Genomic DNA, 42989 nt, shown 5'->3' with positions numbered 1-42989 from the left:
CTCCCGATACAAACGCACCGCACGTTCACGCAGCTCATCGGGGTACTTCTTCGGTGCTGCCACGGATGACTCCCTTCAGCTCCATCAGAGCATGATCGAAAGCCTCCGAGCTACCGGGGGAACCTCAGTACCAGGTGCGCGGCAGCTCTCGGGAGCATCGGTTTGGCAAGGCATGCCCAGGATCGCGTACGTCAACGGCCCAGCACCGGCAGCAGCATCGACCAACTCTCCGGAGTGGAGTGCACCGCCTGCGAGGATCGGCTTGGCTACGCCTACACCGCGAGCCCGAGCACTCGACACGACACGCACAGTACCGTCACCTGTCCCCATGCCCGGTCGCGGCCGGACCGCTCCACCGCACTGCCGTTGCTCCCCGAGATCGTGCGGCGGTTGAGCCTCGACATCGACTTGCCTGGACCCGTGGCCGGCCTGAGGTGGCGGTCGCCGCCCGGCCCTATACTGCCGGAGCCGCTGAGCTGCAGTAGGAAGGGATCGTCGTGTGGTGATCGGTGCTCGAAAGACCGCCAGGTCCGGTCATCCGCGCTGGCTGCTGCCTTCCGTCGCTCTTGTCGGGGTGCTGGTTGCGGCCAGCCTTGCCGCCTTGCTTGTGGGCGCCGGTCTGGACGGTGCCGACAGGATCAGCAGCGTCATTGCGATGCTGATGGCTGTGGTGGGGGGCGCCGTCTCGCTGGTGCTCTGGCTCGGCCGGGGCCGCCAACCTGATGCCGATGTTCGGTGGGGGGACGCCGACCTGGTCGCCCGGTCTGGTCCCGACCGCCCGGACTGGCCATCGACGTGGCCCGGGTATCGCTTCGACCGCAGCGGCGACGGCATCATCCGGGTGTTCGGCGGCCCGGACTCGGCCTTGATCGATGGCTTTCCGGCGACGATGAATGGGTGCGCGCACCAGCGGTTCTTCATCCGGTGGCGGGCCCTCGGCGGGCACCAGGTGACAGCCATGCTGGTGTCGATGCCGGATCTGATCCCCATGGCAGATCCGGTTTCCGGGACGTCCGGCTGGTTCGCCTCGCATGGATGCGCCCAACCGTCCTGGTCCTGGCCAGACAGCGAGATACTCGTCGACGTTCAGGTCTCCTGGCAGGTGTGGGTTCCCGTCGCGTGACCGGCGGCGGACTAAGAGCCGCATGTCATCGGCACAGGCTGATCCGCCGCCTGGCCCGCCGTGCCGGGCAGACCGCGGCGAGCGTGTTAAGCCCACACTCCCTGCGGCATACCGCCATCACCGAGATCCTCGACGTCACCGGTGGGCACCTGCGCCGGACCCCAGGGCTGCGCCGGTCACGCCGATCCACGCGCCATCCGCCGCTACCAACGGCGCCGCGACCAGCTCGATAACCACGGTGCTTACCTACTCGCAGGTTGCTTCGGCGACACCGAGGTCGATCTCGCGCATCTTGGTTGGCCCGGCACCGATATCAGCCGATGGACGACAACGAAATAACGGATGGCCTCACCGGATACTCGTCGGGTAGCTGCGGTTGTCGCGGCTAGATGAGGATATCTGATCTTGCGGTGCCAACACGACCGAGCGAACGACGCTGCCTCACCGTGATTCCGTGCGATCCGACTTGCTTCCGAATGAATCCATTGGTCCGCGGCAGCTGGGCGGCTCCAGCCGCTGAGGCATGCGGAAATGTCGTACTTGCCTGGGACGATGCGGGCATGGCTGCCAAGATCAGGGAGACGGTGGCGAGTGCGCATCCGGATCTCCTGCCGGAACTGCTTGAGATCGAGAACTGGGTCGGGGATCTGGGCGACCTTCCCCGGGGCTCGAATCGCAAGGCCCGGTGGAGGTGCGCGACCTGTGGGCTGGAGTGGTGGCAGGCCGTCGCGGTGCGGGTGCGCGCAGCGTCCGGCTGCAAGGATTGCCGGAGGTGGCTGCGGCGCAAGGCCAATACGCCGGAGCCGGGCCGCAGCCTGGCCGAAGTCATGCCGGAACTGGCCGCGGAGTGGCTGGAGTGTGTCACCTACCCCACCGCCACACCCGAGACGATCAGCGCCCAGTCCACGGCCCAGATGCGGTGGCGCTGCTCGGCCTGCGGCTACTCCTGGGTGGGACCGACCGTCCGGCGAACCTTGTCGGGGGGCGGCGGCTGCAAGCCGTGCGCGGGCAAGCGCCGGTCCGACGCCAACTCCCGGCGAGTGGCCAACCGGGTCGGCGACGCGTGCCCGGAAATCGTCGAGTTTTTCCTGCGCTGGGAAGATCCAGCCGAGCAGACGCCGGTGGCCGACGTGAGCGTCCGTTCCGACAAGGTCGCCTGGTGGCGCTGTGCTTGCGGCAACACCTGGCACACGAGAGTCCGGCTCCGGGTGGCCGGAAGCGTCTGTCCACGATGCCGGGCCGCGAACCGTCGGCCGCCGACCACCGCACCACTGCGCACTACCCACCCCACTGTCGCCGACATGTTCGTCCGCAACTTCACCCATCCGCATCGCACCCCCGACTTCCTGCCGAAATCCGCGACCGACCGGTGCCGATGGCGGTGCGGCGCATGCGATCACGAGTGGGACCAGACCGTGTTGAACGTCGTTGGCGCCGGCCGGCCCTGCCCTCGATGCGCGGAGTTGATGGGCGGCGCACCGCAGCCAGGCCGATCGCTCGCTGACCTGTACCCAGAGATCGCCGCGCAGTTCCTCGCCAACCAGCGGCGTCCCGAGCGCGGCCCCGCCCTCCTTCGGCCGAACTCGGTCGACCGGTGCTCATGGCGCTGCGGCGACTGCGCGCACGAGTGGGTGTCCACCGTAACGAACCGAACCGCTGGCCGCGGCTGCCCGCCCTGCGGGCGTCGACGGGCGGGCGAACTGCTGCGGGATCTTGGCGCAGCCGCGCCGTTCATCGGCACGCATCCGGAGCTGGCGGCGATGTTTGTCGCCAATGAGTCCCATCCCGGGCGTGGCCCGGAGAGCTTCACCGCGGGGACCAACGACATCTGCGTCTGGCGCTGCCCGGAGTGTTCACGGCACTTCGAACGCTCCGTCGCCACCCAGGCGACCCGGCTGCTATGCGCCGCCTGCGCGTACCTGGCTCGGGGCGCTGCCAGCCGAGTCGCCCCGAGGGAGAAGTCGCTTGCCACGCTCATGCCGGAGGTCGCGGCGTCCTTCGTGACGAACCTTTCCTGGCCCGGGCACGGCCCGGCGACGCTGTATCCGCGCGCTGGTGCTCTCTGCTCTTGGCGCTGCCGGTGCGGTGCGCTCTTCGAGGCGCATGTGCGCGACCGCGCAAAATCACCGGACTACGGCTGCGGACGGTGCCGCCGTCGCGGCCGAAGCCTCCTCGAAATTGAGCTTGCGCACCTGCTGGCGGCCGCGACCGGCGAGGAGGTAGAAGTCGACGCTCGCCTCGACGGCGGCCGGCGCTCGGCGGAGCGGCTGGACCTTTTCCTGCCCTCGGCTGGCCTCTACATCGACCTGGACCCGGCCCAGTGGCACTCCGACGCCACTGCCCACGCCCGAGACCTACGCAAATCAGCGGTCATGGCCAACCTGGGCGTGCGCTATGTGCGGGTTCGGCAGCCCGGCACGCCGCCGGTTCCGGGGGAGACCGTGGTCGCGGGCACTAAGGACGCGACGGAATGGTTTCTGGTCCTCGCGGAGTGGCTGCGGTCGCAGTCCGTGCCGTGCCCGCCCCTGTCCGGCGATCGGATCGCCGCATGCCTCGGCGCCGCTCGCGAGGAGTGGAAGGCGTTCCAGACCACACCACCCGGCGAGAGCCTGGCCATCTTGTTCCCGGAGCTGGCGAGCGAACTGATCGAGAACCTGACGCGCCCGGAGATGGGCGCGCAGTGGCTGCTTCCCGGATCGGCCGACCGGTGCGTTTGGCAGTGCGGCATCTGCCAGCACCTCTGGCGCACCCGCGTGGTCAGCCGCGCCCAGCGCAATACCGGCTGCCCGGTGTGCTCCCGGCGGGAACACGCCTACCAGGCTCGTCTGAGCCGGGCCGAACTCCGCGTCCGTGACGTCGCTCCCGAACTACTCACCCAGGCCGTGCGCATCCTCGACGTCGACAAGACCCGCGACATCGAGCTGCTTGATCTGGCTCGGGGGTCGAACGTCCGGGTGCTCTGGCGATGCCCGGACTGTGCACACGAGTGGGTGGCGCCGGTCGTCACCCGTACCTCCGGGCGCGGCTGCCAACCGTGCGGCATCCGCCGGCGCACCGCGTCCCGCCGGCAGCCTTCGCCCGGTAGATCTCTGGCCGACCTGCATCCCGAGATCGCGGGCACCTTTCTGAAGAACCTGGACCAACCTGATCGGGGACCTGATCGGCTCCGCCCAGGATCCCACGACCGCTGCCGGTGGCACTGCCCCTGCTGCGGGTCAAAGGAGTGGGAGACGACGGTCTCAGCCCGAATCCAGCGACAGGGCTGCGGAGCGTGCCGTCATCCAAGGATTGGCAGGCGGGGCGGCATCGCCCGCAAGGGTGAAGGGCCGAAGTTCGACGCGCCTCCACTGTTCTAAGGACGGCCAGTCGCGCAGTATCGCCACACCCAGGCGGTAGAACGCGATGACCAACGACCGGATTGGACCGCCGGCCGTAGCTCATGTGTCTCATTTCCACCTGCATTCGGAGGCCGTTCCTGCGTACTCTCATCGGCCAGAAGCGGGGTCTGCTGGCGTCGGTTGATCAACCTGAACGAGACACGTCACCCCGCCGAGCTGGGGTGAACCCGCCGGTTCGGGGGGCTTCCGGGGGACCGAGGGGAGACCAAACGTCCCGGAACGGTGCCGGAGCCGACGACACGACGCAGCATGTCATCGGCCCCTTCACCTGCTCAAACGGCAGCTCTCAACATCAGGCGACAGAGCCCGACATCGAAGAACGTGGACTCTTAATCCGCGGGTTCGGGGTTCGAGTCCCTGGCGGCGCACCACCAAGCAAGGCCCTGACTGGCAGAACCCTGCCGGTCAGGGCCTTCTTCGCGTACGCCGTCTGGGACGCGCTGCCACACCCCGTTGGCGACGCAGGGCGGGGAAGTGTTGAGCATTGGTGCTGGCATCCGGGGGGCTGGTGGCCCGCCGGTGGGCGGGGCACCGATGAGTAGGGGAACTATCGTGGCCCGGTCTACCTGGCGTCCGCCAACTCGTCCACGCCGATGCCGGCGGGCGGCCCGTCGTCGGCCATGGCGCGGTAATGCTGCCAGAGTTCGTGGTACGGGAGCTGTCCGCCCTGGGCGCGTACTCGCTCCCACTCCCCGGCCCAGTGCACCAGCAGCACCCGGCTGACCCGCGAGGGCACCAGCCGGCCCGCCTCCACTCGGCCGATGTCGAGACCGGCCCACTGTTCTTGCGGGATGTCCGGGTCGTTCGTCTCTTCGGCGATGCGCGACAGGCTCGAGTACGGCTGCCCGGAGGTCACGATGAGGTAGTTCAGCAACGGCTGCTCGCGGCAGAGCAACTCCATGTGGGGTGCGAGCGCGAGCGGCGCCGCCAGATCGCGCAGCACCTCCTCGGGGTCGATCAGACCGGCCCGCGAGGTGACGAACCCGGTGTTGGTGGCGTACTCGATCTGCTCCCGGTTGAGCAGCCCGGTGTCGTAGATCGACTCACGCCACACCCATTGGCGGATCTCAGGAATGTGCGAGTGCGAGGTCACGAAGTCGTAGCGGTCCAGGTACGGGAAGACGACGTCGACCGAATCCAGCACGATCGTGTCCGAGTCGACGTAGAGGAACTCGTCGAAGTCGCCCTGCCACATGGCCAGTTTGCGGTAGTGACCCATCGTCACGCCGTCGTGGAACTCCCGGCTGATCTCGTCGCAGGTACGCAAGACGCGGTCGTCGCTCCACACGGTGAAGTCGTACCGATCAGCCAGCCCGGCGACGCCCGCGCAGTTCTCCGCGAACGGGATGAAGCACAGCGGGATGGACGGGTTGTGGAAACGGAAGCTGCTGAGGAAGCCGATGGCCCGCTCGATGAAGTCGTCATTAGCCAGGAAGTAGACACCGCGCGTCATCAGCGTGCTCCTCCCACCGACGTGGGTGACTCGCCGCCGCCAGCGGCTGGCGGGACCCGCTCGAACCGGACCCGGCTCAGCCATCCCGGCAGGTCACTGAGTGCGTACAGTTCGCCGTGCACGTCGGCGTCGATCGCCGTCGGTTGGATGGGGAAGTTGCCGATGGTGGCGGTCTCGTAGCCGCCGGTGGGTTTGGGGCGTACGGCGAATGCGAGGGTCGAGCAGTAGTCGCTCGCGATGTAGGTCCCCCGTGCCTCCGGGGTGGCGGATCCCCGGTAGACCACGCCGCCGGTCACCGAGCAGTTCTCGGTCATGAAATGTTCGTACTCGAAGACCGGGTCGACGTACTTCACGCCCGGCTGGCACTGGTCCGGGTCGAACACCGGGGTGCCCTCTCGGCAGGACCAGCCGAGGTTCGCCCCGCCCTGCCACGGGCGGACGTGGTTGATCTCCTCGACCAGGCCCTGGCCGACGTCACCGATCCACAGTGAGCCGTCGGCCGGGTCGACGGAGAACCGCCACGGGTTGCGCAGCCCGTAGAGCCAGATCTCCGGCCGTGCGTCGCGCTTGCGGACGAACGGGTTGTCGGAGGGTACGCAGTAGGGCTTCGCCCCGCAGCTGCGGTTGACGTCGATCCGTACGATCTTGCCGAGTAGGGTGCCGAGGTCCTGGCCGGCCTTGAACGGGTCGTTCGCGTGCCCGCCGTCGCCGAGGGACCAGTAGAGGTAGCCGTCGCGGCCGAACGCCACCTGTCCGCCGTTGTGGTTGTTGTACTCGGCGTGCTCCTGGGTGAGCAGCACCTGTAGCCGCCCGGGAGCGCCGATGGGCACTCGCGCCAGGGTCAGCGCGCCGGCCGGGAGGCTCGTGTACGCCAGGTAGAGGATCCCGGTCCGGGCGAAGTTCGGTGCTGGCGTGATGCCGAGCAGGCCGCGCTCGTTGCCCGACGTGTCGATCCGGGCGGTCAGGTCGAGCACCGGCTCGGCCGCCAGGCCGGTGTCGGGGTGGTAGGCGCGGACGGTGCCGTTCTTCTCCGCGATCAGCATCCGGCCGTCCGGCAGCCCGGTGAGTGGCACCCTGCTGGTCTGGGATGTGTCGGCTCTGGCGGTGCCGGCCGCCGAAGCCGGTGGCAACAGGAGCGCGGACAGGACCAGAACGAGCAGCCCGGCCAGCAGGGGGACCGGACGACAACGCCGTCGCAACATGTTTTCAACTCCTCGAGCAGGTCGAGTGGAGGACGCGAGCGGAGGCGTTCCCCACAATACATCAACCCTGATCGATTTCATCCGACAGTGCCGGGAGAGCGAATGCCCCCGGTCGACCGGTCACTGACCGGACCACCGGGGGCACCTCGCGCGTCACGTTCCGGCCGGGTGGTCAGCGACGAGTGCCGGCCCCGCGGCGCGGACTACGCCGACTTGCCGAACGCGTCGACGCCGGTCAAGTCGGCCGACAGCGCCCAGAGCCGCTCGGCCGCCTCGCGCTCCTCGGGGCCGTCGAAGCTCTTGACGACCTTGCACGCCTGCAGGTAGCTGCCGCCCTCACTCTCCAGCCCGGCTGACGTCGCGGCCCAGACCTGCGTCGCGGCACCCTGCTCGGGGGCCCGGAACTCGGGCAGCAGGGCGGTGCCGTTCTCGTCGATCCAGCCGGCACCGACCATCTCCTCCTTGGAGAGGTGCCGCTGCAGCGGGGTGAGGATGTAGCCGGGGTTCACCGAGAAGGCGCGCACCCCGGACGCCCGCCCCAGCCGGTCGAGCTCGGCGGCGAAGAGGATGTTGGCCGACTTCGACTGGCTGTACGCCCCCCACTTGTCGTAGCCGTTCTCGAAGTGCAAGTCGTCCCAGTTGATGCGGGGGTTCTCCCCGGCGCCTGAGGAGAGGACGACGACCCGGGCGCCGCCGTCGGCGACGAGGGCTGGCCAGAGCCGGTTGACCAGGGCGTAGTGCCCCAGGTGGTTGGTGGCGAACTGCGCCTCCCAGCCCGGACCGACGCGGGTCAGCGGGGTGGCCATGATGCCCGCGTTGTTGATCAAGATGTCGATGCTGCGTCCCGAGTCCAGGACCCGGTCCGCGAAGTTCCGCACGCTGTCGAGGTCGGCCAGGTCGAGCTCGTCGACCTGTACGCCGTCGATGCCGGCGACCGCCTCCCGCGCGACGTCCGTACGCCGGGCCGGGACGAGAACCTCGGCACCGGCGGCGGCGAGGGCACGGGTGGTCGCCAAACCCAGACCGGAGTATCCGCCGGTGACGATGGCGAACCTGCCGGAAAGGTCGATGCCGGTGAGCACCTCGGTCGCTGTGCTGTCGATATCGAAGCCCAGGGCGTCAGGCTGCTTGGAAACAGTCATGTCCAACTTTCCGGTCGGGCACCGCTGATGCCGGCGCATGGGGGTCAGGCGGGGTTCTCGATGCGGTAGAGCCGTCGCGTCATGCTTGGGAGCAGCAATCCCTGGAGGATGCCGATGCCGGCGGCCACCGCCGAGGTGAGCGTCACCGCGAGGTGGAGCACCGTGAATTGTAGTCCAAACACGACCCCATGGTGACGGTACGCGTACGCATAGGTGCGCTTGTCGCACGCGATGCCGATCCCGGTCAGCACCGCGGCGGCAAGGAGCGCCCAGGGGCCGAGAAGTGCCGACGAGACAAGTGCGATCACGGCCGCCAGGACGAAAGCGCTGCCCAACGCCCGGTAGCCGGTGCCGGCGCCGCCGGGGAGCTTGTTCAGCCGCAACCAGTTCGGCGCACCGAGCCGGGTGCGGTTGAACACCTTGGTCAGCATCACCCGCAGCGTGCCGTCGTGGTCGTGCCGGCCCCGGATCGTGGGCACGGCCTTGACCTCGTATCGGGCGTTGAGCCGGAAGCCGTAGTCCTGCTCCTCGGTCCACCGTAGTCGGTCGTTGAACTCACCGACCTCCAGGAACGTCTCCTTCCTCATCGCGAACAGCGCCGAGTGCAGGCCCGGGATGGCGCCCTCGACCTCGCAGAACCACACGTACTGCTGGATGGCGCGGTAGCGCTTGACCAGGCTGTCGGGAAACATCGGCTCGGCTCGGTACATGCCGCAGATCGCACCGAGCTGCGGTTCGGTACGCAGGTACTCGACCGCCCGCTCGACGGCGTCGGGATCGAGCGCGACATCGGAGTCCACAAAGAACAGCACCTCGCCCTTGGCGTGTCGGGCGCCCAGGTTCCGCGCCGTGGAGACGCCGCTGTTGACCGGGACCTGCAACACGGTGACGCCGAGGGAGCGGGCGATCGCCACCGAGTCGTCCGTGCTGGCGTCGTCGGCCACGATGACCTCGACGGCGGGGTACGTCTGGCTCTTCGCCGCCTTGACGCACTCGCCGATCGTGCTGGCGTAGTTGTAGTTCGGGATGATCACCGAGACCAGTGGCTGCTCGTTCATCGGGCTCCAACCCTTCCTTTCATCGGTGTTGCCGAGAGGCGGTTCGTTCTCGAAGGCTGGTGAAGAGGACCTCGTGTGCATCCAGCGATGTCGCCACGGAGAACCGGGCCCGTGCCGCGCGGGCCTTCTGCTCCTTCCACTCCCGAGGCGCCGTTGCCAACTCGGAGATGGCTCGCTCCAGCGCCCTCGGGTCGCCGGCGGGGATCAACCGGCCGAATCCGGTCGCGGTGACCGGGTACCGGCTGCCGGGGAGGTCGGTCGTCACCGACGGGACGCCGCACATCATGGCCTCGGCCAGCACGGTGCCGAACGACCCGGCGACCGTCGGTAGCGCGAACACGTCGATGGAGGCGTAGAGGTCGTTGACCTCCCGGCCGCGCAGCTCGCCGAGGATCCGTACCCGGCTGTCCCGGTCGATCTCCGCCTGCACGACGGGGAGGTCGCTCCGGCCGGCGGCCGTGTGGTAGTTGCCCGCGATCAACAGCCGGGCGTCCGGGTCGGTGATCCGCTGGAACGCCCGCACCAGGTATCCGATGCCTTTGTCCGCCACGATCCGCCCCAAGAAGCCGACGTGCAGGCCGCGGGTCTCCCGGTAGTGGGGTTGCCCGCCCCGCCGGTCCAGGCACGGGGGTGCGATCGGGGTGAAGTTGCGGTGGCGGATGACCGGCCAGAACCGGGAGGCGTACGCCTGGTCGTGGCTGGTCGCCACGACGGCGTCGGAGCGGCGGATGGCCGCCCGGTAGGCGACGTCCGAGGCGTGCCTCAACCCCTGGCTGAACCTGCTCTGCGGAAGGTGGGGATCGGCGTGCAGCATGCTCACCATCGGTACGCGGCGGGCCAGTGACGTCAGTAGGCCCGCCCCCGACGTCGGCAGGTTGAGGTGCAGCAGCGACGAGTTTCCCGCCACCTGCCCGGCAAGTATCGGGTAGCGGGGGGCGATGAGCCTCCGCCCCGCCCGCATCAGCACCGGAGAACGGTAGACGTCCACCCCGCCGACAACGTCTCGCAGCGGCAGTTCGGGATCGTGCTGGGCCGCGACGACGGCGACCCGCCAACCTCGATTGGACAGACCCTCGGCAATGCTGCGCACCGTTTGGGTGAAGCCGCTGACGTACGGTTCGTAGTAGGTGGCTGCGATCGTCAGGTCGTATTTCTTGTCCGGCATGGATACCGCATTCTCCGAGATTAGGCTGCGGGCCGAATTCACATTCTCCGAAAACATTATCCGGTCGCCTGTGGTCAGGTTCTTGGCGATAGCTTGGGATCCGTCGGGTCGGTTCTCGTGCCGCCCTTGTCCACGCCGCGCCGCCGGCGTCGGCCGAGCGCTTCGGTCACCAGCAGGCCAACCCCGGCGGTGGCGAGTTCGCTCAGCGTCACCACGACCCGGCTGACCAGCGCCACCACCCCGGCCACCGGGACCGGCAGGATGACGCTGAGCGCGGCCAGCACCACCACCTCCCGGACCCCGATGCCGTCGGGGGCGAAGACGGCGATCACCCCGGCGACCGCGCCGAGGCCGAAGGCACCGACGCAGAGCGGGAGCGCACGCAGCGGCGGCGCGCCCATCGCCACCGCGAGGACCCAGAGGTGGGCCCCGCCGATCAGCCAGGCCAGCAACTGGGCGACGACGGCCCGTCGGATGCTGGGCCCGGAGACCGCCGACGGCGGCTCCGGGCGGCGGCGCAGCCGGGCGAGCAGCTGCCCGGCCTTGCCGACCAGCGCCGGGTGGACCAGGACCGCCGCCACCGGCAGGACGGCCAGCAGGAGCCAGGCCGATGACGCACCGAAGACCTCGGGGCCGGCGGCCAGTCCCACGGTGGCGCCGGTCAGCAGACTCACGACGAGGGCCAGCAGCCATGCCGCACCCATCCGGCTCGCCGGTACGCCGATGCTCCGACCCATCTGGACACTCAGCAGGAAGCCCATCACCTTCCCGGGCACGTACTTGACGAACTGGCCGAAGTAGAAGATCCGTGCCGCGTCCGTCGCGGAGACCCGCTCGCCGACGCCGGCGAGCATGGCCCGCCAGGAGATCATCGCCGCGACCAGACCGGCGGCGTTGGTGAGTACGGCCAGCGCCGCCATCATCACGACGAAACCGGGCCGCTGGTCGCGCAGCGTCCCGGCGACCGTCGACCAGTCCTGGCCACGTAGCGCGATCACGATGAAGGCCACGGTCACTGCGAGCAGCAGACCCATGACGACTCGCCGGAGCAGTATCCGCCACCTTTTCTGCGGCTTGGCGGTTGTGGCTATGGCAATTCCCGGGAAGGTCTGCTGTGCGTTCAGTTCGCTTGTCGACACGCGCCACCTTCTCCGATCGCCGAAAAGGACTCGCTCTGGTGAGTCACGCTAGCGGTAAACGCTTGTCTCATCCTTGTCCGGCAAGTCGCCGATCATTTCTCGTGGAGTCCGGCGAAGCGTTCTCGGGCGTACAACCGGAGAAGTTCGCCCATCCGGTAACTGCCCGGCGTCGAGGTCTCCAGTAGTTGCACGTCGACGAGGCGCTCCAGGATGCGTTCGGTGTGCGCCTCGGAGCGGGCGAGCAGCCGGGCGGCGGTCGACCGGCTGAGTTCCGTCATCGTCGACGTGCCCAGCAGCTTGAACGCCTCGGCGATGGCCCGCTCGGAGCGGTCCGCGCTGCCGGAGAGGCGGTCGTAGGAGCCGGCCATGCTGGCCCGTAGGCCGACACCGTCGAACTCCAGGTTGTCCAGCCGGCGGCGCTCGTCGGCGAGCCGATCGCGCAGCTCGGCGAGGGGCCATCCGGGGCGGGCCACGAGGCGGGCGCCGACGATACGTAGCGCCAGCGGCAGGCACTCGCACCACTCGGCGATCGCCACCGCGGCCTCCGGCTCGGCGGCCACCCGTTGCCCGCCAACCCAGTGGCTCAGCAGCGCGATGGCGTCGGGCAGGGTGAGTCGTCCGACGCGCAGCTGGCAGACATCGCTGAGCCCCGCCAGCGGTTGCCGGCTGGTCACCAGCGTGGCGCAGCCGGCGCCGCTGGGGAGTAGCGGGCGAACCTGGGCGGCGTCGACGGCGTTGTCGAGCACCAGCAGCAACCGTCGGCCGGCGACGACCGACCGGAACTGGGCCGCGGCCTCGTCGACCTGCTCCCCGACGTAGCTCATGCTGACCCCGAGCGTGCGTAGCAGCCGGGCGAGCGCGTCAACTGGGGTCAGCGGCTCCGCGTCAGCGCTCGTGCCACGCAGGTCGATGTACAACTGGCCGTCCGGGTAGCGGCTGGTCAACTTGTGCGCGGCGTGGATCGCCAGGGTGGACTTCCCGACACCGGCCGCCCCGTAGATGGAGACGACCGGCGCGGAGCCGGCGGTGCCGGCGGGGCTCAGCCAGTCCAGGATCGGGGCGAGGTCGTCGCGTCGGCCGGAGAATCGGGCGATGTCGGCGGGTAGCTGCCGCGGTACGTGCCGGACCGGGGCGGAGGTCTGCCCGGTGCCGCCCGCGTACGGCTCGTCGAGTTCGCCCCGCAGGATCGCGACGTGCAGGTTGCGCAGCTCGGGGCCGGGCTCGGCACCGAACTGCTCGACGATCTGCGCGCGGGTCTCGACGTAGTACTGCAACGCCTCGGGAGTGCGTCCCATCGCGCAGAGCGCCCGCATCTGCAGCACCACGAGCGGTTCGGCGAGCGGGTACGAGCCGAGGATCCGAGCCAGCCGGTCGACCACCGCCTCCGGGTTGCCGAGTCGCAACTCCTCGGCGGCCCAGGCACCCGCCACGCCGATCAGCTGCGACGCCACGCTGCGACGCACCCGGACCGCCCAGTCACTGGAGAGTGTGGACAGCGGGTCACCCCGCCACAGCTCCATCGCCTCACGGAGCGCGGTGATCCGTCCGGGGTCGCCGGGCGGTGTCGCCGCCCGGCCCGGCTCGATGAGACTGTGCAGCCGGTGCAGGTCCACCTGCTGGCGGTCGACGTTGAGCACGTACCCGTCGCCGTGCCGGCTCAGGGTGACCGGGTTGCCGGAGCCGTTGTCGACCTGAGCCAGGGCACGGCGGAGGCGGGCGACGTGTGCGTAGAGGGCGCTGCGGGGCGCCTCCGGAGCCGCCGGTCCCCAGACCCGCTCGGTCAGGGTGTCGATCGGCACTGGGGCGCCAGCGTCCATGGCCAGCGCCGCCAGGACCGCGCGACGCTGACGCGGTCCCACGTCGAGCGGCCCGTCGGCCGATTCCACCTCGACAGGGCCCAGAAGTCTGATCCTCACATGTTCTCCCCGTTGTCACGCCGCACGGGGCTGAAGTGCATCAGTGCACTTCGGCCGGCGTTCGGTACCTTTGTCGAAAGCGGACGTCGAGCAGGTAGCGCAGGCCACCGCTCAACGCGCCAGCAGAGATGGCAAGCCCATAGACGAAGCTGAGTAGTGCGCTGGGCGGGACCATCCGCCAGCCTGCGGTGCGTCGGACGTAGTTCAACAGCGGGAGATCGACTCCGATGAACCAGGCCAGGAAGGCCACCGGAACGACCGCCAGGTAGGGGGAGACCAGTGCCAGGGGGAGGCTGACAGTGGCCAGGAAGGCGGCCGCGACCTCGGCAGGCCGGTGGGTGGCCTCCCGCTCGGGCTTCAACTCGCGTTGCTTGAAGATGAGGGGTACCAGCGAGCTGGCCCGCCGGTAGAGCTTGCGCAGGATCGAGGAGAGCTGGTCGTCGTCGTCGTGGTATCCGATCACCGACAGGGTTCGGGTGACCGGATAGTGCTCCGCGATCCGGAGGCTGAACTCGTGGTCCTCGTTGGCGTACTGCCCGAGTAGCCGTTCGTCGAAGGCCCCGATCTCGTCGATGACCCGGCGGGGGATGGCGCCACTGGCGAAGTGGCCGGTCCGGGCCGGACCGAGCTTGCGGGTCGCCCGGTAGTGGCCGTAGAGCACCTGCACCCACTCCACCACGCCGTCGTCGACGAGGGGGCGATCGCCGTAGACGCCCCAGACGGCACCGTAGGCGGGGTTCTCCTCGAAGATCTTCACCGCGTTGGCGACCGCGTCGGGGGCGAGGGCGACATCGGAGTCGAGAAAGAAGAGAATTTCGCCTCGGCTTGCCGCTATCCCGCGGTTACGGGCCGGGCCGGCACCGACATTATCGGTCAGCTCGATCAGCGTGCAATCAAGTTTCTTGACGAGCTGTGGGGTCTCGTCGGTGCTGGCATCGTCGACGACGATGACCTCGATCGGCTGGTAGGTCTGATTCAATGCCGACAAGACGCTCAGGGCGATGGTCTTCTTGCTGTTGTGGCAGGGGATCACCACTGATACCAGTGGCGGCTTTGGGGGGGCCATTGATGCTCCTCTGGCAGGATTTCGGCTGCGCTGGGGAGGTGGACGACGGCTCCTGGTCGTTGCGGTTTCTCGTCGTCGAGAATGTCCGTCGTCACCCTAGTCCATTCGGAATAACTGCGGGTACCTGCTGATCGGCCTCCCGTTCATCGGCCTAGTGGGCGGAGATGACGAACTGCTGAGCCTTGTGGTCGGACAGCCCCTGGGGCATGGCCAGGTCATAGCTGTGCACCGTGACGTCCGGGGTGGTGAAAAGCCAGTCGATTCGCCACAGTCGGGGCTTGTCGCCCACCGGCCAGGTGACCGGATAGAGCGAGGAGAGCGCCTTGGTCTGGTCGACCAGTCGGTCGGGGACCATGTCGAGGAGGTTCATCGACGGTGAGGTGTTCAGGTCGCCCGCCATCACCGCGCGGTTCTGGTTCTTCTCCAGGTCGGCCGCGATGGCTTGGTAGCTGGCCTGCCGGATCTCGAAGTTGAAGCGGTCGATCTCGAACATGTTCCGGTCGTCGTCGCTGCGCAGCAGCAGGATCCGGACCGGTGGCTGGAAGATGTGCGAGTTGTAGAACGAGACGACCTGGCCGTTTACCTGGATGTCGGTGCGCAGTGCCTGCGACGTGTAGAAGAGCGGCCGGTCGACGAGAGCCGGCGGCACCGGCTTCAGGTCGTCCGGCAGGTACGGCGTCGAGTCGAGCCAGGCGTGCCCGACGACCGGCAACCGGGTGAGCGTCACGTTGCGTCCTTCGCGGACGATCGTGTAGCCGGGGAAGGCGGCCTCCAGTTGGGCCGTCTGGTCGATCTCGTACGCCTGCGCGAAGATGTCGACAAGCGAGTCGTCGACGTTGGCGTACTCGTGCAGCAGGTAGACGTCGGCGTCCATCTTGCGCAGATAGTCGTAGAACTCCGCGGTGGTGGTGCGCTGCTCGCCGTCGTTGCGGCGGTCCTGGTCCCAGTACTCGGTGTTCCAGGTCACCACCTTGATGGCGTCGGCGGGTGCCGGTGGCGGTGTGTAGAACACGGTCGCGAAGTTGATCCCGCTGTAGCCCACGCCGAGCACCAGGGCGAGCAGGGCCGCGCCGACCAGCCGCCAACGCATCGGCCGGGCCAGCCAGGCCACGGGCAACAGTGCCACCGGGACCGCCGCCCAGACGATCGGCGGGAGCAGGTCGATCGGCCCCCACAGGTAGGTCCGGGCGCTCAGCACGTGGTGCAGGGCGACCATGACCAACCAGCCGACGCAGGTCACGGCGGCAAGGCGCAGGCCCCAGCGGCGCCACCGCGACCGGGTACGAGGTTCCGACGAGGGCTCGGGTTCCGTTTCGTCCATTATTGCGGTCGTTCTTCCGGCCGCTTCCGTCATGACAACTCCTTTAGGTGGCCCCGGTTCCTGCCGAGATCGGTACCCGCTCCGAAAAGCTATCGATAGGGACCTTGGTTGAATCTTGGCCCGGTCACCAAGGAGAGGGCAATCGCCGATCGCTAGCGTCACAAGAGCCAATAGCTGGACTGCTCGTAGGTAATCTGTTGCCAATCGGTAAATTCCGCATGGCAACAAATGTCTGAAACGGAAGCGTCATAAAGGCGTGACAATGCCGGCGATCGAGCTGCATTTTTTCGGAAACGGGAGGTGAAAGTGCACGTTGTGGTGACCGGGGCGGCAGGCATGTTGGGTACCGCGTTGCTGGCGAGACCCTGGCCGCACGTGACCTGGACCGGAGTGGACATCCGCCCACTCGCGCCGCGAGTGCAGGGGCGGGCCACCTTCATCAGAGCCGACGTCCGAGACGTCGACGCGATGACCCGTGCCTTCCGCGGCGCCGACGTGGTCATCCACTCCGCCGCCGCGCTGCCCAGCCACCGGGCGACGGAGATCCGGTCGGTGGATGTGGACGGCACCGAGGCGGCATTGAGGGCAGCGCGGCGGGCAGGTGTGGACCGGTTCGTGCACATCTCGTCCACTGCGGTCTACGGGCTGCCCCGACACTGCCCCACCCCGGAGGACTACCCGTGCGAGCCGGTGGACCCGTACTCCGCCGCCAAGCTCGGTGCCGAGACCGCAGTGCTCCGCCACCGCGGGCAGGGACTCTGTGCCCCCATCGTGCGGCCCAAGACCTTCCTCGGCGAGGAGCGCCTCGGCCTCTTCGCCATGCTCTTCGAGTGGGCCGACGAGGGCCGCCACTTCCCACTGATCGGCGGTGGCAACGTCGCCACCCAGATGCTCGACGTCGAGGACCTCTGCGACGCCATCCAGCTGATCTGTCAGGAGCCCGACGCCAAGGTCAACGACACCTTCAACATCGGTGCCCGCGAGTTCGGCACCCTGCGGGAGGACTTCCAGGCGGTGCTCGACGCCGCCGGCCATGGCAAGCGGGTCCTGACCGTGCCGGTGGGGCCGGCCGTCGCCGCGCTGCGCGTGCTCGCCGCGATGCGGCTCTCACCGGTCTACAAGCGACTCGTGCACAAGCTGACCCGCGACTCGTACGTCTCGATCGACCGGGCGGCGCAGCGACTCGGATTCAGTCCCCGGTTCAGCAACGAACAGGCGTTGCTGAAGACGTACGACTGGTGGCGGGCGAATGCCGCCGACGCGCGACGTGGCGCCGGACGTACTCACCGCGACCCCTGGAAGCAGGGCGCCCTTCGCCTGACGAAGGCGCTGTTCTGACACTCCACGGAGCAAGGAGAGATCCGCCATGGATCACGCCCTGGAAGCCCCAAGCCCTCCTACGCCGGACCTGCCGGTGCTCGCCGTCGACCCGTCGGCTGCCGTCGAGGCGCTACGACCTCTGACCCGCGTCACCGGACTGCTCGCCCTGCTGCGGCCCCGTCAGTGGATCAAGGGTGGCCTGGTGCTGATGGCACCGGTCGTCGCGTCCCCGGCCACCGCCGTGACGCAGGTCGGTCCGCTGCTCGGCACGCTGCTGAGCTTCCTGGCCGCCTCCTCGGCCGTCTACGTCTTCAACGACCTCAAGGACCGCGACCGGGACCGACTGCACCCGGTCAAGCGAAACCGTCCCCTGGCGAGCGGGCGGGTGAACACCGCAACCGCGATCGTGCTTCTGGTCACCCTGCTCGCCGTCACCGCGGCTCTGACTGCGATGCTTCCCACCCTGGTCGGCGTGATCGTCGCCGGCTATCTCGCGATCAACCTCTGGTACTGCCTCGCCCTCAAACACCAGCCACTGGTCGACGTGTCGGTCGTCTCCGTCGGCTTCGTGCTGCGGGTGCTGGCCGGCACGGTGGCGGTCGGCATCGCCGTTCAACCGGCGCTGCTGATCGCCGTCTACTGCGCCTGCCTGGCGCTCTCCCTCGGCAAGCGGCGCCACGAACTCGCCGCCATGGCGGCCGCCGGCGGCGAGGCCAGCGCGCACCGGCCGGCGCTGCGGGCGTACTCGGTCCATTTCCTGGACCAGGTCGTGGTGGTGAACCTGGTGGCGGCGCTGGTCGGTTACGTCGCGTTCATCTGGGTCCAGACCCCGCCGTACGGGCCGGTCACCGCCGGGCTGACGTTTCCGTTCGCCGCCTTCGCGGTCCACCGTTACCTGCAGATGGTCACCGTCGGCAGTTCGGGCGGTGACCCGGTCGAGGATCTCATCCGGGACCGCGCGCTGCTGATCGACCTCGGCCTCTGGGCTGCGGTGCTGGCGCAGGCGATGCTGGCCAGCGTCTGGCACGTCTGGTAACCGCTCGACACCCTCTGGAGAAGTCCGTGAGCAGCAATTATCACCCCGAATACGACCTCTGCGTGGCGGTCAACTACTACTCGCCCTACGTCAGCGGGTTGACTGAGGTGGCCCGGGTGCTCGCCGAAGGGCTGGCTGGGCGAGGCTGGCGGGTGGCGGTGGTCGCCGTCCGACACGACCCGGCGCTGCCGCTGCGGGAGCACCGCAACGGCGTGGACGTCTACCGGAGCCCGGTGGTCGCCACGGTCAGCCGCGGCCCGGTCAGTCCCGGTTTTCCGGCACTTGTACGCCGGATCGCCCGCCGATCGCGGGTGGTCAACCTGCACCTGCCGATGCTGGAGGGCGCGCTCATCACCGCGCTGCCGCTGCGGGTGCCGGTGGTGACCACGTACCACATCGACCTCTGGCTGCCGCCCACCCTGGTGACCAGGGCGGCGATGGCCGCGGTACGGGTGTCGTCGCGGATCACGCTGCGCCGCTCCGACGCGGTCGTCGTCAACAGCGAGGACCAGGCGCAGCACTCGGAACTCTGGCCGGTGCTGCGGGCCAGCCAGCGCTCCGCGATTCCGGCGCCCTGCCTGGATCGGCGCGGTGGGGAGGCGGCGTACCGGGAGACCAGCGGTGCACACATCGGGTTTCTCGGGCGGATCGTGCCGGACAAGGGCCTGGACTATCTGGTCGCCGCGTTCGCCGAGATCAGCGACCCGCAGGCGCGGCTGCTGCTCGGTGGCGACTACCTGACCGTCGCGGGTGGAAGCGTGATTGACCGGATCCGGGCGGCCGCGCAACGGGATCCCCGGATCCGGATCCTCGGCCTGCTCCGCGGCCGGCAGATCAACGACTTCTACGCCTCCATCGACGCGTTCGCCCTGCCCTCCGTCGCGGAGTCCTTCGGGATCGCGCAGGCCGAGGCGATGATGTGCGGCATCCCGTCGGTCACCACGGACCTGCCCGGTGGCCGGTACCCGGTCCTGGCGACCGGGATGGGAAGGATCGTCGCGCCACGAGACCCGGCCGGACTGCGTACGGCGCTGCTCGACGTGCTCGGCTGGGACGCCGCCACCCGGCGCGAGGGCGCGAAGCGGGCCCTGGAGGAGTTCGGTGTGGACGGGTGTCTCGACCGTTACGCGGCGCTGTTCCGGGCTCACGGTGCGCGTTCCGAAGCACTAATGTGACGAGTGATCCGCTTATTCGACGACCACAACGGCGGCCAGCTTCCGCCGCGGAGGTGTGCATGCAGACCAGGGAGTTCGGCCGACTCGGCACCGTCAGCGCCTTGACCCTCGGCGGTGGCGGGATCGGCGGTGTCTGGGGAGCGACAGAGCAGGCCGAGGCGGTGGCGACCGTGCGGGCGGCCATCGACGCCGGGATCACGATGCTCGATCTCGCACCGACCTACGGCGACGACTACGCGGCCGAGCGGGTCGCCGGGGTCGCCCTGCGCGCCATGCCGTCGGCCGACACGCTCATCACCAGCAAGATCGAACTGCCCGAACAGGACGGTGGCAACCTCCCCGAGAAGATGATCCGCAGTCTGCACGCGACCCTGGATCGGCTCGGTCGCGAGCACCTGGATCTCTTCCTCCTGCATTCCCAGTTGCATCCGCCCGGCTGGCGCGGTCCCACTCCTCGGACGCTCGGCTGGGAGCTGTACCAAGACCAGGTGGTGCCGACCTTCGAACGGCTGCGGGACGAGGGCAAGATCCGGGCCTGGGGGCTCACCGGAGTCGGTCATCCGCAGACCGTGATCGACGCGATGCGCCAGCAGCCGCGCCCGGACGCGGTCCAGACGGTGGTGAACGCCCTCGACCTCAGCGGTGACATGTGGCTGCTCGGCTCCTCGGCCGAGCCCCGCAACGACGAGATCCGCCGGGTCGCGGTCGACGCCGGCGTCTCGGTCATCGCGATCCGGGCCGTGGCGGCCGGCGCCCTCACCACCGGGATCGACCGGCCAGTGGACGACGACGCCCCGGTCGCTGTCGACTTCGCCCAGTCGGAGCGGTTCCGCGCGCTCGCCGACGAGTTCGGTGAGTCACCCGCGTCGCTGGCCCACCGGTACGCCCTGAGCGTTCCCGGCGTGGCGACCGTGGTGCTCGGCGTCAAGAACCGGACCGAGCTGGCCGAGTGCCTCGCCGCCGAGGCCCGTGGCCCGTTGACCGAGGCCGAGCAGAAGGCCCTTCTCGATCTGCGGCCAGGAGCGGCAGACCCGACCCGGGGCTGATCGCGTCGGCCCCGGGTCGGCTCAAGACGCAGACCCGGACCGGGCCGCCGACCCGCGCGGAGATCCCGCGCAGGCCAGCGGCCCGGTCATACGGTCACTGGAACTGGGTGATGAAGTTCCAGGCCAGCGCCGGCACCCAGGTGCGGGCCCCGCTGTCACCGCCGGCCCCGTCCTGCGGAGCGGCGATGTGGCCACCGTCGAAGGCGGCCCACGCCACCGGGTACCCGGCCCGGCAGCCGGTGTAGTTGGTGACGATGTGGGTCAGGCTGCCCGCCGCCGGTTCGCGGGGGCTCTGCGCGGTGCAGCCGTTGTTCTGGACGAACCGGTCCCGCATCGCCCGTCCGCTGGCCGGGTTGTCGCCGATGCCGTGCACGCCCAGGTACGCGACGGGCTGCGTGCCGCCGCTGCATCCGCTGAGCTCCCGGGGGGCGGACTGGACCACTACCGCCCGGAAGATGTCCGGCCGGGCGCAGGCGAGGGCGTAGCTCATCGCGCCGCCGTAGCTGAACCCGATGGAGAACCGCTGCCGGGTGTTGACGCAGAGCGCCGACTCGATCCGGTTGCGGACGTTGTCGATGAACGTGACGTCCTCACCGCCGGTGTTGGCCCAGCCGTTACCGATGCCCTGCGGAGCGACGAAGATCGTGCTGTTGTTCGCCAGTCGTTGCAGGCCGTAGTACGACCAGGTGTTGCGGTCCACGGTCTGGCCGGTGTCCACGTCGACCGCGGTGCCGCCCCACCAGTGCAACCCGAAGACCAGCCGGTACTGGTTGTTCTGGTTGTAGTTGGCCGGGATCCGCACGATGAAGCTGCGGTTGCCGATGGTGTGCGTACCGCTGGCGATGCCCGGTGCCTTGCCGCAGCCGGAGGTGCCACCGCCCGGCGGCGGGGGCTCGGTGGGGTTGCCGCCGCCGTCGACGCGGACGAGTTGCCACTGCTGGTTGCTGCCGTTCCAGTCGTCGTACTGGACGATGTTGCCGCCGTCGGCGGTCGAGGCGCTCTGCACCTCCACCGCCTTGTTGCTGTTGCGGTTGATCAGCCGCACGTACCCGCCGTCGGAGTCGGCCAGGCGGAACTGCTGGTTGGTGCCGTTACCGTCACTCCACTGCACGATCGACGCGCCGTTGGCGGTGGAGAAGTTGTAGACGTCAAGCACCTTGCCGGAATGCCGCGACTTGACCCGGTAGTAGCCACCACCGGAGTCCACGAACTGCCACTGCTGCTGGTTGCCGTTGTTGCGCGTCCACTGGGTGATCCGCGCCCCGTCGTTGGTGGCCAGGTTGTAGACGTCCAACGCCTTGCCACTGTTGCGGTTCACCAGCACGTACCACGCGTTGGTGTCGACAGTCGCCGCGGCGGCGGGCGTCGCGGTGACGACGGCGAGCCCGCCGGCGGCGAGGGTCGCCGCCGCCAGGGCGGCGAGCCCGGACGCCCAGCGACGTCTCGACGGAGAGGCGGGACGGGCCTCTTCGACCTTCATGGATCAACTCCTTGGGTTGGGGCCGCGCGGCACGGGACCGCGCGGCCTCGCCGGATGCCGGCGTCTGGTGGTGGCGTCGGCACGGTGTGGGGTGATCAGGCGCGCGACCACTGCATGCTGTTCGCGGAGCTGCACGTACGCTGCTCCAACGCAGCCCCGGCGGTGGTGGAGCCGCCGACCACGTTCAGGCACTTGTTGCTGTTGATGTTGACCAGGTTGTAGTAGCCGTCGGCGGCCGCCCGCCAGTTGAAGACCTGGTTGAGCCCGTCATGGCAGGTGTACTGGATGACCTGCGCCCCGTCGGCGGTGGAGAAGTTGTTGATGTCGATGCACTTGCCGCTGTTGACGCTCTGCAGGCGGACGTTGCCGTTGCCCGCGTCGAGGAAGCGCCACTGCTGCCACGGGTTGCCGTTGCTGGTCCACTGCCCGATCACGGCCAGGTCGTTCAGGTTGGGCGACTGGACGTCGATCACCTGACCGCTGTTGCGGTTGATGATCCGGTACGACGACGGCGTCGGCGTGCCGCCGCCGCTGCTGAACTGCCACCAGTCGACGTTGAACAGGTTGCCCGAGCCGCCGGTGAACCGCAGGTACAGATCCCGGGTGCCGGTCGCGCCACTGATCGGGCAGGTGGTGTCGACCCAGTTCTGCCAGCCGCCGGTGCCCGACACCCGGCAGGTGCCGACCAGCGGGCCGGTCGCGCTGTCCAGGCGTACCTCGATGTTGCCGCCGGCGGCACCCGAGGCCACCCGCGCGGTGAAGGACCCGGCGCCGGTGCCGAACGCAACGCCCTTGACCTTGATGTAGTCGCCGTTGTCGATCGACCAGACGTTCATGCTGCCGCTGCTGGCGCGCTCGGTCTCGATGCCGGAACCCCAGGCGATGGTCTCGGCCTCCTGCCGGACGAACGGGTTGAGGGTGCCGACCTGCGGGACGCCGGCGGTGGTCATGTTCATCGACGGGATCGTGCCGTCGGCCCGGTAGGTGAACTTCTCCACCGCCACCGAGCGGGTGAAGCCACCGCCGCCGGGAAGCGCGCCGTTGTGATAGAAGAAGTACGATCCGCCGGCGAAATCGATGATGCCGGGATGGTTGGTGAAGCTGCCGCCCTGCCGGGGCATCACCGTGCCGCGGAAGGTCCACGGGCCGGTGGGGCCGGGGGCGGTGGAGTAGGCGATGTACTCGCCGCAGCACTCGGCGGCCCAGATCATGTAGTACGTGCCGTTGCGCTTGTAGACCCAGGGGCCCTCTTCGTAGAGGGTGGGCCGACTGGGGTTGCCGGTGCGGGTGCCGAAGCCGGCGGTGGTCAGCGGGATCTGGGTCAGGCCGCCCGAGTAGGAGATCATGTCGCTGTTCAGCCGCACGTACCACAGGTTGGGGTTGCCCCAGTAGAGGTACGCCTGGCCGTTGTCGTCGATGAACGCGTGCGGGTCGATCTCGGCGTTCTCCAGCAGGGGGCGGCCCAGGGCGTCCCGGAACGGGCCGGTGGGGCTGCTGGACACACCGACGCCGATGGCCATCCGGCCGGTGGCGCGGTTCTTCACCGGCACGTACCAGTAGAACTGGCCGTTGCGTTCGATGACGTGACCGGCCCAGGCGTCGGCGCTGGCCCAACTGAACGTGGCCAGGTTCATCGGCACGCCGTGGTCGGTCCAGTTCACCATGTCGGCGGAGGAGAAGACCCGCCACTCCCGCATGGTGAAGTACGTCGAGCCGTCCTCGTCCCGGCCGGTGTAGACGTACACCCGGCCGTTGTGCACCAGCGGCGCCGGGTCGGCGGTGTAGACGTGCTGCACGATCGGGTTGTCGGCCTTGGCGGGTTCGGGCGACAGCACCGCCACGAGGGCGGCGCAGACACCCAGCAGCAGGGCGATTACGGCTCGCCCGGTGCGGTGAAGCGCGAGGGATCTGTTCATGGTTGCTGTCTCACCTCGTCGTTGCTCGGGGGTTCAGGAAATCGGGGGAAGCCCCATCCGCTCGGACCACGACGTGGCGCGGACGGATGGGGCGGTGTTGCATATCTGCTACGAGGGGATGAGCTGCCACTGCTGCTGAGGAAGGCCGCTGTAGGTCAGCTGGTTGATGTTGGCCCCGTTGGCGGTGCTGCCACCGGCGACGGTGAGGGCCTTGCCACTGAGCCGGTTGGTGAACAGGTAGTAGCCACCGCCCACGGGGGTGATCGCCCAGTGCTGCTGGGGGACGTTGGCGTCGGCCCAGAGGGCGACATTGCCGTTGTCGTCGCGGGAAAGCCCCGCGACCTCCATCAGCTTGCCGCTGTGCACGCCGCGGACCTCGAAGTAGCCGTCACCTGTGGACTCGAAGGTCCACCTCTGGTTGTTGGCGCCGGCCCACTGCCACTGGTGGATGTTGGTGCCGTCGGCAGTGCCCACCCCCGACACGTCGACGGTGCCGCCGCTGTGCCGGGCAGCGATCCGGTAGCTGCCGCTGGTGATCGGTAGCCGGGAGACCAGGGTCGGTATGGCGGTGCGGCCACCGATGCGCAGTTCGCTGACGTTGGCGTAGCCGCCGGTGGCGGCGTTGATCTGAAGCCGCACGAAGCCGACGTTGCGGGGGGACCACTCGGCGACCTTGTAGTTGACGTCGCCGGCCCAGCTGCCGCTGGTGGCCTGGGTGAAGGTGACACCGTCGGTGCTGGTGAGGATGGTGTACGAGGTGATGTCGCCGTTGTTGCCGCTGCCTCGGCTCAACTGCTTGGGCAGATATTCCAGTGTGGACACGTTGCTCCACACCCCGCCGAGGTCGACCGTGATCGACTGCGGTAGGGCCGGTCCGCCATAGGTCGACCAGCACGACTGGTACCACACGTTGTGATGGCCGTCGATGGCGTTCAGTGGCCCCTCGCCCGCGCGGAAGCTCGTCGCGTACGCGTTGACCGGGGTGACCGGATATTCGGCGCGCAGCGGTTGGGGTGGCAGCGGCGGACGGTTGGGGTTCGGATTCCAGGCCCGGCCGACCTCGGCCAGCCGGTTCACGATGTTGGTGTCCAGCACCCCGTTGCGGTTGGGCGGGCAGTTGAGGATGAACGAGGTGTACTTGGGCTCCAGGTCGGCCAGGTGATCCAGGATCGACGACAGGCTCATCGGGTTGTCGACGGGCGTCGACGGGTGCCAGAACCAGCCGTTGCTGATCGTCTGTCCCTGCAACGCCGCGTAGGTGTTGCCGGCCGGTGCCCGGATGCCCAGCGGCTCCTCGAAGAAGATCGCGTCACCGATCAGGGGCTGGGTCAGCCCACCGATGTCGATCATCACGCAGTCCGGTTGCAACGACCGCACCAGGTTGCGGATCTGCTGGTACGGCACGTCCTGCTGGCCCATCTGCCAGGTCCATCCGTCGGTGAACAGGATGTCGATGGGGCCGTAGTTGGTAAGCAGTTCGCGCAGTTGATTGAGGATGAAGGTGATGTCGCCGGGCACGATGAACTGGTCGGCAGGCACGCTGTGGTGAGTGTCGTACGCCTGCACGTCGTAGCTGCGGTCCCAGATCGAGTAGTACAGACCGACCCGTAGGCCACGGGCGCGGAACGCGTTGACGTACTGCGCCACGATGTCCTGCCGGTAGGAGCTGTTCATCACGTTGTAGCTGGTGTGCGCGGTCGGCCAGAGGCAGAACCCGTCGTGATGCTTGGCGGTCAGCACGCCGTACCGCATCTTGGCCGAGACTGCGGCGTCGGCCCACTGGCCACAGTTGACCGCGCTGGGGGCGAACCGGGTCGGGTTCTGGCGCGGGGTGGCCCACTCCTCGTCGGTGAACGTACCCATGTTGAAGTGCAGGAACATGCCGAACCGCAGGTTGATCAGGTTTTCCAGGATGCTCTGCGGCGTTGCCGCTACCGCAGGCGTCAGCAGGCCGGTCGACAGCGGTAGCGTGGTGGCGGCCGTGCCCAGGGCGGTGGCGGCGAGCAGATTACGGCGGGACAGTCTTCCAGGGGACAATGGACCCATTGCTCCTCGATTCCTGCCAGGCTGGCAGGTCCCGGGACGGGGACCTGCCAGCGGCCGGCGCTGGTGACTACGACGTGACGCGGAAGGTGGCGTCCTGGCGGTCGGATGCGGCGGAGCTCGCGCTCAGCTGGTCGATACGCAGCGCGTTGCCGGCGTGCCGCAGGTACCGGTCGGGGAAGTTGTACGACCGGAACGACGACCAGGCGCTGTCGGCCAGGCCGGCGGTGCGGTAGAAGGTGGCGTCGGCGCGGAAGAGGGCGCTGTTGTCGTTGGCGGAGAGCTGCGCGACGTAACCGGCGTGCCGGATGAAGTTGCCGGGGCGGTTCACCGACTCGAAGGAGACCGCGGCCGGGTCGGCCAGGCCGGGAACCATCCGCCAGAGCTGGTCCTGGTGCGGGTCGAACGGGTACGGGTCGATCCGGACGGCGCCGTTGCTGTGCCGGACGAAGTAGTCGGGGAGGTTCGAGGACTTCAACCGGACCCAGTTCGGCAGGCCCCAGCGGTTGACGGCGTTGTTGTATTCGACGTCGGTGATGCCGACGATCGAGCCGTGCTTGGAGTTCAGCGGCGGGGTGTAGTCACGCTGGTTCGCCACCACCCACGAGTTGTTGCCGACGTTGCTGTTGGACCAGAGGTACATGTCGTTGTTGATGGGGCCGAACGAGTCACCCCAGAGCCACCAGCCGCTGCCGTCGTTGCGCGGCACCAGATGCGCGCCCTCGATGGCGGTGCCCTGCCGCAGCCCACTGGTGAAGGTGGTGAAGCTGTTCGGCGCTCCGGTGTTGGACCGGGAGACGTACAGGTTCCCGTCGGCGAGGTTCTTGTAGACCATGTACGTCACGCCGCCGCTGACCCGGATGTCGGCGTCGAGCACCGGGAAGCCGGGGCTGAAGTAGGTCTGCGGCGCGCTCACCGTGCGGAAGTCGCTGGTGTAGTTGATCAGGAACAGGTCGGTGGTGGTGTTCGACGAGTAGACGATGCCGTACTGGCTGCGTGCGGCGTCCCAGAACACGGTCGGCGCCCAGGTGTGCACGTTGCTGTAGGTGTGCATCCGGAGCAGGCGGTACCCGGTGAAGCTGGTCAGGTCCGTCGAGTCCCAGACGTGCAGGTACTGGCTGTTGCGGCCGAAGTTGAGCCCGCGCAGGTCGGTGGCGATGACGACGAAGGTGCCGTCCTGCTTGCGGTAGATGTACGGGTCGCGCAGGCCGAGGTCACCCTGGGTCGGGGTGACGACGGGGTTGTTCTGGTTCAGCGGGCTCCAGTTGAGACCGTCGCGGCTGACCGCGAGGTGCAGGCCGTAGCTGGACGCGGACTGGTTCGGCGTCTCGGTGAAGTAGACGTTGAGATACGCCGTGTTCGTTGCCGCGAGGGCAGATCCCGGGCTGACCGCCAGCCCGGTGGTGGTGAGCGCGCCGGTGGCGAGTGCGCCCAGGGTGAACTGTCGTCGAGTCAACGGCATGGTGGTGGCCTTTCTGGCTGCGGTCGTGCGCCCGACCAGAGGGTGACGGCGGTGTGATCTCCCCATGCAGCGGCCAACCAGGGCCATCTGCGGGGGTCGATGTGAGCGTTAACATACGCCACCCGTAACAAGCCCGCAAGATAGTCGTAAATGGTCTGACGTACGACGAAAGCGCGACCGCGTCGAGTTCCCGTGGTTACGGAAAGCGATGGGGCAGGTCGGCGACTTTCGTAACCCCTGATCGAAAGTAGGCAATGCGATAAGGAGGGCGCTCGCTGCACACCGGGCCGCTGACATTGTCGATCATAAGGTTGACGGCAGTGGCCATCTATGGACTGCCGTCAACCTCATGATCAATGGAGTGCTGGGCCGGGGATCAGTGGATGATGACGGGGGCTCTTGGCTGGTCGTCGGGGGTGGTGCCGGGTTGGTCGTCGAGCAGGTGTGAGCGTTCCCGGCGGCGGGGCAGGAACGCGGCCGGGACGAGGGTGAGCAGGACCAGCGCGAACGCCACCCAGAAGGTGGTGGCGAAGGAGTTGGCGGCGAATTCGAGCCCGCGTGAGACGAGCGACGGGTCCGGAAGCTGCTGCGCCAGCTCTGGCTGCCGCTGGGCGGCGATGGCCAGCCCGGCCTCGGTCACCGGCTCGCCGTTCGGGCCGGTGAGGCCGGGGACCGGCCGGGAGGAGTTCAGCTCGTTGGTGAGGATCACCGACATCACCGCGGCACCGACGGAGCCGCCGATCTGCTGGAGGATGTTCAGCAGGGTGGTGCCGCGGGCCACCTCGTGACCGGTGAGCGTCTTCAACGCCGAGGTCATGATCGGCATCATGGTGCCGCCCATGCCCAGACCCATCACGAAGAGCGAACCGCTGATCAGCACGTACGAGGTGTCCGCGTCGAGCTGGGTGAAGGTGAACATCCCGGCGACGATGAGCAGCAGCGCGAACGGCACGGTGCGGCCCACCGGCACCTTGTCGGCGAGCACACCGGCGATCGGCATGGTGAGCATCGCACCGATGCCCTGCGGCGCGATCAGCAGACCGGCCTGCAGCGTCGACTCGCCGCGCACCTGGAGGAAGTAGCTCGGGAAGAGCAACCCGGCACCCATGAACGCGATGATGAAGACGAACATGGTCACCGCGGCGACGGTCAGCCTGCGGTTGCGGAACAGACGCAGGTCGAGCAGCGGGTGCTGGGGCCGGAACGAGTGGCGGACGAATGCCAGCACCAGCGCCGCACCGACGAGCATCGGCCCCCAGACCTCCGGTTCGGCGAACGTGCCCGCGTCGGGCAGCGAGGAGACGCCGTAGAGGAAGAGGGCGAGACCGGGGGAGAGCATCAGCATGCCGAGGAAGTCGAAGGACTCGGACGGCTCGGGGCTGTCCTTCGGCAGGGCGAGCTGGGCGTAGACCAGCGCGATGACACCGATCGGCAGGTTGATCAGGAAGATCCAGTGCCAACTCGCCACGTCGATCAGCCAACCACCGAGGATCGGGCCACCGATCGGGCCGAGCAGCATCGGGATGCCGAGCACGGCCATCAGCCGGCCGATCCGGTGCGGCCCGGCGGCCCGCGTCATGATCGTCATGCCGATCGGCATGAGCATGCCGCCACCGAGGCCCTGCAGGACCCGGTACGCGATCAGCTCCCCGATCGTGTCCGCGGTGGCGCAGAGGCCGGACCCGATGGTGAACAGCGTCAGAGCGATCATGTAGAGGCGTTTGGTGCCGAACCGGTCGGCAGCCCACCCGCTGAGCGGGATCACCGTGGCCAGCGCGAGCGTGTAACCGGTGAGCGTCCACGCGACGCGGGCGTACGAGGCGTCGAACTCGCTCTGGAAGGTCGGGATCGCGACGCTCACCACCGTCACGTCGAGGATCGACATGAGCGCGCCGAGCACCACGACACCTGCCACCTTGAGCACGGCGGCGTCGAGCTTGTCCGATGTCGCGGCCGGCGGCGGTGCCGCGACAGGTTGCTGTGTCACGAGGTCTCCTGATGTCCGATGTGACCCGACGGGTGCGGCGGTGACGGTGGGAGCGACTGCCGGTGCGCAGCACCAGTCCAGGCCCGCACGAAGATTAGCCAGCACCACCGACGGTGCGCGGCCGGATTATCGGCTACCGACGGGTTCGTCAGGTGTTCCTCGTCACCCAGTGGGGTCGGGCGAACGCTGCCAGCGCACCGTCACCTCGAACTGACCCTGGACCCCGGTACGCGCGATCACCGCGTTCGCGTCCGCGGTCAACTGCACCCCGAACTTGATCTCGACCTCGTCGGGCCGGTGGGCCATGGACTGGAACTGGGCGAGGGCGACGGAGGCGGCGTCGCGTACCTCCTGGAGCGCCCGGTCGAACGTCACCCGCGCCTCCTGGACGACCTTGCCCGCGTTGGCCGCTGGCGTGACGCCGGGTTTGCCGTCGACCTCGACCACCACCGAGCCGCCGGCGTCGAGCGGAAACCTGCGTAGCTGTGTCATCTCTCACGTCCCCTGTCGTTCGGTCGGCGGCGCTGCCGGATCGCAGCCCAGATCCATCCACTCGGCATCCGGCACGGCGGCGGCCACCCCGTCGAGTTCGGTGAGCAACGCGTCAAGCCGCTCAGGCCGTTGCAGATAGACGAGCACCGCCCGCTCGAAGGCCGTGGCCATCGCGGCCGGCAGCAGGTCCGACGCGTCCCGGCACAGCGTCCCGGCGCCGAGCCGAGCCGAGATCTTGGCGATCACCGGGTCCGTGGGGGTGCCGACCTGGCCCCGGCGGGTGAAGAACAACCCCCCGCTGGACTCACGCCAGATCTGCTGCGCCCGCTCCGAGGCCAGGTAGGCCATCAGCTTCCGGGCCGGCTCGGTGTCCTGGAACATCGCGGCCACGTCGTCGGAGACCTCCTGGAGCGACGCCGTCTCCGCCGACCCGATCGGTGGCATGGGGAAGAAGTCGAACCCTCCCGGGGCGACGTTCGGCAGCGAACGGTAGCTGCGGACCACGAACGAGCCCTGATGGTCCAGGTGACAACCGGGTGGGGAGGCGAACAGGCCCGCTCCCGCCTCCACCCAGGTGGAGAAGAGACTGGCCCGGGCGGTGTCCTGGGACGCGGCTGTCCCCAGCAACTCGGCCCAGGCCCGCCAGGCGTTGCGGACCGGTGCGGAGCGCCAGGCCAGGTCACCCCGGGTCCACTGCTCGTACGCCTGCTGCCCGGACTGGTGCAGCAGGATGTCCTCGATCCAGTCGGTGCCCGGCCATCCCGAGACCGGTGGCGAACTCATGCCCAGACACCAGGACACCCGGTTGTCGGAGCCGAGCGCAACCAACTCGTCCCAGGTCTTCGGGGGCTGCGGGTGGCCGAGTTCGGCCAGCCGGGCCGGGGCGTACCAGAAAACGCTCTTGAGGTGGGTGGCGACGGCGACGCCGTACACCTGCGCCTCGTCATCCGGCGCGGTCTTGCCGGCGATCCGGATCAGCTGCGGACCCGCACCCGGGTCGGTCCGCTCGACGATGTCGTCGAGCGGTCGTAACGCCTCCTCGTTGACGTAGCGTTGCAGGTCGTTGAGGCGGGGCACGATCGCGACGTCGGGTGGCCGCTGCCGCTCGATGCCGGCCTGGAGCACCTGACTGACGTCCCGGTGGCCCTGATAGTCGGCGCGGATGCCGGTGTCGGCCTCGAACCGGTCGAGCACCGCGCGGAAGGCGGCCTCCTCCGCACCGGTCCAGGAGCCGAGGACCGTCACCCGCCCGCCCGGCTCGCCGCCGAGGCAGCCGGTCAGGCCGGTGCCGGCCAGCAGCGCCGTGACCAGCACCAGCGCGATCCCTGCCGTACGTCTGCGCTGAGTCATGTCGCCCGCTGTCCGTATTCCGCCAGGCGGGGCGCGAACCCCGCGAGCACCAGCACCACGATGCCGAGCGCCAGCACCGGCAGGACGAAGGCCACCCAGTCGTTGCCGGCCGCCCGACCGGCACGCGCCATCGTGTCGGCTTCCGGGTCGACGGAGTCGCCCGCCGTTTCCGTCGGCACGGTCCGGGAGTCGGAGTCGAGCCCGGCGAGGACCGTCGCGCACGCCTGCGGGCACTCCTTGCGTACCTCGTCCGCCAGTCTCCCCGCCGCCTCGGCAGCCACCTCCTGAAGCTGTTGTTGCCGGCTGTCGTGAACCGCCTGGATGTCCTGCCGGACCTGATCCAGATGCCCACCCGCCCGCAGGCTCAGCGAGGTCAGCGCGAGCATCCCGACCGTCGCCACCGTGGCCAGCAGGAGGGCGAGATTCACCGTCCGCCGGAACCGGCGGGACAGGTATCCCTGCGCCAGCACCAGCAGCGCACCGAGAACCAGCAGCGGAAACAGCCAGAAGAGCGGGGCGAACCGCTGCGTCCAGCCGGCGTCCACCTGCTGGTCCAGCACGGCCGACTGCTTCTGCCGCAACGTGTCGAGCAGCGCCAGGATGTCGTCCAGCAGGCTGGACGCGTCCCGCAGCGCGGCGGCCCCGAGCGCCCGCAGGTCGGCGTCCCGGTAGCGCGCGTCGGCCTGCCCGATCAACCCGGTGTACGTGACCAGGAGCGCCTCGATCGTCTGGATGTCCCGGGTGCCGCCGTCGCCGGCCGCGTTGTTCTCGGCCACCAGGGTGAGGTACTGACCGGCGCCGGCGATCTGGCGCTGATATTCCACACCCGGCCCGCCCAGCACCGTACCGCCGCTGGCGAGGTTGCGTACCGCCGCGGCGTGCGCGCTGCGCAGCGCGTGCTGCGTGTCGTAGACGGCGAGGATCGCCGGCACCGACCGGGTGGCGGCCGCGTCGGCGGTCCGGGCCACCCCAAGAAAGATCGTCAGGCACCCGGCCAGGGCGAACGCTGTGGTGACGAGCAGCGACATCCGCAGCCGCAGCAGGTCACGTCGGGTGGTGCTGAGGCGCCGGGCCGGCGGCCGGGGATCGCTTGTCGTCGTCACGTCCCCGCCCGCCCCACCGCCTCGGCGGTGCCCAGGTCGGCGTTGCACTGCTCGCAGTAGTCCGCGTCGGCGGGCGACGGCCAGCCACAGGCGCCGCAGAGGCGGTGCACCTCGGCCGGTCCCGGCCGCACCGGCGGCCGTGGCGCGTCAGGGTAGGACGTCTGACTCGAGTTGACCCAGCTGACGTTCATGTCCATCCGGCTGAGATTGGGCTTGAGCCGCACCAGACCATCAGGCTCGATCTCGACCAGGTACCGCAGTTGTTCCAGGGCTGGTTCGTCACGGGTCCGGGTGGCCAGCTCCACCGCGCGGACCCACTGGGCGTGGGCCTCGATCAGGTCGCCCCGGTCGTACGCATCGCAGCCGGCGTTTATCGCCTGCCGCACGTCCTCCTGCCCGGTCACCTGCGAGACATCGGAATCCAGCCGGGCCGACTTCACCAGGTCGTCGGTCCAGTTCACCAGCACCGCCGTGGTGGCCGGCCGCACCTGGCCGCCGACCACCAGCTCGACCCGGGCGGCCAACCGATCCTCGTTCAGGAGGTCGTCCGGCGCGGTGACGTCCAGGCGGAGATGGAAATCGCGGCGTTCCGCGCCCCATGAGCCGGTGGTGAACTCGACAGTGCGCTCGTCGATCTCGGCCGCGCGCTCGCTGAGATCCATCAGGGCGGGCCTGGCCTGCTTGAAGAAACCCACCCGGGCGTACGGCAGGGTCTGCACCCGGATCCGTACGTCGGGTTGCAGCTTGGCCAGGGCGGTGCGGATCGTCTCCCGGAAGCCCGCCTCCAACTGGGCCGGCCGGCGCACCGCCTCGGCGGTGCCGCTCAGCACGGTGGCGATATGGATCAGGTCACGGGGACGCCACCCGTCGCCGATGCCCCGGGTGTCGCAGACGAACCGGCCGACGCAGGTGTGCAGCACGCGGTCCAGCTCCGCCTGCGTCTCGTGCTGGTTGATGCCGTCGGTGAGCAGCAGCGCGTGGCAGATCGCCGACGGCTCGGTCGGCAGCAGGTCCCGGGCCGCCGCCAGCCAGCTGCCCATGGCGGTCCCGCCGCCGGCACTGAGCCGGGCGACCACCGCCTTGGCCCGCCTCCGGGTCTGCGCCGACGCGACCGCCAGTCCACCCTGAGGCGGGTAGACGACCCTGGCCTGGTCGGTTCCCTCGATCACGGCGAATCGGACCCCGTCGGGCAGCACGTCGACGGCGGCGGCGGTGGCCTGTCGCGCCGCCCCGATCTTGGTCGCCGGATCCGCCATCGATCCGGAACAGTCGATCACCAGCACCTCGGCCAGGTGGGACGGATCCGACCGGGGCGGCTGGTCGTCGCCCTCGGTCGTGCGTTGCCCGGTGACCGAGAGGATGGCGTGCATCTCTGTGCCACCCACCGGTAGATACCTGTTCTGGCTGACCTCCAGGCTGAACTCCACACCGGCGTCCACTGATCACGCTCCCCTCGGAGATCGGTCGGTCACCATCTGGTCCGGGGCCGTACCGCGTTCGCCCGGTCGACAAGCACGTGGTGGTCCTCGGCCCGGTGTGCCTGCTGGGCGAGGGCCCGGTACGACCTGTCCAGGAGTGTCCGCACACCCCGCTCGGTCAGTGGCGCGCCGAACACCGGACCCGGGACCAGCCCGGTGCCCGCGCCGGAGCGGAGCACGTCGAGCGTCACCTCCCGGATCGCCGCCGTGAGCCGCTCGCGGGCCTCACCGTGCCGTTCGCCGCCGTCGAGGTGCAGGGTGGCCAGCCGGTCGACGGCCTCGTTCAGGTCGCGGGTGGTGGGCAGGTCGACAGCGGCAGGTCGCCCGCCGGCCAGCCGGGACGAGAGCACGCGTACCGCGGCGATCCGGGCGGCGTCGTGGTGGCGGGACAGCGCCGGGACCTCGTCGAGGATGGCGACGGCCCCGGCCCGGTCGATGGCCGCCAGTCGCAGCCGGGCCAGCCCGAACGCGGCGCTGGCCTGGAACGGGTCGCGCCGCCAGACCGCGGCGTAGTAGCGGGCCGCCGAGGCATCGTCGCCGAGCCGCTCGGCGCAGTAGGCGAGGGCGAGCTTGGGGGCGATCTCGCCCGGGATGTCGGCGTAGACCGTGTCGAACTCCTTGGCGGCGTCCCCGATCCGGTCACCGACAAGCATGAGCAGCGCCCGGTGCCAGGCGAGCCGCCAGTCCGCTTCCGCCCGGGTGCCGAGCAGGGTGCCGGCGGCGGCCAGGGCGGCGGCGGCCGAGTGGACGTCGTCGAGCGCGAGGTGGGCCCGGCAACGACCGAGTTCCACCTCCACCGACTGCTGCGGCACGGTGGCCAGCTTGTTGAGCAGGCTCTGGGCGTCCGGTGCCTCGATGGCGCGCAGCTCGTCGGCGGCCGGGTCGTCCGGGTCGGGGCGCGGCACCGGCAGGCCGAGCGCCACCACCCGGGCGGTCGGGCACCCGTGGTCCAGCACCACGCCGTCCTGCTCGACGGTCCAGGTGTCCAGCGGCAGCACCACCCCGAGACCCGCGTCGAGCAGCCGGGCGGCGGGCTGGAAGAGCGAGACCGGCTCGGCCTGGCGCTGGTCCGGAGCACCCGCCAGGATTTCCCGCAACACCCCGAGCAACTGCTCGGACATCTCGTGGGCGGTGGCGAACCGCCGGTTCCAGTCGGGATGGGTGGCCCGCGCGACGAGCCGCCGGAACGACTCGACCCCCAGCGCGTCGTCGGCGGCGCCGGGAGTGTCAGGGCCGGGTGTACGGTGCCGGAACAGCTCCGCCAACGTCCTGCCGAACGCGAACAGGTCGGAGCGCGGGGTCGCTCCCCGTTCCTGGAGCTCCTCCCGGGTGACCATGAAGCCGGTGGAGCCGACGAGCCCGGCGTGGCCGCCGTCGGCGCGGCGGACCCCACCCAGGTCGATCACCTTGATCCGGTCGGCGGTACGCATCACGTTGTCCGGCTTCATGTCCGTGTAGAGGAGTCCGCGCCGGTGCAGGTAGTCCAGCGCCGCCAGGATCTCGTGGCCGTAGGCGAGGATGTGGTCCAGCGGCAGTGCGACGTCCGACTGCCGGGGGTCCTTGGCGGCGTTCAGCAGGCTGCGCAGCGACATGCCGTCGAGGTAGTCCATGACGATGTAGCCGGTCGGGCCGGTGACCGGGTCGTCGTGGGTGGCGAAGTCGATGCTGCGGACGATGTTCGGATGGTCCAGCGAGTTGAGGAACCGTCGTTCCTGCACCGCCGCGGCCAGTGCCTTCTCGTCGTTGGCGTGCAGCACGCCCTTCAGCGCGACCTCGATGTGATCCTGATGGGCGTCCTTGGCCAGGTAGATCCAGCCCTGGCCGCCCCGGGCCAGACAGCGGACCACCTCGTAACGGTCGGCGACGACAGTGCCGGGATCCAGGCCGGGCAGGAAACGGAACGGGGTGCGGCAGCGCGGGCAGAAGCCCTTGACCAGGCCGGGTCGACCGGCCCGGCTCCGGCCGACCGGGTGCCCCTTGGCGCAGAAGCGCTCCTGCTCCGGCACGTCCAGCGGCTGGGTCGTGGCCTGGCCGGCGGAGAAGGTGAGCACCGGCAGGGAGACGAGACTGGCCACCAGCCAGCTGTCCTGCTGGGACGATCGGGTTGCCACCGGCCGTGCCGTCCGCCCGACGCGCGCGGTCGGCGGAGCCTGGGCCAGCCCGCAGCGGTCGCAGTGACCGGTCGCGATGACCGTACCGGTGCAGCCGGCTGTCCGGGTGCAGGCGGTCAACGCACGATCCTTTCCGGCTCGCCGGTGATCCGAGCCACCAGCGCGTCGCTGTATCGCCGTACCGCCGCGTCGGCGACACCCAGGTCACACTCACCGCCGAGCAGCAGCTCGTGCGCCCGCCGGTAGAGCGGGCTCAGCAGGGGGTCCTCCGTCAGGCCGTGGCGAACCGCCAGGGCGAGGAAGCCGTCGAGTCGGCCACGCAGCTCGGACCAGCGCTCCCGGATCGCGTCGAGCTGTTGGCGGACCGCCTCGGCCTTGCGTAACGCCCGGTCGGTCGCCCGTTCGGCGGAGGCCAACCCGGCGGGCAGGGTGGCCGATGTGTCGGCTGTGGCGGCGGCCCGCAACGTGGTGAGCAGCACCCGCAACCGGGTTGCCCGGGACGGCACCCGGGGCACCTCGGCGACAAGTGCGGCGAGTTCCCGGTGGGCGCGCTGGGCGGCCTCCTCGGCGGCGGCGAGGCCGGCGACCCGCCGTGCCAGCAGGGTGAGGCGGTGTGCGACCGACTCGCTGCTGAAGGTCAGCAGCAGCCGCAGATCCCGCGCGGCGGCCTGGTCCACCATGGGAAGCACCACAGTGGAGAGGAGCTTCTCCGGATCGTCCGCCTGGTCGATGTTGTTGATGATCAACGCTTGGGGTGGCGTCTCAAGGCTCTGGCCGCTGCCGGTCCGGTCGGCCTCGCCGGCCCAGTCGGCGATGCGCTGGGACACCTCGCGGGTGCTCTTGCCGGCCACGTCCACGGCCAGGTCGATGCTGCCCACCGGCAGCAGGGCGGCCTGATCCGCCGGAGCGCTGGTCGGGCCGGCGGTCGGGCGGAACTCGCGGCTGGACGAGACGGCGGCCTGACGCACCGCGGCGGCGATGCCGGAACCCGGATCACCGATCACCAGGATCAACACGTTCGCGGGTATCCGGCCGTGGAAGAAATCGGCGAGCTGACCGGCGATGGACCGGTCCACCGGACCGTGGTCGGGCCGCAGGAAGTCGCGGTCGACCGATGGCACCCCGGACACCCAGACGCGGATCCGAGGCAGGTAGCGCAGGATCGTCTCGACCGGGATCATCCAGGACAGGCCGCTGGCCGGGGCGTGACCGGCGACGGCGACCTGCTCGCCGTCGCTGTTGTCGTACGCGCTGACCACCATGCCGACGACGTGGCCGGTGGTCGCGTCGACCACCGCCGCGCCGCTGAAGCCCTGGATGATCTGGGGGCCGGTGGTCGAGGAGTCCATCTGGACCCACTCCCGGCCGGCACCGGCCGGCCCGGCGAGCCGCGCCCTGACGTGCAGGCCGTGCTCCACGGTCTCCGGGAAGCCACACACCACGACCCAGCGACCCCAGGGACGCACCCGGCGCAGCGGCGCGAACGGACCGCGGGACAACGGTGCCGCCAACTCCAGCAGCGCGACATCGCCGCGACCATCGTCGGTGGGTGGTGCCCAGCAGCCGGGCACCACCCGGGCCGAGACCTTCGGGCTGCCTGGCTGGCCGACGAGGTCGACGTCGACCGGCCAGCCGGGGGCGGTGTCGCAAGGGTCGGTCGCGCCCGTCTCGCGGATGACGTGCGCGCAGGTGAGCACGTGACGCTCGTCCACGGCCATGCCGGCGCCGACCACCCCGTGCGAGCCACGGATGCGGACCGGCCACGGCTCACGGCCATAGTCGACCATCACCTTGCTGAGGGTAATTGAAGCGTACGTGATCCGTTGTCCCCGGCGGTCCAGGGTGGAGCGGCGCGAAGACGCCGTCGGCGGCGGTCAGGACGGTGCCGGCTCCGAGGCGGTACGAGGGCCGTGCACCAGCCCGTCCCAAGCGGCCATGGCGCAGTCGACGATGCCGTCGAGCTGGTCGGTGCTGGCACCGTCGCGGGCCTGGACCGCCATGCCCTGCGCGACCGCCACCACGAACCGGGCGAGCGCGTCCGGCGCCACGGTCCGAGGCAGGTCACCCTCGTCCCGGCCCCGGACGATGCGGCGCCGCACCTCGACGATGTCCCGTTCCCGACACTCGGCGAGGAAATGCCCCACCGCGTCCGACTCGGGCAGGTTGCCGTTCCCGGCGAGGACCACCAGGCAGCCGGTCGGGTTCGCCGGATCGGGGTAGCTGCGCGCGTGGTGGCGCAGCATGGCCTCGACCGACTCCCGGGTGGTGCCGTCGCCGTTCAGTGCCGCCTGCGGCCCCTGCCCCTCGGTGGTGTTGTAGAGCGCGACGGCCGCCCGGAACAGCGCCTCCTTGCTGCCGAAGGCGGCGTAGAGGCTCGGCGAGTTGATGCCCATGGCCGCGGTGAGCGCGGTCATCGAGGCGCCCTGGTAGCCGTGGCGCCAGAAGACCTCCATGGCCCGGCGCAACGCGACGTCCCGGTCGAAGCTGCGGGGGCGTCCTCGCTGTGCCATCCCGGTGCTCTCTCCTCGCGACTCGTGGGCAGGTGCGCGGCCTAGTCTTCCACCAGCCGCAGACCGATGATCCCCGAGACGATGAGCGCGAGGAAGAACAGGCGTGCGGCGCTGATCCCCTCCTGCATGGTGACGACCCCGGCGAGGACGACGCCGACCGCGCCGATGCCGACCCAGATGGCGTACGAGGTGCCGACCGGGAGACTCTTCATCGCCCAGGCGAGCAGGACGAAGCTCAGCGTCGCGGTGGCGATCGCCAGGACCGAGGGCCAGAGCCGGGTGAAGCCGTCGGTGTGTTTGAGTGCGCTGGCCCAGACCACCTCGAGCAGTCCGGCCACGACCAGAGCGAACCAGGCCATCGAGCGCTCCCCTCAGGCGGCGAAGCCGCCGTCGACGGCGATGGCGGTGCCGGTGATGTACCGGCCGCCCTCGCCGGCCAGGTGGCTGACTGTCGCCGCGATCTCCGCCGCCGCCGCGTACCGGCCGAGGGCGATGAAGGAGCGTTCGTGGTCGGCGCCGTCGCCGTCGGCCGGGTTCATGTCGGTGTCGGTGGAGCCGGGATGGACCACCGTCGCGGTGATGCCCCGGGGTCCGAGGTCGCGGGCCAGGCCCCGGGTCAGGCCGAGCAGCGCGCTCTTGGTCATCGCGTAGAGGCTGACCCCGGCGTACGGCACCCGCTCGGCGAAGCAGCTGCCGATGTTGATCACCCGTCCTCCCGGGCCCATGTGGCGGACGGCTGCCTGAGTGGCGAGGAAGACCCCGCGTACGTGCACGGCGAGGGTGTGGTCCAGTTCCGCGAGACTGACCTTCTCGACCGGCCCGTACGGGAAGATGCCGGCGTTGTTGACCAGGATGTCCAGCCGTCCCAGCTCGGCCACCGTACGCGCGACCGCGCCGGTGACCGACGCGGCGTCGGCGCTGTCGGCGGCGATGGCGAGGCCCTGCCGCCCGGCGGCCTCCACCGCCGCGACCACCTGCTTCGCCTGCTCGGCCGCGGCCTGGTAGGTGATCGCCACGGCTGCGCCGTCCTGGGCGAGTCGGGTGGCGATCGCCGCGCCGATGCCCCGGCTGCCGCCGGTCACCAGCGCGATCTTGCCCGCGAGTCCGGTCATGCCGACCCTCTTTTCTGTGTCGATCGATACAATATTCGAGAGCATAGCGGACCGGACAGTGGTGGTGTGTCCTCAGAAGAGAGTGGTGGGTGCCACCGGGATCGGCTCCGGCAGCGGCGCCAGGCCCGGCACGCGGGCGCGCACCTCGTCATGGAAACGGCGGGCCAGCGTGGGCGCGTCGGCGTTGTCCGGGGTGTGGATGAAGACGGTGGGTGACCGGCCCTCGCGCAACCAGTCCACGGTGATGTCGAGCCAGCGCTGCCAGCCCGCGATGGTCCGCTCCGGATCGTCCCGACCGAGATAGCGGACGATCGGCCGGTCGGTGAGCGCGACCGTACGCAGCGGCAGCCGCGGCTTTTTCGTCCAGGCGTCCCGCTCGGCGTCGCTGGTGGGTGGATCGGTGAAGAACGCCGTGGTGTCGAAGGGGATCCACTCGGCGTCCACGGCCGCGAGCGTCGTCTCCAACTCCCGCGCGGATCCGGGATCGGTGAAGAACGCCGGATGGCGAACCTCCACGGCGCAGCGGTGGGTGCCGGAGAGCCGGCGCAGGAAACGGCCGAGCGTGGGCACGTCGGCCGGGCCGAAGGAGCCGGGCAGCTGCACCCAGAGCGCGTGGACCCGGGGACCGAGTGGCTCGACCGCGTCCAGGAAGGCCCGCATCGGCACGTTGACCTCGGTGAGCCGACGTTCGTGCGTGACCACCTTCGGCAGCTTGACCACGAACCGGAAATCGGGATCGGTCTGCGCCGCCCACGAGGCCGACGTGTCCCGGCTCGGCGTCGCGTAGAAGGTGGTGTTGCCCTCGACCGCGTCACACCAGCCGGCGTAGTGCCGCAGCCGCTCCTGCGCGGGCAGGGGATGGGGCAGCAGCCGGCCCTGCCAGGACCTGTGTGTCCACATCGCACATCCGACGTGCAGCCGCATCCGTTGCCTCGCCTCCCACCACCGCCCCGGGCCCTGCCGGACGTACCGTATCCGCAGGCCCGGCCCGGCTGCCCGGGTCAGTGGGTGGTGGATCCGTCCGGCGAGCAGGACGCCGCGAAGTCGAGGATGCGCTGATTGACCAGCTCCGGCCGCTCCAACGACAGACCGTGGCCGGCACCCGGCACGATCTCGGTACACCGGCTCTTCTGCGCCGGCACCGCGCCGGTGCCGGTGGTCAGCCGGCGGCGCGTTCGACAGTGAGGCTGGCCACCCCGCCGGGGGAGTCGATGTCGTAGCGGTCGGTGGCCGACGGCCACTGTGGTGCGGTGAAGGTGCTGCCGCCGGCCACGCCGGAGTGGGTGGTGCCGTCGATGGTGACCGAGCCGGCCCCGCCGCCCGCCCGCACCTGCACCGGCGCGTCGCCGGCCAGCCGTACGATCACCTGGCTCGCCCCGCCACTGAGGACGGTACGCAGGGTGTCCGTGGCCGGCGGGAGGGCCAGCTCGATCCGGGTCGCGCCACCGCTCAGCTCGACCTCGGCGAGCTGAGCCGTACGCAGGTCGAGGTGCTGTTCCTTGGCCCCACCGGCGAGGCGGACGTGCCAGCGCACCGACTCGTGCAGCACCACGTCGACAAGGGCCGGTCCGTCCTGGCCGGTGTCGCGCAGGCTGGTCAGCAGGGTGCCGTCGGTGACCGAGACCACCGGACGGAGGGCGGCGTCCTCAGGTGTGGAGACCCGGTACGTCTCCTGACCCAGGTCGGCGGTGCGCAGCCGGATCACGTCGGCGCCGTCGAGCAGCACGAAGGTGGCCTCGCGCAGCTCGGTGGCGCCGGTGACGACGTGGCCGCTCCGGGCGTCACCGCGTACGGTCACCCAGGTCCAGTTGGCCACCAGCACCACCACCAGCAGCACCAGCGCCCCGAGCAGCCACCACCGCCAGCGTCGCCGGCCGGTCGGCCGCGGCGGTGGCACGTCGTACACCTGCCCCTGCATCGGCACGAAGTCCAGGTCGATAATCGGCGGAGCCTTCTCCATGTCGCCTCCCGCACCGTGTGACCCTGGGGGCTACTACCCATCGGGCCCGTCACCGACTCTTACGGACCGGACGCCGCAAGGGCTCACCGCCGATCGACGGTGAGCCCTTCGCGTGCCGATGCCGGCTGACCTCAGGCGCGGGACCACTTCTGGTTGGGGGTGCCGGCGCAGTCCCAGAGCTGCAGCCGCCCGCCGTTGTTCGGGTTGTTCTCCCGTACGTCGACACAGCGGTTCGCGCTGAGGTTGACCAGGTCTCCGGCGGCGTTGAGGGTGAAGCGCTGGGCCGGGTTGCCGTTGCAGGTGACCAGGTTGACCTCGGTGCCGTTGGCGGTGCCGGCCCAGGCCGGGTCCATGCACTTGCCCATGGCCCGGACGGTGCCGTCGGCGGCGAAGGTCCACGCCTGGGCGGCGGTGGTGTTGCAGTCCCAGATCCGCAGCGGCGCGCCGTCGACCGGGTTGGAGTTGGGGATGTCGATGCACCTGCCGCTCTGCTGGCCCCGGATCCGGGTGGTGCCGGTGTTGCCGTCCGGCACGTAGCCGTAGACGCGGACGTAGTCGACGAGCATCTGCTGCGGGAACTGGGTCGAGCCGTCCGGGTAGCCGGGCCAGTTACCCCCGACCGCGACGTTGAGGATCATGAAGAAGGGGTGGTCGAAGACCCAGCGGTTGCCGCCCAGCCGGGCCGGATCGACCCGGAAGAACTCCTGGCCGTCGAGGTACCAGCGGATGACGTTCGGCTCCCAGTCCACCCGGTAGGTGTGGAAGGCGTCGGCGAGCGGCTGCCCGATGGTGCGGCTGCCGGTGATCCCACCGCCACCGGAGTAACCCGGGCCGTGGATGGTGCCGTGCACGGTGTTCGGCTCCCGGCCGACGTTCTCCATGATGTCGATCTCGCCGGAGCCCGGCCAGCCGACGCTGCCGAAGTCGCTGCCGAGCATCCAGAACGCCGGCCAGATGCCCTGGCCCCGGGGGATCTTGATGCGCGCCTCGAACCGGCCGTACGCCTGGTTGAAGGTGGCGGCGGTCAGCAGCCGGGCCGAGGTGTACTCGCACCGGCCGTAATGGCACTGGTAGTTGGCCGGATTCTCCCGGCGGGCGGTGATCACCAGGTTGCCCTGGCCGTCGTGCACCGCGTTGCTCGTGCTGTTGGTGTAGTACTGCCGTTCGTTGTTGCCCCAGCCGTGGCCGCCGATGTCGAAGCGCCACTTGGACTGGTCGACCGGGGTGCCGGCCGGGGAGTTGAACTCGTCCTGCCAGGTGAGCCCGCCGATGGCGGCGGCGGCCGGCGCGGACTGGACGGGTAGCAGCAGCGCGCTGGTGACGAGCGCCGCGGCGAGGCCGGCGGCTGCCCGCCGGAGGCTGCGGGAGAGGGTGTGCACGATGGATCTCCTCGGGGGTGGAGGGGCGGATGCGCCGGTGAGGCGG

At 69.7% G+C, this 42989-nt stretch carries 33 protein-coding genes; 6 read left to right on the top strand and 27 right to left on the bottom strand.

The window, feature by feature from the left end; all coding sequences use genetic code 11:
- Positions 1-499 precede the first annotated feature (499 nt).
- The gene (locus C1I93_RS05840) at positions 500-1123 is read left to right on the top strand and encodes a hypothetical protein (protein WP_146603434.1); all 624 of its coding nucleotides are present in this window, start codon (positions 500-502) and stop codon (positions 1121-1123) included.
- A 485-nt stretch (positions 1124-1608) separates the two neighbouring features.
- Positions 1609-4479 (top strand): zinc-ribbon domain-containing protein, encoded by a 2871-nt coding sequence (locus C1I93_RS05835; protein WP_220039555.1) that lies wholly within the window; start codon positions 1609-1611, stop codon positions 4477-4479.
- A 604-nt stretch (positions 4480-5083) separates the two neighbouring features.
- On the opposite strand, the gene C1I93_RS05830 is transcribed toward C1I93_RS05835, so the two are convergent.
- From C1I93_RS05830 to C1I93_RS05790, 9 genes are all read right to left on the bottom strand, one after another.
- Complete coding sequence (locus C1I93_RS05830; protein WP_111242187.1) at positions 5084-5974, bottom strand: glycosyltransferase family protein; 891 nt, start codon at positions 5972-5974, stop codon at positions 5084-5086.
- Entirely contained in the window at positions 5974-7176 is a 1203-nt protein-coding gene (locus C1I93_RS05825) for a PQQ-dependent sugar dehydrogenase (RefSeq protein ID WP_111242186.1), read from the bottom strand. Before C1I93_RS05825 ends, C1I93_RS05830 begins: the two co-directional genes overlap by 1 nt.
- Before the next feature lie 203 nt (positions 7177-7379).
- Positions 7380-8318, bottom strand: coding sequence for an oxidoreductase (locus C1I93_RS05820; RefSeq protein WP_111242185.1), 939 nt, complete (start codon positions 8316-8318; stop codon positions 7380-7382).
- 44 nt (positions 8319-8362) lie between these two features.
- Positions 8363-9376 carry a glycosyltransferase family 2 protein gene (locus C1I93_RS05815; protein WP_181445025.1) on the bottom strand — a complete coding sequence of 338 codons (1014 nt, stop codon included), beginning with the start codon at positions 9374-9376 and terminating at the stop codon, positions 8363-8365.
- Positions 9377-9395: 19 nt separating this feature from the next.
- Positions 9396-10541 (bottom strand): glycosyltransferase family 4 protein, encoded by a 1146-nt coding sequence (locus tag C1I93_RS05810; RefSeq protein WP_111242183.1) that lies wholly within the window; start codon positions 10539-10541, stop codon positions 9396-9398.
- 74 nt (positions 10542-10615) lie between these two features.
- Positions 10616-11575: a lysylphosphatidylglycerol synthase domain-containing protein gene (locus tag C1I93_RS05805; RefSeq protein WP_111242182.1), complete on the bottom strand. Its 960-nt coding sequence runs from the start codon at positions 11573-11575 to the stop codon at positions 10616-10618.
- Between the two features lie 197 nt (positions 11576-11772).
- Entirely contained in the window at positions 11773-13596 is a 1824-nt protein-coding gene (locus C1I93_RS05800; protein ID WP_146603433.1) for an AfsR/SARP family transcriptional regulator, read from the bottom strand.
- Positions 13597-13636: 40 nt separating this feature from the next.
- Complete coding sequence (locus tag C1I93_RS05795; protein WP_111242180.1) at positions 13637-14662, bottom strand: glycosyltransferase family 2 protein; 1026 nt, start codon at positions 14660-14662, stop codon at positions 13637-13639.
- Between the two features lie 151 nt (positions 14663-14813).
- On the bottom strand, positions 14814-15983 hold the full coding sequence (locus C1I93_RS05790) for an endonuclease/exonuclease/phosphatase family protein (RefSeq protein ID WP_111242179.1): 1170 nt from the start codon (positions 15981-15983) through the stop codon (positions 14814-14816).
- Positions 15984-16289: 306 nt separating this feature from the next.
- Between C1I93_RS05790 and C1I93_RS05785 the strand changes: the two genes are divergently transcribed.
- From C1I93_RS05785 to C1I93_RS05770, 4 genes are read left to right on the top strand one after another with little or no spacing between them, the layout of a single operon-like run.
- Entirely contained in the window at positions 16290-17321 is a 1032-nt protein-coding gene (locus C1I93_RS05785; protein ID WP_212808731.1) for an NAD-dependent epimerase/dehydratase family protein, read from the top strand.
- Positions 17322-17349: 28 nt separating this feature from the next.
- Positions 17350-18339 carry a UbiA prenyltransferase family protein gene (locus C1I93_RS05780; protein ID WP_111242177.1) on the top strand — a complete coding sequence of 330 codons (990 nt, stop codon included), beginning with the start codon at positions 17350-17352 and terminating at the stop codon, positions 18337-18339.
- 26 nt (positions 18340-18365) lie between these two features.
- Positions 18366-19514 carry a glycosyltransferase family 4 protein gene (locus C1I93_RS05775; RefSeq protein ID WP_111242176.1) on the top strand — a complete coding sequence of 383 codons (1149 nt, stop codon included), beginning with the start codon at positions 18366-18368 and terminating at the stop codon, positions 19512-19514.
- A 59-nt stretch (positions 19515-19573) separates the two neighbouring features.
- The gene (locus C1I93_RS05770; RefSeq protein ID WP_111242175.1) at positions 19574-20560 is read left to right on the top strand and encodes an aldo/keto reductase; all 987 of its coding nucleotides are present in this window, start codon (positions 19574-19576) and stop codon (positions 20558-20560) included.
- Positions 20561-20654: 94 nt separating this feature from the next.
- On the opposite strand, the gene C1I93_RS05765 is transcribed toward C1I93_RS05770, so the two are convergent.
- From C1I93_RS05765 to C1I93_RS05680, 18 genes are all read right to left on the bottom strand, one after another.
- Positions 20655-22040, bottom strand: coding sequence for an RICIN domain-containing protein (locus C1I93_RS05765; RefSeq protein ID WP_111242174.1), 1386 nt, complete (start codon positions 22038-22040; stop codon positions 20655-20657).
- Positions 22041-22135: 95 nt separating this feature from the next.
- Complete coding sequence (locus C1I93_RS05760) at positions 22136-23956, bottom strand: family 43 glycosylhydrolase (RefSeq protein ID WP_111242173.1); 1821 nt, start codon at positions 23954-23956, stop codon at positions 22136-22138.
- Between the two features lie 108 nt (positions 23957-24064).
- Positions 24065-25993, bottom strand: coding sequence for an alpha-L-fucosidase (locus C1I93_RS05755; RefSeq protein ID WP_220039554.1), 1929 nt, complete (start codon positions 25991-25993; stop codon positions 24065-24067).
- 76 nt (positions 25994-26069) lie between these two features.
- Entirely contained in the window at positions 26070-27461 is a 1392-nt protein-coding gene (locus C1I93_RS05750; RefSeq protein ID WP_111242171.1) for a glycoside hydrolase family 43 protein, read from the bottom strand.
- 376 nt (positions 27462-27837) lie between these two features.
- Positions 27838-29448 (bottom strand): DHA2 family efflux MFS transporter permease subunit, encoded by a 1611-nt coding sequence (locus C1I93_RS05745; protein WP_111242170.1) that lies wholly within the window; start codon positions 29446-29448, stop codon positions 27838-27840.
- A 162-nt stretch (positions 29449-29610) separates the two neighbouring features.
- Positions 29611-29940 carry a CU044_2847 family protein gene (locus C1I93_RS05740; RefSeq protein ID WP_111242169.1) on the bottom strand — a complete coding sequence of 110 codons (330 nt, stop codon included), beginning with the start codon at positions 29938-29940 and terminating at the stop codon, positions 29611-29613.
- Between the two features lie 3 nt (positions 29941-29943).
- A complete protein-coding gene (locus C1I93_RS05735; RefSeq protein WP_111242168.1) occupies positions 29944-31290 on the bottom strand; it encodes an ABC transporter substrate-binding protein in 1347 nt (448 codons plus the stop codon).
- The gene (locus tag C1I93_RS05730; protein ID WP_111242167.1) at positions 31287-32393 is read right to left on the bottom strand and encodes a GlnX family signal transduction membrane protein; all 1107 of its coding nucleotides are present in this window, start codon (positions 32391-32393) and stop codon (positions 31287-31289) included. Before C1I93_RS05730 ends, C1I93_RS05735 begins: the two co-directional genes overlap by 4 nt.
- The gene (locus tag C1I93_RS05725; protein ID WP_111242166.1) at positions 32390-33832 is read right to left on the bottom strand and encodes a VWA domain-containing protein; all 1443 of its coding nucleotides are present in this window, start codon (positions 33830-33832) and stop codon (positions 32390-32392) included. Before C1I93_RS05725 ends, C1I93_RS05730 begins: the two co-directional genes overlap by 4 nt.
- 29 nt (positions 33833-33861) lie before the next feature.
- Positions 33862-35982 (bottom strand): serine/threonine-protein kinase, encoded by a 2121-nt coding sequence (locus C1I93_RS05720; RefSeq protein ID WP_146603432.1) that lies wholly within the window; start codon positions 35980-35982, stop codon positions 33862-33864.
- 116 nt (positions 35983-36098) lie between these two features.
- Positions 36099-37769, bottom strand: coding sequence for a S1 family peptidase (locus C1I93_RS05715; protein ID WP_111242164.1), 1671 nt, complete (start codon positions 37767-37769; stop codon positions 36099-36101).
- 87 nt (positions 37770-37856) lie between these two features.
- Entirely contained in the window at positions 37857-38492 is a 636-nt protein-coding gene (locus tag C1I93_RS05710; RefSeq protein WP_111242163.1) for a TetR/AcrR family transcriptional regulator, read from the bottom strand.
- A gap of 41 nt (positions 38493-38533) precedes the next feature.
- Positions 38534-38851 carry a quaternary ammonium compound efflux SMR transporter SugE gene (gene sugE, locus C1I93_RS05705; RefSeq protein ID WP_111242162.1) on the bottom strand — a complete coding sequence of 106 codons (318 nt, stop codon included), beginning with the start codon at positions 38849-38851 and terminating at the stop codon, positions 38534-38536.
- A gap of 12 nt (positions 38852-38863) precedes the next feature.
- Positions 38864-39604 (bottom strand): SDR family NAD(P)-dependent oxidoreductase, encoded by a 741-nt coding sequence (locus C1I93_RS05700; protein ID WP_111242161.1) that lies wholly within the window; start codon positions 39602-39604, stop codon positions 38864-38866.
- 72 nt (positions 39605-39676) lie between these two features.
- Positions 39677-40528, bottom strand: coding sequence for a DUF72 domain-containing protein (locus C1I93_RS05695; protein WP_111242160.1), 852 nt, complete (start codon positions 40526-40528; stop codon positions 39677-39679).
- Positions 40529-40605: 77 nt separating this feature from the next.
- A complete protein-coding gene (locus tag C1I93_RS05690; protein WP_212808605.1) occupies positions 40606-40746 on the bottom strand; it encodes an alpha/beta fold hydrolase in 141 nt (46 codons plus the stop codon).
- A gap of 17 nt (positions 40747-40763) precedes the next feature.
- Entirely contained in the window at positions 40764-41564 is an 801-nt protein-coding gene (locus C1I93_RS05685) for a hypothetical protein (protein ID WP_111242159.1), read from the bottom strand.
- 131 nt (positions 41565-41695) lie between these two features.
- Positions 41696-42943 carry a glycoside hydrolase family 16 protein gene (locus C1I93_RS05680; RefSeq protein WP_111242158.1) on the bottom strand — a complete coding sequence of 416 codons (1248 nt, stop codon included), beginning with the start codon at positions 42941-42943 and terminating at the stop codon, positions 41696-41698.
- Positions 42944-42989 lie beyond the last annotated feature (46 nt).

The sequence above is a fragment of the Micromonospora endophytica genome (assembly GCF_003236305.1).
Classification (GTDB): Bacteria; Actinomycetota; Actinomycetes; order Mycobacteriales; family Micromonosporaceae; genus Micromonospora; species Micromonospora endophytica.
This window is presented reverse-complemented; position numbering and strand designations above follow the sequence as displayed.

Coding starts and splice junctions, on each gene's coding strand:
- C1I93_RS05830 (WP_111242187.1), bottom strand. CDS start 5,974: ATGACGCGCGGTGTCTACTTCCTGGCTAATGACGACTTCATCGAGCGG.
- C1I93_RS05825 (WP_111242186.1), bottom strand. CDS start 7,176: ATGTTGCGACGGCGTTGTCGTCCGGTCCCCCTGCTGGCCGGGCTGCTC.
- C1I93_RS05820 (WP_111242185.1), bottom strand. CDS start 8,318: ATGACTGTTTCCAAGCAGCCTGACGCCCTGGGCTTCGATATCGACAGC.
- C1I93_RS05815 (WP_181445025.1), bottom strand. CDS start 9,376: ATGAACGAGCAGCCACTGGTCTCGGTGATCATCCCGAACTACAACTAC.
- C1I93_RS05810 (WP_111242183.1), bottom strand. CDS start 10,541: ATGCCGGACAAGAAATACGACCTGACGATCGCAGCCACCTACTACGAA.
- C1I93_RS05805 (WP_111242182.1), bottom strand. CDS start 11,575: ATGGGTCTGCTGCTCGCAGTGACCGTGGCCTTCATCGTGATCGCGCTA.
- C1I93_RS05795 (WP_111242180.1), bottom strand. CDS start 14,662: ATGGCCCCCCCAAAGCCGCCACTGGTATCAGTGGTGATCCCCTGCCAC.
- C1I93_RS05790 (WP_111242179.1), bottom strand. CDS start 15,983: ATGGACGAAACGGAACCCGAGCCCTCGTCGGAACCTCGTACCCGGTCG.
- C1I93_RS05780 (WP_111242177.1), top strand. CDS start 17,350: ATGGATCACGCCCTGGAAGCCCCAAGCCCTCCTACGCCGGACCTGCCG.
- C1I93_RS05770 (WP_111242175.1), top strand. CDS start 19,574: ATGCAGACCAGGGAGTTCGGCCGACTCGGCACCGTCAGCGCCTTGACC.
- C1I93_RS05765 (WP_111242174.1), bottom strand. CDS start 22,040: ATGAAGGTCGAAGAGGCCCGTCCCGCCTCTCCGTCGAGACGTCGCTGG.
- C1I93_RS05760 (WP_111242173.1), bottom strand. CDS start 23,956: ATGAACAGATCCCTCGCGCTTCACCGCACCGGGCGAGCCGTAATCGCC.
- C1I93_RS05750 (WP_111242171.1), bottom strand. CDS start 27,461: ATGCCGTTGACTCGACGACAGTTCACCCTGGGCGCACTCGCCACCGGC.
- C1I93_RS05740 (WP_111242169.1), bottom strand. CDS start 29,940: ATGACACAGCTACGCAGGTTTCCGCTCGACGCCGGCGGCTCGGTGGTG.
- C1I93_RS05735 (WP_111242168.1), bottom strand. CDS start 31,290: ATGACTCAGCGCAGACGTACGGCAGGGATCGCGCTGGTGCTGGTCACG.
- C1I93_RS05715 (WP_111242164.1), bottom strand. CDS start 37,769: ATGGTCGACTATGGCCGTGAGCCGTGGCCGGTCCGCATCCGTGGCTCG.
- C1I93_RS05710 (WP_111242163.1), bottom strand. CDS start 38,492: ATGGCACAGCGAGGACGCCCCCGCAGCTTCGACCGGGACGTCGCGTTG.
- sugE (WP_111242162.1), bottom strand. CDS start 38,851: ATGGCCTGGTTCGCTCTGGTCGTGGCCGGACTGCTCGAGGTGGTCTGG.
- C1I93_RS05700 (WP_111242161.1), bottom strand. CDS start 39,604: ATGACCGGACTCGCGGGCAAGATCGCGCTGGTGACCGGCGGCAGCCGG.
- C1I93_RS05695 (WP_111242160.1), bottom strand. CDS start 40,528: ATGCGGCTGCACGTCGGATGTGCGATGTGGACACACAGGTCCTGGCAG.
- C1I93_RS05685 (WP_111242159.1), bottom strand. CDS start 41,564: ATGGAGAAGGCTCCGCCGATTATCGACCTGGACTTCGTGCCGATGCAG.